Origin of the sequence: Pseudobacillus sp. FSL P4-0506, from assembly GCF_038003025.1 — a bacterium.
GTDB lineage: Bacteria > Bacillota > Bacilli > Bacillales > Domibacillaceae > Pseudobacillus.
Genome location: NZ_JBBOOI010000001.1, coordinates 2,622,039 through 2,679,709, shown reverse-complemented (window position 1 = coordinate 2,679,709; position 57,671 = coordinate 2,622,039). Strand labels below are relative to the sequence as shown.

General features: G+C 40.2%; 61 protein-coding genes and 2 riboswitches (2 of these 63 cut by a window edge). Of the genes, 17 read left to right on the top strand and 44 right to left on the bottom strand.

Annotation, left to right across the window (positions count from 1 at the left end; genetic code table 11):
- A protein-coding gene (locus MKZ02_RS13540; protein WP_120031475.1) for an SDR family NAD(P)-dependent oxidoreductase crosses the window boundary here: on the bottom strand, nt 1-554 show its 5' portion. The gene continues 205 nt to the left of window position 1, outside the view; only the first 554 of its 759 coding nucleotides appear in the window; it begins with the start codon at nt 552-554; its stop codon lies beyond the left edge, outside the window.
- Nucleotides 555-700: 146 nt separating this feature from the next.
- Here MKZ02_RS13540 and MKZ02_RS13535 point away from each other — a divergent pair, with 146 nt between their 5' ends.
- Nucleotides 701-1,951 (top strand): helix-turn-helix domain-containing protein, encoded by a 1,251-nt coding sequence (locus tag MKZ02_RS13535; RefSeq protein WP_340854003.1) that lies wholly within the window; start codon nt 701-703, stop codon nt 1,949-1,951.
- Between the two features lie 168 nt (nt 1,952-2,119).
- Nucleotides 2,120-2,488, top strand: a complete 369-nt coding sequence (locus MKZ02_RS13530; RefSeq protein ID WP_340854002.1) for an SMI1/KNR4 family protein — start codon at nt 2,120-2,122, stop codon at nt 2,486-2,488.
- A gap of 159 nt (nt 2,489-2,647) precedes the next feature.
- Here the strand turns inward: MKZ02_RS13530 and MKZ02_RS13525 are convergent, their stop codons facing one another.
- Together MKZ02_RS13525 and MKZ02_RS13520 are read right to left on the bottom strand one after the other, a co-directional pair.
- Entirely contained in the window at nt 2,648-3,010 is a 363-nt protein-coding gene (locus MKZ02_RS13525) for a hypothetical protein (RefSeq protein WP_340854001.1), read from the bottom strand.
- A gap of 806 nt (nt 3,011-3,816) precedes the next feature.
- On the bottom strand, nt 3,817-4,554 hold the full coding sequence (locus MKZ02_RS13520) for a cyclase family protein (protein ID WP_340853999.1): 738 nt from the start codon (nt 4,552-4,554) through the stop codon (nt 3,817-3,819).
- Between the two features lie 339 nt (nt 4,555-4,893).
- Here MKZ02_RS13520 and MKZ02_RS13515 point away from each other — a divergent pair, with 339 nt between their 5' ends.
- From MKZ02_RS13515 to MKZ02_RS13505, 3 genes are all read left to right on the top strand, one after another.
- Nucleotides 4,894-5,931: a dipeptidase gene (locus MKZ02_RS13515; RefSeq protein WP_340853998.1), complete on the top strand. Its 1,038-nt coding sequence runs from the start codon at nt 4,894-4,896 to the stop codon at nt 5,929-5,931.
- A complete protein-coding gene (locus MKZ02_RS13510; RefSeq protein WP_120031483.1) occupies nt 5,903-7,129 on the top strand; it encodes a DUF819 family protein in 1,227 nt (408 codons plus the stop codon). Before MKZ02_RS13515 ends, MKZ02_RS13510 begins: the two co-directional genes overlap by 29 nt.
- A gap of 81 nt (nt 7,130-7,210) precedes the next feature.
- The gene (locus MKZ02_RS13505; protein ID WP_120031485.1) at nt 7,211-7,747 is read left to right on the top strand and encodes a helix-turn-helix domain-containing protein; all 537 of its coding nucleotides are present in this window, start codon (nt 7,211-7,213) and stop codon (nt 7,745-7,747) included.
- Between the two features lie 146 nt (nt 7,748-7,893).
- On the opposite strand, the gene fosM is transcribed toward MKZ02_RS13505, so the two are convergent.
- Together fosM and MKZ02_RS13495 are read right to left on the bottom strand one after the other, a co-directional pair.
- The gene (gene fosM / locus MKZ02_RS13500) at nt 7,894-8,316 is read right to left on the bottom strand and encodes a FosM family fosfomycin resistance protein (RefSeq protein WP_340853997.1); all 423 of its coding nucleotides are present in this window, start codon (nt 8,314-8,316) and stop codon (nt 7,894-7,896) included.
- Between the two features lie 443 nt (nt 8,317-8,759).
- Nucleotides 8,760-9,035, bottom strand: coding sequence for a YqhV family protein (locus tag MKZ02_RS13495; protein WP_120031489.1), 276 nt, complete (start codon nt 9,033-9,035; stop codon nt 8,760-8,762).
- A 309-nt stretch (nt 9,036-9,344) separates the two neighbouring features.
- Between MKZ02_RS13495 and MKZ02_RS13490 the strand changes: the two genes are divergently transcribed.
- Entirely contained in the window at nt 9,345-9,680 is a 336-nt protein-coding gene (locus tag MKZ02_RS13490) for a hypothetical protein (RefSeq protein ID WP_120031491.1), read from the top strand.
- Nucleotides 9,681-9,724: 44 nt separating this feature from the next.
- Here the strand turns inward: MKZ02_RS13490 and MKZ02_RS13485 are convergent, their stop codons facing one another.
- Both MKZ02_RS13485 and MKZ02_RS13480 read right to left on the bottom strand, forming a co-directional pair.
- Complete coding sequence (locus tag MKZ02_RS13485; protein WP_120031493.1) at nt 9,725-10,207, bottom strand: C40 family peptidase; 483 nt, start codon at nt 10,205-10,207, stop codon at nt 9,725-9,727.
- Nucleotides 10,208-10,322: 115 nt separating this feature from the next.
- Entirely contained in the window at nt 10,323-11,141 is an 819-nt protein-coding gene (locus tag MKZ02_RS13480) for a GDSL-type esterase/lipase family protein (RefSeq protein WP_120031495.1), read from the bottom strand.
- A gap of 210 nt (nt 11,142-11,351) precedes the next feature.
- Here MKZ02_RS13480 and MKZ02_RS13475 point away from each other — a divergent pair, with 210 nt between their 5' ends.
- The gene (locus MKZ02_RS13475) at nt 11,352-11,654 is read left to right on the top strand and encodes a DUF6509 family protein (protein ID WP_340853996.1); all 303 of its coding nucleotides are present in this window, start codon (nt 11,352-11,354) and stop codon (nt 11,652-11,654) included.
- A gap of 86 nt (nt 11,655-11,740) precedes the next feature.
- Here MKZ02_RS13475 and MKZ02_RS13470 read toward each other — a convergent pair whose 3' ends face one another.
- The 6 genes from MKZ02_RS13470 to MKZ02_RS13445 all read right to left on the bottom strand — a co-directional run bounded on the left by MKZ02_RS13470 (nt 11,741) and on the right by MKZ02_RS13445 (nt 17,550).
- Nucleotides 11,741-11,881 (bottom strand): hypothetical protein, encoded by a 141-nt coding sequence (locus MKZ02_RS13470; RefSeq protein ID WP_182916937.1) that lies wholly within the window; start codon nt 11,879-11,881, stop codon nt 11,741-11,743.
- Nucleotides 11,882-12,080: 199 nt separating this feature from the next.
- A complete protein-coding gene (locus MKZ02_RS13465; RefSeq protein ID WP_340853994.1) occupies nt 12,081-12,203 on the bottom strand; it encodes a hypothetical protein in 123 nt (40 codons plus the stop codon).
- A gap of 94 nt (nt 12,204-12,297) precedes the next feature.
- Nucleotides 12,298-13,338 (bottom strand): ribonucleotide-diphosphate reductase subunit beta, encoded by a 1,041-nt coding sequence (locus MKZ02_RS13460; RefSeq protein ID WP_340853993.1) that lies wholly within the window; start codon nt 13,336-13,338, stop codon nt 12,298-12,300.
- 8 nt (nt 13,339-13,346) lie between these two features.
- Nucleotides 13,347-15,572 carry a ribonucleoside-diphosphate reductase subunit alpha gene (locus tag MKZ02_RS13455; protein ID WP_340853992.1) on the bottom strand — a complete coding sequence of 742 codons (2,226 nt, stop codon included), beginning with the start codon at nt 15,570-15,572 and terminating at the stop codon, nt 13,347-13,349.
- Nucleotides 15,573-15,782: 210 nt separating this feature from the next.
- A riboswitch (cobalamin riboswitch) is annotated at nt 15,783-15,960 on the bottom strand.
- Nucleotides 15,961-16,053: 93 nt separating this feature from the next.
- Entirely contained in the window at nt 16,054-16,461 is a 408-nt protein-coding gene (locus MKZ02_RS13450; RefSeq protein WP_340853991.1) for a sporulation protein, read from the bottom strand.
- Between the two features lie 204 nt (nt 16,462-16,665).
- A complete protein-coding gene (locus MKZ02_RS13445) occupies nt 16,666-17,550 on the bottom strand; it encodes a YitT family protein (RefSeq protein WP_120031503.1) in 885 nt (294 codons plus the stop codon).
- A gap of 584 nt (nt 17,551-18,134) precedes the next feature.
- Between MKZ02_RS13445 and MKZ02_RS13440 the strand changes: the two genes are divergently transcribed.
- On the top strand, nt 18,135-18,992 hold the full coding sequence (locus tag MKZ02_RS13440) for an MBL fold metallo-hydrolase (RefSeq protein ID WP_340853989.1): 858 nt from the start codon (nt 18,135-18,137) through the stop codon (nt 18,990-18,992).
- Between the two features lie 647 nt (nt 18,993-19,639).
- Here MKZ02_RS13440 and MKZ02_RS13435 read toward each other — a convergent pair.
- Both MKZ02_RS13435 and MKZ02_RS13430 read right to left on the bottom strand, forming a co-directional pair.
- On the bottom strand, nt 19,640-20,146 hold the full coding sequence (locus MKZ02_RS13435; protein ID WP_340853987.1) for an NUDIX hydrolase: 507 nt from the start codon (nt 20,144-20,146) through the stop codon (nt 19,640-19,642).
- A 125-nt stretch (nt 20,147-20,271) separates the two neighbouring features.
- A complete protein-coding gene (locus MKZ02_RS13430) occupies nt 20,272-20,481 on the bottom strand; it encodes a hypothetical protein (protein WP_340853986.1) in 210 nt (69 codons plus the stop codon).
- 333 nt (nt 20,482-20,814) lie between these two features.
- On the opposite strand from MKZ02_RS13430, the gene MKZ02_RS13425 reads away from it, so the two are divergent.
- Entirely contained in the window at nt 20,815-21,228 is a 414-nt protein-coding gene (locus MKZ02_RS13425) for a hypothetical protein (RefSeq protein WP_340853984.1), read from the top strand.
- A 92-nt stretch (nt 21,229-21,320) separates the two neighbouring features.
- Here MKZ02_RS13425 and MKZ02_RS13420 read toward each other — a convergent pair whose 3' ends face one another.
- On the bottom strand, nt 21,321-21,890 hold the full coding sequence (locus MKZ02_RS13420; RefSeq protein WP_340853982.1) for a membrane-spanning protein: 570 nt from the start codon (nt 21,888-21,890) through the stop codon (nt 21,321-21,323).
- Between the two features lie 645 nt (nt 21,891-22,535).
- Here MKZ02_RS13420 and MKZ02_RS13415 point away from each other — a divergent pair.
- Nucleotides 22,536-23,114, top strand: coding sequence for an undecaprenyl-diphosphatase (locus tag MKZ02_RS13415; protein ID WP_340853981.1), 579 nt, complete (start codon nt 22,536-22,538; stop codon nt 23,112-23,114).
- A gap of 341 nt (nt 23,115-23,455) precedes the next feature.
- On the opposite strand, the gene MKZ02_RS13410 is transcribed toward MKZ02_RS13415, so the two are convergent.
- From MKZ02_RS13410 to MKZ02_RS13390, 5 genes are all read right to left on the bottom strand, one after another.
- Nucleotides 23,456-23,677 carry a hypothetical protein gene (locus tag MKZ02_RS13410; RefSeq protein ID WP_340853979.1) on the bottom strand — a complete coding sequence of 74 codons (222 nt, stop codon included), beginning with the start codon at nt 23,675-23,677 and terminating at the stop codon, nt 23,456-23,458.
- Between the two features lie 407 nt (nt 23,678-24,084).
- Entirely contained in the window at nt 24,085-24,681 is a 597-nt protein-coding gene (locus tag MKZ02_RS13405; protein WP_340856401.1) for a cupin domain-containing protein, read from the bottom strand.
- 1,831 nt (nt 24,682-26,512) lie between these two features.
- Entirely contained in the window at nt 26,513-27,142 is a 630-nt protein-coding gene (locus MKZ02_RS13400) for a metal-dependent hydrolase (protein ID WP_340853977.1), read from the bottom strand.
- 251 nt (nt 27,143-27,393) lie between these two features.
- The gene (locus tag MKZ02_RS13395; protein ID WP_120031521.1) at nt 27,394-27,708 is read right to left on the bottom strand and encodes a hypothetical protein; all 315 of its coding nucleotides are present in this window, start codon (nt 27,706-27,708) and stop codon (nt 27,394-27,396) included.
- A 222-nt stretch (nt 27,709-27,930) separates the two neighbouring features.
- Nucleotides 27,931-28,278 (bottom strand): hypothetical protein, encoded by a 348-nt coding sequence (locus tag MKZ02_RS13390; RefSeq protein WP_120031524.1) that lies wholly within the window; start codon nt 28,276-28,278, stop codon nt 27,931-27,933.
- Nucleotides 28,279-28,491: 213 nt separating this feature from the next.
- Here MKZ02_RS13390 and MKZ02_RS13385 point away from each other — a divergent pair, with 213 nt between their 5' ends.
- A complete protein-coding gene (locus MKZ02_RS13385; RefSeq protein ID WP_259455538.1) occupies nt 28,492-28,623 on the top strand; it encodes a hypothetical protein in 132 nt (43 codons plus the stop codon).
- 89 nt (nt 28,624-28,712) lie between these two features.
- On the opposite strand, the gene MKZ02_RS13380 is transcribed toward MKZ02_RS13385, so the two are convergent.
- Complete coding sequence (locus MKZ02_RS13380; RefSeq protein ID WP_120031526.1) at nt 28,713-29,813, bottom strand: AbrB family transcriptional regulator; 1,101 nt, start codon at nt 29,811-29,813, stop codon at nt 28,713-28,715.
- Nucleotides 29,814-29,938: 125 nt separating this feature from the next.
- Here MKZ02_RS13380 and MKZ02_RS13375 point away from each other — a divergent pair, with 125 nt between their 5' ends.
- A complete protein-coding gene (locus tag MKZ02_RS13375; protein ID WP_340853975.1) occupies nt 29,939-30,811 on the top strand; it encodes a LysR family transcriptional regulator in 873 nt (290 codons plus the stop codon).
- Nucleotides 30,812-30,982: 171 nt separating this feature from the next.
- Here the strand turns inward: MKZ02_RS13375 and MKZ02_RS13370 are convergent, their stop codons facing one another.
- From MKZ02_RS13370 to MKZ02_RS13330, 9 genes are all read right to left on the bottom strand, one after another.
- The gene (locus tag MKZ02_RS13370; protein WP_340853973.1) at nt 30,983-32,581 is read right to left on the bottom strand and encodes an amidohydrolase; all 1,599 of its coding nucleotides are present in this window, start codon (nt 32,579-32,581) and stop codon (nt 30,983-30,985) included.
- 462 nt (nt 32,582-33,043) lie between these two features.
- A complete protein-coding gene (locus tag MKZ02_RS13365) occupies nt 33,044-34,660 on the bottom strand; it encodes an amidohydrolase (RefSeq protein ID WP_340853972.1) in 1,617 nt (538 codons plus the stop codon).
- Between the two features lie 406 nt (nt 34,661-35,066).
- Nucleotides 35,067-36,437, bottom strand: a complete 1,371-nt coding sequence (locus MKZ02_RS13360; protein ID WP_340856400.1) for a sigma-54 interaction domain-containing protein — start codon at nt 36,435-36,437, stop codon at nt 35,067-35,069.
- A 293-nt stretch (nt 36,438-36,730) separates the two neighbouring features.
- Complete coding sequence (locus MKZ02_RS13355) at nt 36,731-38,854, bottom strand: sensor domain-containing protein (RefSeq protein ID WP_340856398.1); 2,124 nt, start codon at nt 38,852-38,854, stop codon at nt 36,731-36,733.
- A gap of 87 nt (nt 38,855-38,941) precedes the next feature.
- Nucleotides 38,942-39,025, bottom strand: a riboswitch (cyclic di-GMP riboswitch).
- A gap of 249 nt (nt 39,026-39,274) precedes the next feature.
- Entirely contained in the window at nt 39,275-39,796 is a 522-nt protein-coding gene (locus tag MKZ02_RS13350) for a MogA/MoaB family molybdenum cofactor biosynthesis protein (RefSeq protein ID WP_340853970.1), read from the bottom strand.
- Nucleotides 39,797-39,820: 24 nt separating this feature from the next.
- Nucleotides 39,821-40,831 (bottom strand): GTP 3',8-cyclase MoaA, encoded by a 1,011-nt coding sequence (moaA, locus tag MKZ02_RS13345; RefSeq protein WP_120031540.1) that lies wholly within the window; start codon nt 40,829-40,831, stop codon nt 39,821-39,823.
- Nucleotides 40,832-40,889: 58 nt separating this feature from the next.
- Entirely contained in the window at nt 40,890-41,498 is a 609-nt protein-coding gene (locus tag MKZ02_RS13340) for a molybdenum cofactor guanylyltransferase (RefSeq protein ID WP_120031542.1), read from the bottom strand.
- Between the two features lie 5 nt (nt 41,499-41,503).
- A complete protein-coding gene (gene moaD / locus MKZ02_RS13335) occupies nt 41,504-41,734 on the bottom strand; it encodes a molybdopterin converting factor subunit 1 (protein WP_120031544.1) in 231 nt (76 codons plus the stop codon).
- Entirely contained in the window at nt 41,727-42,197 is a 471-nt protein-coding gene (locus MKZ02_RS13330) for a molybdenum cofactor biosynthesis protein MoaE (protein WP_120031546.1), read from the bottom strand. Before MKZ02_RS13330 ends, moaD begins: the two co-directional genes overlap by 8 nt.
- Before the next feature lie 120 nt (nt 42,198-42,317).
- On the opposite strand from MKZ02_RS13330, the gene moaC reads away from it, so the two are divergent.
- The gene (moaC, locus tag MKZ02_RS13325) at nt 42,318-42,812 is read left to right on the top strand and encodes a cyclic pyranopterin monophosphate synthase MoaC (protein WP_120031548.1); all 495 of its coding nucleotides are present in this window, start codon (nt 42,318-42,320) and stop codon (nt 42,810-42,812) included.
- 14 nt (nt 42,813-42,826) lie between these two features.
- Here the strand turns inward: moaC and MKZ02_RS13320 are convergent, their stop codons facing one another.
- From MKZ02_RS13320 to MKZ02_RS13280, 9 genes are all read right to left on the bottom strand, one after another.
- Complete coding sequence (locus MKZ02_RS13320; RefSeq protein ID WP_120031551.1) at nt 42,827-43,849, bottom strand: ThiF family adenylyltransferase; 1,023 nt, start codon at nt 43,847-43,849, stop codon at nt 42,827-42,829.
- Nucleotides 43,850-44,278: 429 nt separating this feature from the next.
- Complete coding sequence (gene mobB / locus MKZ02_RS13315) at nt 44,279-44,806, bottom strand: molybdopterin-guanine dinucleotide biosynthesis protein B (protein ID WP_340853966.1); 528 nt, start codon at nt 44,804-44,806, stop codon at nt 44,279-44,281.
- Nucleotides 44,791-46,056, bottom strand: a complete 1,266-nt coding sequence (locus tag MKZ02_RS13310) for a molybdopterin molybdotransferase MoeA (protein ID WP_120031555.1) — start codon at nt 46,054-46,056, stop codon at nt 44,791-44,793. The genes mobB and MKZ02_RS13310 overlap by 16 nt, the downstream gene beginning before the upstream one ends.
- 303 nt (nt 46,057-46,359) lie before the next feature.
- Nucleotides 46,360-47,367: a zinc-binding dehydrogenase gene (locus MKZ02_RS13305; RefSeq protein WP_120037749.1), complete on the bottom strand. Its 1,008-nt coding sequence runs from the start codon at nt 47,365-47,367 to the stop codon at nt 46,360-46,362.
- 884 nt (nt 47,368-48,251) lie between these two features.
- Nucleotides 48,252-48,632, bottom strand: coding sequence for a hypothetical protein (locus MKZ02_RS13300; RefSeq protein WP_340853965.1), 381 nt, complete (start codon nt 48,630-48,632; stop codon nt 48,252-48,254).
- A 259-nt stretch (nt 48,633-48,891) separates the two neighbouring features.
- Entirely contained in the window at nt 48,892-49,212 is a 321-nt protein-coding gene (locus MKZ02_RS13295; RefSeq protein WP_120031559.1) for a 2Fe-2S iron-sulfur cluster-binding protein, read from the bottom strand.
- Nucleotides 49,213-49,366: 154 nt separating this feature from the next.
- Nucleotides 49,367-50,503: a zinc-dependent alcohol dehydrogenase gene (locus tag MKZ02_RS13290; RefSeq protein ID WP_340853963.1), complete on the bottom strand. Its 1,137-nt coding sequence runs from the start codon at nt 50,501-50,503 to the stop codon at nt 49,367-49,369.
- 17 nt (nt 50,504-50,520) lie between these two features.
- A complete protein-coding gene (locus MKZ02_RS13285; protein ID WP_340853962.1) occupies nt 50,521-50,883 on the bottom strand; it encodes a spore coat protein in 363 nt (120 codons plus the stop codon).
- A 10-nt stretch (nt 50,884-50,893) separates the two neighbouring features.
- Complete coding sequence (locus MKZ02_RS13280) at nt 50,894-51,109, bottom strand: spore coat protein (protein ID WP_340853960.1); 216 nt, start codon at nt 51,107-51,109, stop codon at nt 50,894-50,896.
- Nucleotides 51,110-51,301: 192 nt separating this feature from the next.
- On the opposite strand from MKZ02_RS13280, the gene MKZ02_RS13275 reads away from it, so the two are divergent.
- Nucleotides 51,302-51,508 carry a hypothetical protein gene (locus tag MKZ02_RS13275; protein WP_120031567.1) on the top strand — a complete coding sequence of 69 codons (207 nt, stop codon included), beginning with the start codon at nt 51,302-51,304 and terminating at the stop codon, nt 51,506-51,508.
- Nucleotides 51,505-51,804, top strand: coding sequence for a spore coat protein (locus tag MKZ02_RS13270; protein WP_340853958.1), 300 nt, complete (start codon nt 51,505-51,507; stop codon nt 51,802-51,804). The genes MKZ02_RS13275 and MKZ02_RS13270 overlap by 4 nt, the downstream gene beginning before the upstream one ends.
- A 116-nt stretch (nt 51,805-51,920) precedes the next feature.
- Here MKZ02_RS13270 and MKZ02_RS13265 read toward each other — a convergent pair whose 3' ends face one another.
- Nucleotides 51,921-53,318: a M28 family peptidase gene (locus MKZ02_RS13265; protein WP_340853956.1), complete on the bottom strand. Its 1,398-nt coding sequence runs from the start codon at nt 53,316-53,318 to the stop codon at nt 51,921-51,923.
- A 413-nt stretch (nt 53,319-53,731) separates the two neighbouring features.
- On the opposite strand from MKZ02_RS13265, the gene MKZ02_RS13260 reads away from it, so the two are divergent.
- Both MKZ02_RS13260 and MKZ02_RS13255 read left to right on the top strand, forming a co-directional pair.
- Nucleotides 53,732-54,529, top strand: coding sequence for an SDR family NAD(P)-dependent oxidoreductase (locus MKZ02_RS13260; RefSeq protein ID WP_120031573.1), 798 nt, complete (start codon nt 53,732-53,734; stop codon nt 54,527-54,529).
- A 139-nt stretch (nt 54,530-54,668) separates the two neighbouring features.
- Nucleotides 54,669-56,081, top strand: coding sequence for an FMN-binding glutamate synthase family protein (locus MKZ02_RS13255; RefSeq protein ID WP_340853954.1), 1,413 nt, complete (start codon nt 54,669-54,671; stop codon nt 56,079-56,081).
- On the opposite strand, the gene MKZ02_RS13250 is transcribed toward MKZ02_RS13255, so the two are convergent.
- The 3 genes in view from MKZ02_RS13250 to MKZ02_RS13240 are tightly spaced (at most 45 nt apart) and all read right to left on the bottom strand, a layout consistent with a single transcriptional unit that may run on beyond the window.
- Nucleotides 56,082-57,200 (bottom strand): GerAB/ArcD/ProY family transporter, encoded by a 1,119-nt coding sequence (locus MKZ02_RS13250; RefSeq protein ID WP_340853953.1) that lies wholly within the window; start codon nt 57,198-57,200, stop codon nt 56,082-56,084.
- Nucleotides 57,201-57,245: 45 nt separating this feature from the next.
- Complete coding sequence (locus MKZ02_RS13245) at nt 57,246-57,467, bottom strand: hypothetical protein (protein ID WP_340853952.1); 222 nt, start codon at nt 57,465-57,467, stop codon at nt 57,246-57,248.
- Nucleotides 57,464-57,671 carry the end of a Ger(x)C family spore germination protein gene (locus MKZ02_RS13240; protein WP_340853951.1) on the bottom strand. The gene runs 1,004 nt beyond the window's last position, so only the last 208 of its 1,212 coding nucleotides appear in the window; the start codon falls outside the window, past its right edge; its stop codon occupies nt 57,464-57,466. The genes MKZ02_RS13245 and MKZ02_RS13240 overlap by 4 nt, the downstream gene beginning before the upstream one ends.

The window sequence follows — 57,671 nt, the reverse complement described above, 5'->3', positions numbered from 1 at the left end:
GGACAAAGCGCATTAATGCGAATGCCTTTTTTCGCATACTCTAATGCAGCTCCCTTGGTTAAGCCTACAACCGCATGTTTGCTTGCAGAATATACGGCTACACTGTGCTCAGGACGAACCCCCGCGGTAGAAGCGGTATTAATAATAGAGCCACTTCCCTGTTCCTCCATTACTTTCAACACATATTTCATTCCAAGGAAGACTCCTTTTACATTGATAGACATAATGCGATCAAATTCATCTTCTTCTACTGAAGTAAAAGGAGCGAACTTTTGGATAACACCTGCATTGTTGAAAAATATATCAATACGTCCATATGTTTCAACCGCTTTATTTACATAGTTTTGTACATCTTCCATTTTCGAGACATCTGCCTGAACGAAGATCCCTTGTCCACCTTGTTCTTTTACAAGTTTTAACGTTTCTTCACCTGTTTCCTGATTGAAATCGACTAATACAACTGTTGCCCCGTTACTAGCGAGTTTCAAACTGCTTGCTCTTCCGATTCCACTTCCTGCACCAGTTATTACAGCAATTTTATTTGATAATTCCATGTTTACTTCCTCCCTGCTTATCCTTCTTACTCCATAATTTTATTGCTTGTTTAACAATAAATATTGTATTATTTTACGAATAATAGTATTTATTTAATTATTTTTGAGCTGTATCAAATAAAAAACTTGAACGGAGCTTACAACAGATGGAGATAGCCATACAGGATTTGCCATACATATGTGACATTATTTATAGAGTTCATAACATACCGGTTTATTATGTTAATCAATTTGGGGAGATTGAATATGAATTTTCAAGTGGAGACCTACGGGATAATCCATATTACTATTCATTCAAAGAGCAGATAAGCGTATATACGTATGAAGATAACCCGACGGATTTTCCTATCTTTTTTTCGAATTCAAATTTGAACTTTTTCTTTGTCAATCTAAAAGAAACAAGCCTATTTTTAGGCACCATTATTTTAGGTCCTACTCTTGAATCGGAAATATCCGAGGAAGATATTAGCAAGATCATGGATGCTTTTAAAGGAAGCCTGAATAAAAGGAAGCTCATTGAATATTACCATTCCATCCCTATTATTGATCATCAGCAATTCCTAACGATTAGTCTATTGGTTTATTATTTGGTGTACCATAAAAAGCTAGATCAAACGATGGTGATCCAAAACAATCAAGCGTTACCCCTTGATAGGATGGAATCAGAGAATCCCGATCTTGAACTTTCAAAAGGGAGAAGGGATCTCATTTTTCATTCCAATCTTTCATATGAACGAGTTTTGCTCGAGTATGTCAAAAACGGGCGGGTAGATAAATTAAAGGACATCTTCGATTACTCTATTGTGGGGGAGGCGGAATTAGGACTATTGTCGAAACGAAATCGCCTAAGAAGTGAGAAAAATTTAATGATAACTGGAATTGCTCTTGTTTGCAGGGCGGCCATTGAGGGTGGTTTAAACGATGAAACTGCCTTCACCTTAAGCGATTTCTATATTCAACATCTTGAAGAATTAGGAAGCTTAAAAGCTATACTGAAGTTAACGGAAGAAGCTATAGTGGATTTCACCAATCGTGTGCACCGATTAAATAATGAAAAATATTCTCCAACCATAACAGCTTGTCAACATTATATTTATGACCATCTTTATGACGATATCGCACTTGATGCCCTTGCACAAGTCTGCCGTTTAAGCCCGAATTACTTATCGTCACTTTTCAAGAAAGAGGTTGGTCAGCCAATAAGTGAATACATTCAACGGCAACGGATTGAAGAAGCAAAAAAGCTATTACTTTTAACCAATTATTCAATTTCGGACATTGGCACATGGCTGAATTTCAACGACCAAAGTTATTTTATCAAGATTTTTAAAAAGTACACGGGTTTAACCCCCAGACAGTTTAGAAATGATCATTGCTCCGATCGTGAATCGACCTAATGATCTATCAAGGAAATTTAAGCACTAACTTATTTTATGCTGAGGATATCAGACCGACTATGAGGAGGAGCATTACTGAGCTTACTTAATCTTACAATGAACGGATGAATAAGACGGATTGAAAAAGGAGCCAGTTGTATTCAACAAGAATTTGGTCCTATCAGCGAAGTGACATTTACATTCAATAATGGAGCGAAGAAAAAGAAAATGGTAGAGATGGAAGAACGATTAAAGATTACTTTTCCAGAAGACTATAAAGAGTTTCATTTCATGCATGACGGGGCGCATTTATTTATCGATGAGCAAGCAGGCACTCGTTTCGAATTACTGTCTCTAGAAGAAATAAATGAATATAGGAAGTATATGGACTCCCCTGATGGCTGGTATCCTATTGCCTATGGCTTTGAAGGCAGTATACTTTTGATCGATTCAATTAGGATAAATAAGACTAAAAGAGCCAATGATTATTTATTTTGGATAGACTCTACAGAACCCTTTGAGGACTCTGTTCCTCTCAATATGACCTTTGAGATGTAGCTCGACTATTTTGTCATGTCGCAAGGTACGAAGTTTTGGGAGTGGAGAATTTATGTTAGTGAACATTTTTATCAAGCGAATGATCTTAATGAAGATTGAAAAACACCCTCGTTAGGGAGCTTTTGGATTTATCTCTGACCTGGTCTAAGGAGAAAAGACTTAACGAAAGATCTCCCTCAATATCACCTTGAATTTAGGTTTGAAAGTAACATCCACTATGGTTAAAAAGCGCTCTCTATCGTCTTCCAGAAACAAACGAATTTGTGCGCTCTTCCTTGTATCTCTGACAATTTCTATATTTGTAACGGACTGAAAATCATAGTATAAGACCTCTTCTTCTCCATCATTTACAGAAAGAATGAACCGATTATAGAAAGGAGAAATGATCACTTTAAATGTCCTATTTCCTTGACGAAAGGTAAAGGTGGATTCATTTTGCGAAAAAGGATCCTTGTCATTCTTTTTTATTGGGCTGCATTGAAACAATGAAATAAAATCTAATTCCTCAGGATAATGTTCCATTCTTTTTCCCCCTCTTCTCTTTATAGACGTAAAATTTAACCTAAGAAGTTCATACTTCTTTCTCTTTTTATATCAATAAAAGCCTGCTATTGTCTTCTTCTGCTTTTACATTCTTCCTCTTTCGGATTCCCAATATATAGGCTGGTTTAATTCGTAATGTAACCAAAGATCCCTACCGAAGTGCATAAAGGATGAAAGTTGGCCTTTTCAATGAAGTGTGCATGAAATTTATTCATTTGTAAAAACTACCCCTAAACGACTTTAGGAGTGTTATTGTTGAAAAATCAATTAAATCTTATACTAAGTGTCCTTATAGGCAGCACGGTCATATCATCAGTTTTTAGTATAGTCATGCTTGTCCTTACCATTAAACACGATAAAAAAATGACTGGAGGCAGATTTTAGTAGGGCGAAAATAGGGCACTGCTTTTTATTTTTAAAATGACTCACCCATTCAAGTAGTGGCATCTGTTCAACAGGCTAGGATGCCTCATCCTGAAGGTAGCTTTTTCTCTTTTCCCAGGTTCCTTTTCTTCTATATAAGCCTGCTACTCCTTCGCTAGTCAAAGATTCTTGTGTTTTATATGCTAAAGAAATTTATTGATTGAACCAATAAGGAATATATTTGAATTTTACACAATAATCTCTTTGATTAGATGTCATAATCTATAGTTTCTCCCGCCGGAAGTAAGAAGAGAAATTTCTCCTAAACTACCAGCCTTCAAGGCTATCCTCCGACCCATTGTAAAGCTGCTTGAAAAAAATAAAAAACAGCCCTTAAGCTGCAGGAGCTGTTTTCTCTTCTTTTATGGCAATATGGCAAAAGACCTTACTGGAAATCCTGACGCTTTTTCCGGCTTAGGAACGATATTGAAAATAACGGCACCTTTGGCAGGAACCTTGTCCAAATTCGTTAATAATTCTACTTGATATGTATCTTGTTCTAAAACATAATACTCACCCAAGAGTGAGCCATTTTTTTTGAAGTCAACAGCTGAATCCGTATCAAATGTTTCATGGCCAACCGCTTTAATTTTTCTCTCTTCAAACAAAAATTTTAAAGATTCTAGCGACCAACCGGGTGCACGGTTATCGCCATGAACATCTTTATTTTCAAATGCTTCTCTATTTGGCCAGCGTTTGCTCCAGTCTGTACGCAGAGCAACAAATGTTCCTTCTTCAATCATTCCATATTCTTCTTCAAACTTTAAAATATCAGCTATCCCTAAAGTAAAGTCATGATTTTCTTCTACCTCCTTCGATTTATCAATGACAATTAGGGGCAAAACAAGCTCCTTTAACTCTAGCCCATCTAAATATCGTGTATTCCGTACAAAATGAATAGGGGCATCCAAATGTGTCCCATACTGGCCTGCAAATTTAAAGCTTTGAGCGAAAAACCCATCATCGTGAGTAAATAATGTATTAAATTCTGCGGAATCAAACGCTGCAAAATGTGGTGAATCGGGACCAAATGTATGAGTAAGGTCTATCCATTCTTTTTCCTTAATTAGATTAAATGCTTTCAATAATTCATTTGACACCTTAATCCCCCCGTTAAAAAATTCACTGCAAAACTTCCTTCTAAAGCAAGAAACTTTGCATTTCTATGGTTGCTCTCCTCTTTTTATTCTCTATGGGCAAGAACACCAGTAATTCCAATTACTATTAAACACCTACTTTTCTCTAAAAGTCAAAATAATTGTAAAATTACAATTTTATTGTTGGCAATCCAGACAAATAGAATCACTTTCATCTTCCTCTGCTTTGATAAAAATAGGCTATGATCGAACAAATATGCTAAATAGTCTTGTCTTTATGAAAATTCAGTTATAATATATTAGATAAATTACAATATAACATAATTCCTAGGAGGAGATGCCTTGAAAGTTTTTGATTTGCACTCAGATTTATTTACAGACATTGCCTGGAGAAAAAGCCGAGGCGAGAAAAGTGTTTTTGACAGAGTTCATTATCCAAAACTAAAAGCAGGTGGAATCACATCAATTATCTGTGTTTTTTGGGTGGAACCCAAGTTTGCCAATCAATCCTATGAACGGTTTAAGCAACTGCTGACATATGTTATGGAGGATTTAAATTCTTCAAAACACGCCGCCCTCTCCCCTCCCTCTTCTCGCGAAAAAAAGCTTGTGGAGACAGAAAAAATCAACATTTATTTAGGCCTTGAAGGCCTCACATTTATGGAGGACTGGGAAGGAGAAACCACCCTATCAAAAATAGAAAACGCCTTCACTTACCTTAGTGAACATAAGATCATGCACTCCATATTTGCGTGGAATGAACACAACTTTTTAGCAACTGGTACAGGAGCTGATTGTGTATCATCATTCAAAGGCCTTACAGATTACGGAAAGATTGCTGTTGCCTATGCAAACAGACAAAACTGGGTACTTGATGTCTCTCACCTAACTGAAACTAGCTTTTGGGATATGTATAATACTACTAATCATCCTGTTATCGCTTCTCACAGCAATGCAAAATCGATCTGTATGCACGAGCGAAATTTAACCGATGAACAAATAAAAGCCATTGCCCACAGAGGAGGGATGATCGGCCTGAATGCTTATGGGGCATTTGTCGATGAAGAAGAGCCAACGATTGATCGGTTCATTGATCATGCCGTCTATATTGCCAATCTTGTCGGCCCGCAGCACCTCGCCTTCGGCTTTGACTTTGTAGATTATCTTCATTCTTACGATTTAGGAACCGCTTCTCCTGTATATACGAAAGGCTTAGAGGATGCATCCACCGTGCCGGATCTTCTCGAAAAAATGAGCAAAAGAGGTTTTACAAATGCAGAATTAGAAGCCATTAGCTTCGAAAATGCTCATTCTTATATTACAAATCATTTAATCAAGAGGGGGAGCATAAATGGGACAAACACTTATTCAAGCAGATGATACGTTAACATTATGGGGAATTATCGTTGTGTGGGCGTCTGTCAGTATTTACTTAGAACAACGGTATAGCTGGGCATCCAAAATATCAGGTGCCATCATTGCTCTTATCGGTGCCATTGTTTTGTCTAACACTGGCATCATTCCAACAGAATCACCGGTATATGACTCGATATGGGGAGTGATCATTCCTTTAGCCATTCCGTTGCTTCTCTTTCATGTAAATATTAAACAGATATGGCGAGAGAGCGGCAAACTGCTTATCATTTTTCTATTAAGCTCCATCGGAACGGTGGCAGGAACGATCGTCAGTTTCTTTTTATTAAAAGACCACATTCCCTACCTTGATAAGATTGGAGCAATGATGAGTGCCTCTTATATCGGTGGAGGCGTTAACTTCGCTGCCATGGCCGCAAAGTTTGAAGCACCTGGCGAATTAGTTTCCGCTACAGTAGTTGCCGATAATTTAATGATGGCCATCTACTTTATTATCTTGATGATTATTCCGACACTTTCATTTTTCAGAAAACGGTACAGCATGCCCCATGTCTTGGAAGTAGAAAGCGGCAACTCTAATGAAGATGGCAAAACTTTAGCAGAAAGCTTTTGGAAAAGGAAGGACATTTCCTTAAAAGATATTGCCCTTTCTGTCGGTACAGCCTTTTTACTCGTTATTATTTCATTTAAAATAGCGGAGTTTTTCGATCAATTGATTCCATCCGGTGAAAACTCTTCTCTTGTGATGAACTTGCTTAATGGCCTTGTAGGAGACAAGTACCTGATGCTTACAACCATTACTTTTATTATTTTGGGGCTATTCCCGAAATACTTTGACAAGATTAATGGAAGCCAGGAAATAGGCACATACCTAATTTATTTATTCTTTGTGGTGATTGGGATTCCAGCATCTATCCCTCTCATTATTAAAAATGCTCCTTTGCTGCTGGTGTTTGTGTTTATCATTGTCATGATTAATATGATTATCTCACTAGCTGCCGGAAAGTTGTTAAAAACGAACCTCGAAGATATCATTCTAGCAAGTAACGCTAACATCGGCGGTCCAACTACTGCAGCCGCATTAGCGATTGCTAAAGGATGGAAAAATTTAATTGGGCCTATACTTGTCGTCGGAACACTCGGCTATATTATTGGCAACTATGTTGGCACATTGTTAGGTTTCTGGTTTTCTAGTTTAATATAAGTAAATTTTACCCGGCATTAATAAAATGCCGGGTCTGTTGTATAATACAAGCATACAAATAACCGAACTGAGGGAGATGCCATGTTTGACGGTACAAAGATTCGTGACTTGCGAACAGCGCAAAATTTGTCTTTAAAAGCACTAGCAGAAAAGTCAGGTGTAAGTGTAAGCATGATTAGTCAAATTGAACGCCGAACGACGGATCCGACTCTGACTACTCTTTACAAACTTTGCAAAGGTTTGGATGTTTCTATTTCATCGCTCTTGGAAAATGATGAACAATCTACGCATATTATTCGAAAGGAAGAGCGAAAAACCCTTACTTTTCCTCTGTCTCATTCTAAATATCAATTATTGACTCCTATTACAGAGGGAACAATTGAAATGATTATGATTCACTTGGAACCCGGTAAAGAAAATCAACAACTTATAGAGCATTCCGGTGAAGAATGCGGCCTGATACTCAAAGGACAGATGACGGTTGTTCTGGGAAGCAACGAATACATTTTAAATGAAGGGGATTCTATTCGCTTCAAGAGCACTATTCCCCATAGATTTTTCAACCACTCCAATGAAACCGCTGTCTCTGTATGGGCTATGACCGGACGGGTATTATAAATGGATCTCGGTCGCTGTTCAAGGGGGAACGTCCACCCATTCCAATCATCTATTATCCCTTGCCGCTATACTCGCTATAGCGGTTTTGTGTTCGTTCATCAGACTGTTATATGGCATGAAGAAGTCTTCCTGAATGAAAAAATTTTTCAATCGTAAAACTCCATATGCTTTTTTTCCTCTTTATAATAACGAAGTCTATCTTGTAAAGTGCCTGTATGAAGTTCAAATTTATGCCCATCGGGATCAGTAAAGTAGATAGACTTTTTATCTTTTTCGTCCCTGGAGCGCCCTGACAAAATATTTACGTGTAACTTCTCTAATTTCTCGTACATATTATCGTAATCCTCTTCTTTGATTGAAAAGGCAGTATGGGTATAGGACTGGCTGATTTCATTGCGAGGGATATTTTCTTCTACATTGAGCGCCAGCCACATGCCATCTAAATCAAAATAAGCTGTACTTCTCCCCTTTACTAGCAGCTTTGCACCAAATACGTTTTGATAAAACTGAATGGACCTGTCCAAATTGGAAACAGAAAACAACAAGTGATTAAGGCCTTTTACTGACAATTGTCTTACCTCTGTTGTGCATTCTGATAAAAGCTAAAAACTTATTCGCTTTATTTGTTTGACTTGCACAATCTCATCGTTATGTATTTAATTATTGAATCCGTTATCCTTCTTAACGTCTATTTCACTTTAAGCAACCTATCGCTTCTTTGAAGGACTCTTCCCTGCATTTTCACTCCTATGCTAATTTTAGCTTACCTAACGATCCAGAGGAAATAAAAAATAAAAAGCAATCTTATAATGAAGACTGCTTTTTATTTTCAACAACTTCTACAAAATAAAAGAATGGAAAATGAAAACTGCCGTTTAGCGGAGCTAGTCCAGAAGCCTTAAGCTCTTTTTACATTCAGCCTACAATGTATTATTTATTTTCTGCTTATACAAGTTGAGAGAACCATTACCGTAATCGGTTTTCATTAAAGAACAGATCTGATAGTTGACGGCTATCCGCTTCTTACCCCGTACAGAATACATCCTACACCAAGAAAGACCCAGAAGATTGTTTGAAATGATATCCGATCGGTCAATCCCAACAGACCAATGGATGTAGTGGCAATTAAAATAATCGGTCCTACCAAGGCGAGTGAACTGTTCAGAATCAAAGCTTTTTCAATATCGTTAAATCTAAGCATTAAAAAAGCAGCGAAAATTTCAATTCCACCCGATAATATTCTCAATAAAGCCATACCCATTACCGCTTTTTCTATAAATGTAAACATACGCTCCTCCAGTAAAAACCATTCTTTTTACAATTTATATGCAGCAATATAAGAAAGCAGGACAAGGCTCATCATTTTTTTAAACATTTTGCTTTCATCATACGATGGATTCGGTCACTTACTTTATTCGCTCATGAATTTCCCGATGAAATTTCCTTATTTTTGTTAATAGCCTGCTCTTATATTTGCTGCATAACTAAAAACTCCAACTGCCGTTAAGAGCCTCCCTAGGCTTTCACCCTGTCATTTGATCACTCTCCACATATGATGTAGGGAAATTGACCCTACGATAAAAGGAGAATGAAGAACATGAATCCATATTATTACCCTCCTGGCTTTGTGCCTCAGTCAGCTGATTATTATTCGGATTATTCCTATATGCCTCTTGAAGAAGAGTATGATGATGTGAGCAGACAGCCTTCTGCATTGGAGAGAAGAGTGACCGCTTTGGAACGCCAAAACGAGCGGCAGGTAGCAGAGATAACTCGGCTGAGCCGGGAAATTACACGGATCAACCGCGAAATTACACGTCTTAACCAGAATGATGAACGTCACACGAGGCGCTTAAACAGATTAAACCAACGATTACGCGCAGTAGAGAACCGTCTTAACATTCCTTTTGCTGCAATGGAAGACGGCTTCTAACAAAAAAGCAAGCTGGGAGCAAAAAGAGTCCCAGCTTGCTTTTTTTATTTAATGATTCTTTTCGCGCCTATATAACGGTTCTTCCAATAGGAGGTGTTCATCTTTACTTCTTTTACGCCTTTAGATGTAGCTCCTACAAACTTGCCATTCCCTGTATAAATCGCAACAAAAGAAACTTTTCCTTTCGCTCCTGTTGCATAGAACACCAAGTCGCCAAATTGTAAATCTTTCTGTTTGACTGCTTTTCCTGTTTTAAATTGAGCAGCACTTGTTCTTGGAATGTTCATTTGAGTAGCAGCTTCCTTATACACATACTGTGTAAAGCTTCCGGCATCAAACCCTTTGGGAGAGGTGCCTCCATACTTGTAAGGAGCCCCTATTAGTGTTTGTGCCGTTGCTGCTGCTTCTTCTCCATAATTAATGGTGGCCGATGCTTGATTGACTGGCTCGCAGGCAAAGAAAAAAGCAAAGGATAGCAGCATAAATACTGGGACAAACCACCTCGAAATTGATAAATGCCTGTTCAATTAACCTACCCCCTGATTGCAAAGATTGTACACGAAATTAAATATATGCTGGTTTGTGTTTAATATTCCCAGATCGAAGCATAATAAAAAAGCAGATAGGAAATCTGCTTTTTTATCAGACGGATTCAACGAATGGCTTCTTCTTTAACTGCTTCAGCATTTGTTTTGAGAGCGCTTCGTATCCGAGAGAATTTGGATGTACACCATCAGATGAAAGATATTGCAAATGATGGCCATTAAGCACTTTTGTTGTCTCTAGAACAATCGAATGATTGTAATGGCGGGCTACCTCATAAATTTTCACATTCCATTTTGGAAGAAGTTGATCAGCTACTTTATAAAGTTCGTGATCCGGATTTAGAGGATTGTACATCTCCAAAAAAACAATGGTTGCTGAAGGATTTTCTTTCTTGATCCTTTCACTTATCGCCTTTAAGTTGTCCGTGAATGTCTTTCTCATAGAGTCAAAATTAGCTACAACGTTTTTATAATCACCTTGATAAAGAGTCTCCAAAATATCGTTGCCGCCGACATTAATTGTAATCAAATCTGCCTTTTTAATTTGGTCATCAAAGGTGCCTCTTTGTACAAGTGTGTTTAAATTTGTACTGTTAATTCCAAGGATCCCTTCGTTTTCCAGAATGACCGTTTTTCCTGTTTGCTCTTCGAAACGGCGGGAAAAATAATCGACGAAGCTTTCTTCATTCTCTGAGCCAAAACCCGCAATGATCGAGTCACCAATGGCAAGGTGAGTTAAACTCTCTTTATCAACATTGCTATAATAGTCAACGTAAGAAAGAGCAGCTTGAGCAGACGTAGGGGCAGATTCTTCCTTCATTTGCTGGATCTTGTAAGTAGGATAGTAAAGCCAAAGGGATACAGCAATGACAGCAACAATGAGAACAGAGACGGTATATTTAAATAAACGCTTCATTTTTCGCTCCTTTGCTCCTTCTAGATATTCTTTTATGTACGCTTATTTTTCATTTATTCATCAACAGAGAGGAAATTCAGTAGTAAGTGTAGACGAATCTTATAATAATCATACCTGTATTTTCAAGCAAAAAAACCTGGTATGCGGCTATAAGCAAGTTTTATGTTAAAATAAAACGTACTCATATTACTTTCAAAGGACGGATTGTTAATGGACATTACACATCATACGGTTGAACTGCTTGAAGATCCATTCGGGCTGCTCGATGGGGAAAGATTTGAATTTCATTTATATGCAAAGGTAGACGAAGAGGATGAGTTATACTCAGAATCTGGTTTCTATATTCGTGTGCTTTATTTGGTAAATGGAGATGAGGAAAAGATCATTCATTATCACTTACACGATCGGGCAACAGGAGAAGTTTTGGATTTTGAACTTGAAGAGGACGAAGAAGCGCTTGTGGCAGCTTATTGCCGGGATCATCTTCCTGACGAAACCGAAGAGGCCGAATAACAGACAAAGCCCCGCTGCATGAATACTCACTGCCTGCGGGGTTTAACTTATTTCTTCAGTTAATGTCTCCGTAATAATCACACCCTCTATTTTATTTCGCTCTTCATGTACTCCTGCAGCTGCTCTTCTGTTAAATGCTTAACAAAATGGTAAAAGCTAATGGATTCCATTTCATAATTTTCACAGCTTTCCATGTAATATTCATAAGCCTCTCGATACATTTCCATATTTTCCACCTCCCTCCTGTTATATAACAAATATATTTTTTATACAAATAATATATAACAGATAGAAAAACATGTCAATATCTTGCTTTTGTTTTACCCTGAATATTCAGAAAATAACCTAAAAAAGTCAATCAGCGATTGAACCTTCTATTCTGTGCAATTGTTCCTTTTTTCCAGTGCTGCCAGTAAAATTAGCGGCTCACTCAATTAAAGGAACGATAACATCATCGTCTGCTTCAATTGAGTGAGCCGCCTCTTCTGCCTCCATTAACTTTTCTTGTAGGTTTCCTATACTGCGAATGGTTAGATGGATTTTTTTCATTTATTTAGCCGTTCAAAGGCTTGTCTTACTATATACTAGCTATTCATCGCCAAGCCATTCTCTTAAAGAATTTAAGAAGAATGGAGACTACTCATTATAATTCGTCAAACCCGTTCGCTTCACTTGTCTTCGTATAGGCACGGGATTTTTGTTCAAAAAAGTCTGTCTTCCCGAAATCTACTTCCTGATAAGCAATAATCCAGCGCATTGGGTTTGTCCGGTAGCCTTCAAACGGCGCTGTGAAACCTAACTGTTCAGCACGTTTATTGGCCATGAACTTAATATAGCTTTCCAGCTCGCTCATTTGAATTCCATCTATCTTATGGCCAATGATTGAGTTTCCCCACTCAATTTCAAGTTCAGCGGCCTGTCGGAATGCCTCCTTTCCGTAGAGATGTAATTCTTCTGTATCATACTCGGGATGTTCACTTAGCACTTCTTTAAAAATCTTTTCAAATAATCCGACATGAAGTTGCTCATCCCGATTGATATAATTAATCATTGTGCTCGTTGCAATCATTTTTTGATTGCGGGCCAAATTGTAGAAAAAAGCAAATCCAGAGTAAAAGAAAAGGCCTTCTAATATCACATCATAAATAATCGATTTCAGAAAGTTTTCGACGGTTGGTTCATGAGAAAAGGCTTCATACCCTTTTGTCACAAACTCATTGCGTTCCTGAAGAATCGGTTCGGTCCGCCAAAAATCAAATACTTGATCTTGCGTCTCTTTATCCGCCACACTCGATAACACGTAGCTGTAAGAATGATTATGAATCACTTCCTGCTGAGCAAGAATAATCATTAACGCATGCAAGCTGGAATCTGTTAAATAGTCTGCCGCTCTGCCAGCATAATCGGTTTGAATACTATCAAGCAAAGCAAGCAAACCGATAATCTTTAAAAATGCATTTCTTTCATCAGGAGACAGCTCGCTAAATTGCTGGCGGTCTTTCGTCATATTGATTTCAAATGGTGTCCAAAAGTTCGCAAGCATTCTCTTATATTTTGGATAAGCCCAGCTAAAGCGCACATCGTCCCAGTTTAAAATATTTGAGCTTTTCCCGTTCACAATCCCTGTAGAACGGTTTGGTGCACTATGATCAATGATTTCTCTTTTTTTAAGTTTCATACTCATTCTCCCCCTTATGAATGACAGCTTTCACAGTCTTCAATATCAGAAGCGGTCGACCGCACATAATAAGTTGTTTTTAACCCTGAATCCCACGCATCCAAATGCAGATCAAGCAGCGCTTTTGCCTTAATGTCGTTCCGCACATATAAGTTAAAGGAGACGGCCTGGTCAATATGGCGCTGGCGCTTGGCGTTCTGGCGAATGCTCCAATGCTGATCAATTAAGTAAACTGTTTTATAGTACCAGGTCGTCTTAGCCGACAAGTCCGGAGCAGTCACTGGGATTTTATAATTTTTCTTCTCTTCCATATATTCTTTACGGAAAACCGGGTCAATTCCGGCTGTTGAACCGGCAATCAAAGCAGTGGATGAATTCGGCGCCACTGCCAGCAAATATCCATTCCTCATGCCTGATCTTTTCACTTTTTCCTTTAACTCTTGCCATTTCGTCCCACTGTAACCTCTTTGCTCAAAGTAGACGCCGCTCTCCCACTCTGATCCTGCAAATACCGGGTAAGCCCCTTTTTCGGCTGCAAGCTCCGCACTTGCCTCAATAGTTAAGAACGCGAGCTGCTCGTACAGCTCATCGCAATAACTGACTGCTTCGTCCGATTCCCAGCTTAATCCCTTCAAAGCGAGCAGGTGCTGCCAGCCAAACGTGCCGAGCCCAATTCCCCTATATTTCTTGTTCGTCAGCTGTGCCTGTAGCACTGGGATACTGTTCATTTCAATCACGTTATCAAGCATTCTTACCTGAATCGGAATTAAGCGCTCAAGCACTTCATCCATAACAGCGCGGGCCAAAGAAACAGATGACAAATTACATACAACATAATCGCCTGGGTCCTTCGTAATCATGATTTTTCCGTCTTCCGTCTTTTCTTCGATCACAACAGTCGGACTCATATTTTGGCAGATTTCCGTACAGAGATTGCTCGCATAAATCATGCCGGCATGCTTATTCGGATTCGCCCGGTTGACGGTATCCCTGTAAAACATATAAGGGGTGCCTGTTTCAAGCTGGGAAATCATAATAGCTTTCATAATCTCAATAGCCGGCACGGTTTTTTTGCTGAGCGCTGGATGAGCCGCACACTCTTTATACCGGTTTCTAAATGTACCTGCTCCTCTTTTTTCATCAAATGAGTCTTCAAGCGAGTAGCCCATTACCTTCCTTACCTCATGCGGGTCAAATAAATGCCATTCTTCCCTGTTATCAACAGCTTCCATAAACAAATCCGGTATCGTTATACCGGTAAACAAATCATGTGTTCGGCGGCGTTCATCTCCGTTATTCAAACGGGTTTCTAAAAAGGAAAAAATGTCTTTATGCCAGACATCGAGATAAACAGCGATCGCCCCCTGACGCTGTCCGAGCTGATCGACAGAAACGGCCGTATTATTGAGCTGTTTCATCCATGGAATCACGCCGGAGCTGACATTTTTGAATCCTTTAATGTCACTGCCCTGGCTGCGAATTTTCCCTAAGTAAATGCCCAGGCCCCCTCCATTTTTGCTCAAATTGGCAGCGTCCGTATTGGCATCAAAGATCCCTTGCAGGCTGTCGTCCACCGTATCGATAAAGCAGCTTGACAGCTGGCCGTATGATTTCCCGGCATTGGCAAGTGTTGGCGTAGCTGTTGTCATATATAAATTAGAAAGAGCCCAATATGCTTCTTTTACGTATTGGAGACGTACCGATTGAGGTTCGTTCATCATTAACGTCATCGCAATAATGAGCCATCTTTCCTGCGGAAGCTCTGCTGGCTGCTTGTCGAGCGTATGAGCTAAATATCTTTCGCTCAATGTAACAATTCCGATGTATGTAAATAAGTGATCTTTATCAGGATCAATGATGGTGCTTAACTCATTAATCTCCGCTTCCGTATAAGCTGTCGTTAACTGCGGATTGTATATTCCTTCTTTCAGCAGAAGGTGAATAAGGTTCAAGAAGCTGCCATACCTATTGGTGTTTTCCCCACGTGTTATAGCTGCTTGCTTATATAATTGTTGTAAATACAGACGGGCAGCTACAAATGTCCAATCCGGTTCTTCACTTGTGATCCGCTCCACGGCTGAATGTAAAAGCAGCTGCTGAACCTGCTCATTTGTCCATCCCTCTCTCGTATCCAAAGTTACCCTTACTTTTTTCTTGTAGCTTGCCAGTTCAATAGAGGGGAATTCTTTTTGAATTTCACTGAACGCCTCTTCTGCCACACTTTGTACTGTTTGAATCATATTTGTTCCTCCTAAACGATAAGTAGTTTAGAAAGAGATTTTTTTGTCCATAAAAAAACCATCTTTCTAGATGAAAGATGGGATAAGAGCGAAGAAATAAAAGTTTAATGAAAAATGGGACAGACCTGCTCCTAAGCATCATCAAAAGAGCTTGTCTGAACGAAAGACATTTTTATTTTCTCCGCGCTTTCTTCCCAACTCCCGAAGAAGAGTACACGCAGTAAAAAGGCAGGTCTCCTGGCTTGTGCTTCTTCCTTCCACATTCCTTCCCATCTATTAGACAGTGGATTGATCTGCGGTCGTTCACACTTACAGTTGCGGGGACAGCTTCGGTATTTCACCGAATTCCCTATTAAGCTGTGACAGCACCTTTTTACTAAATATTGATTTAATTAAAGCATTACCACTAAATGTTGTGTCCGGATTAGTATAACAATGAAAATTCTCCTGTGCAAGCCTTGATTTATTTTTCTGTCCTTATTTAATTTAAAATGATTAATTCATCCTGACCAGAAGGATCAACGGCTTGCGGAATCACAGCGGTTGTTTTTAAAAAGGTTTTATTTGTATCACTGGTAGGTGGATGTTCAAGGTCAATTTCCAGCGAGAAAGGAATCGTTAGCTTTTCTTTAGGCTGGATTTCACGTTGAATCGGGATAAGAATTTCTTTTACATCTTTGTCATGGTATGCAAAATCACTGTCTTCGCGAACTTCATCCATTTGCAGATGCAAAGAAACAATGAGTGCATCAATTGGTTCCGCAGCCCGGCCGCCATTAATCAATACTGTTCCTTCAATTTTATCCCCTCTGTGGTAAGCCTCTTTTTGAAGAGCTGTATCAATCGCTACTCCGCCAATTCCAATACTGGATAAAATATGTTTCCACATGAAACTTCTCCTTTCTTTTAGTTAGTATTAGTTTAATATTCCCCGAGGCTCGCTCCTTAATCTTAACCAAATAGGATGGTTTTGAATTTGAATTTTACACATAAATAAATAAAAACATACTTTTTAAAAAGTATGTTTTACCTTGTGGACTTTGTCTGCCAACTGAAAAATATGTACAGTTGTGATCGCAAATAGATTAATAATTTAATGGATGTTTCTCTTTTTAAACCGTCCACCGCGCACTTCCGAAATATCTGCAATGGCCAGGAAAGCCGAAGCATCGATCTCCTCCACGATTGTGGTTAATTTAGATTCTTCCAAACGGGTAATGATGCAAAATATAACCTTTTTGTCATCACCTGTATAAGCGCCCTCTCCATGTAAATAAGTGACGCCTCTTCCTAATCGGCTATTAATGGCATCGCCTATCTCTCTTGCTTCATCGCTAATAATCCATGCCGATTTTGATTCTTCCATCCCGGCAACGACAATATCGATCGCTTTAGCAGCTACCACATAAGCTAGGATAGAATACATCGCACGATCCCACGTGTAGACAAACCCTGCAGAGCTAAGTATAAATAAGTTAATGAACATGACAATTTCACCAACAGAAAAAGGGACTTTTTTGCTTATCACAATTGAAAGTACTTCAGTCCCATCTAGCGCCCCGCCATTTCGGATGACCATCCCAACCCCAACACCTAGAAAAATCCCTCCAAAAATTGTGGCCAGAAGGATATCCTCAGTAAACGGCATAATCGGGTGAAAAAATGTGGCGAAGACAGATAGCATAATAATCCCATATACAGTCGATATGGCAAAAGTTTTCCCAAATTGCTTATATCCCAAGTATACAAACGGTAAATTTAAGATAAAAAGAAAGATACCAAGTTTTACTCCTGTAATGTGGGAAAGCATAATGGAAATACCTGTCACCCCACCATCAATTACCTGGTTGGGAACTAAAAAGATCTCTAATCCAACAGCCATGAGCAAGGCGCCAACTGTAATAAAAACAGCCCTCTGAATCACTTTCAAACGCGATAATTTCTTATGTTGCTTTTTTACCAATAACTCGTCCGTCAAAAAACCACACCTTTACTCATACTTATTTATTTTTAGTATATCTTAATTCCTGCTTAAGAAAAATAACTTTCAATTAGGAAAAGCCTTAAAATAAAAAAATTATCCCTTCCATAGCTGTGCACTATAAAGCTTTTTCCACTTTTTATTATAATGTTTCATTTTCTGAATGGACAGGAAAAAACCTCACTGCATAGTGAGGTCTACAATTACGTAAGAAGGCTATTCAAGTATGTAGCAGCCTTCTGAACAGGCACTTTTCAGGGAGATTCTTTAGTGAACAGATGTATATGCCCGGCTATTAAGCGGGACCTTTTTGCTGCTGTAAAAAAGTAGCGACAGTACTCCTAAGACTACTCAAACCGCCAGACAATCCTTTACTTCATCGGAAAGCTTTTTCGTTTGAATGCAACTTGTTCCTTGCATGCCTTTCACTTTCACCCCTTAAGATTTTTGAGTAATAGGATTTAACATAATTTGATCGATCTTATTCATTTTTCTTGCTTCAAATACTTTGCTTAAATGAACAAATAAAGGGGAACAATAGATTTTGCGCAGGTATTTAGGTGAATGAAGGAGGATGAAAAGTGGATAAGGATATAAATTACGGAAGTGATTACAAATATATTCCAACAACTTCTATAGGCAGTGGAGTGGGTATTGAGGTACTGCCAGACTTATTTTGTCATACTGTCCAAATCGTCAATATTCATTTAGTTGGAAATCCTAGGATGAGGGACTTCGTATTAGTTGATACAGGAATGCCTGAGTCGGCAAATGAAATTATTTCTGTTATCGAAGAACGCTTTGGGGCAAGCAGCCGGCCACAGGCAATCATTTTGACACATGGCCATTTTGATCATGTCGGGGCTGTTATTGACCTGGTTAAGCATTGGGAAGTTCCTGTCTATGCACACGAGTTGGAAATTCCTTTTCTCACAGGCCAAAAAAGTTATCCAGAACCGGACCCGACGGTTGAAGGCGGTATGGTGGCAAAAATGTCTCCTATGTTTCCGAATGAGCCGATTGATTTAGGAGATAATGTAAAACCACTGCCTCCTGATGGAGCCGTTCCTCATATGCCGGATTTTAAATGGATTCACACACCCGGACATGCACCTGGACATGTTTCCTTATTTAGAGAAAAAGACCGAGCATTAATCGCAGGGGACGCGTTCGTTACTGTTAAGCAAGAATATCTTTATAAAGTTTTAACACAAGAACAGGAAATCAGCGGGCCTCCGAGGTACCTCACAACAGATTGGAAAACAGCCAAGGAATCAGTCATTAAGTTAGAAGCATTAGAGCCAACTGTTGCTGTTACCGGTCATGGATTACCTATGTCTGGCGAGTTGTTGACAAACAGTTTGCAAAAGCTTGTTAAAGAATTTGACCAAATTGCTATACCTGATTACGGGAAATATGTAGACAAAAACACCCATTGATTATCTGCAAGAGAATGGTGTTAATAAAAATCTTAACTCGAGAACAGGCTGTCGATAGACGGTCTCAGTTTGTCGGCAAAAGTGGTTCGAAATAAGATCGTTCCAAACCACTTTTGATTCTTCGTTAGTTTTCAAGCCATTCAGGAGAAAGATAGACTTCTCTGAGTTTATCTTAAAGCAGGCATCGTTGTACGGCTATTCTAACTTTGCAAACCCTGTTGATTGGAATGGAAGGCGGCGCAAAGACTCCTGCGGGATTAGCGAGACAAGTGAGACCCCGCAGGCGCTTACGCGGCGAGGAGGCTCACCGCGTAAGCGCCTGGAATAGAAATCAACAGCCTCCATTCACAAGCAAAATAAAAAGGACTGTCAATAGACAGTCTATTTTTATCGCTTTGAGTACCATAACTCAGGCGTATAAAAAACTTTTCTAAACTTCTATTTCTGCATCTAAGCCGCAGCCTTGTTCCAACAGCAAATTCTCTAGTACTTACGCCTTTTAGTGAGCCCCCTCTACTCTTCCCTTTTTATTGTACATAGGCATATTTCTATACAAGACTCTTCCAATATAATGAAAATAAAAAGCCTGCTTAATAAGGGCAAACTTTTTCACCATTTTCTTGGTTAATCTATGAAGTACACCCTCATCATTTTCCCGGGATATTTTCTAGCCAATTGTCATCCCATTGAAAAGATAAATCCGCTGTCATTCCCTGTACAAATAATGATTTAGGGTAAGGTAAGGCAAGTCCTGGCATGTCACTTGCATCAAAATAACGCAATTCCACAGTTTCATCGTCTACTGGACCAAGCCTCCCTTGATAAATCATACATTCAAATACGAATATAATATATTCCACTTGATCACCATTAGGGTACTTATAGCGAAATTCTTCTCCACCAAATACGCCTAATAGTTTTTTGGGTACAACGGTTAGACCGGTTTCTTCCCATACTTCTCGAATCACAGCTTGCGCTGGTACCTCTCCAGGCTCAATGGCTCCAGCAGGAAGACTCCACTTTTCCCCATTTCTTTTGTTTTGAAATAAAATTTCACCTGAATCATTTCGAACAATCGCTGCTACACTTGGCATGAATATCAATTCATTACCTACCTTTTCACGCAGCCTTTTATAATAATTAGACATCCCCATCTACCTTGCCACCTTCATTTGTTTCCTAAGTACACTTCTATTTTATTGATTGGCGATGTTAAATTTCGTTGATTGATTAAAAAATGAAAGACCTTTGATTAGGAAGGTCCTTTTAAAAGAGATAGTTAGTAGATATAATGAAGTATTTTTTGATAAGCAAAGGGTAATACGGAAGCTATTATAACACCGATTAAAATGGAAGAAGCTGAAAAAGCAATGAATTTTCGAGTTGATATTTCCTTCCTCTTATAAGCGATAATAAATACCTTCACCATGTAAAAGACAGTAATAAATATAATGATAGCTGAAAATATACTCGTTAAAATGACTTCCACTGTAGACCTCCTTTCACAACGTTTTCTCAACTAAATTTTACCAGATAATTGATATAGTAGATACAAAATTAATTCTTTGTTATCAGAATTTTATACGACTAATGCTTTTATTTTTATAGAAAAGTTTAATCGAGAAACTTTCCATCCTCCTCTTTTTAACTGTTTCATTATCATCGTTTCGGTGATGAAAAACGACTAGTCATCCTCACCCCAGATCATGATTTACTGTACAAATAAAAACAAAGCTGCCCAGCATTAAGCTATGCATAAAAATTAATAAACTGAAGAAAATGATAAAGCAACAAAAATAACAATGAAAGAGAGGAAACAAAAGTGCCTAAAAAGTGGTTACATATATTACCTGCCTTTTTATTATCAGCCGTAGTACTAATGGGGTGTAACAATGATAATGATCCAGTAGAAGATGACAATGATACACAACAAACACCTCAAAATGACAATAACAATGGGAATGAGATTAATGATATAGGCCCTGACAACGAAAATGACATGAATAGGGACGATGATATCCTGCCTGATGGTGAAGGCGACAGGAACAACGAAAATGATATACTCCCTAACGGCGAAGATGACACGAACAACGGAAATGACATACTCCCCGATGGTGATAATAACCAAAACAATGAAAATAATCTGATGCCTGGGGATAACAATATGAATGAAAATGATGAAGATATCCTTGAAAACAATAGAGATACGGAAGATCTTAATAATAAGAAAAGATAAATAAATGCCTTCACAACAGAAAGGGAGCTACCTTAATGAGTATTCTTCTAAGGTAGCTCCCTAATCTATTCACTTATTTATGTCTTTGTCCCTCAGTTTTGGTCGCTTACCTTTTTGCGAAAGGCTGCATAGATAGCTATGGTAAATCCTCCTGCCATGCCTGATAGCGTATCTGTCATCGTATCTTTATTATCATCACTTTCCAAAGCCCCCATAACGGATCCAATAAACTCTATCACTTCCCAAAAAGCACTGAAGGTCACAGCGAATGTTAAGACAAATAGAAAAATCAGCCAGCGGGAAATTCTTTTTTCTGCTGATTCAGGAATGAGAAGCCTGTATAAAGCTATTGCAACAAAGGCCGTGAAAACACTTCCTCCAAAATGAAGGACGGTATCCCACCAAGAAAAACGATCGTAAAAACGTAAAATGGCACCTAGGAAAAATGAGAAAAAAAGCAAAGCATAATACCCTATAATCAACGGCAAGCTAAAAGGAATCCTTTTTAAAAATAAAAGAAGGACAGGCAGAAAACCAATCACAATTCTCCCCAGCATGTCTGTCCATTTAGGGGAAGATCCATTTAAATGTTGTAAGAAGAAAGCGAATGCTATCAAGACAGCAAAACCTATGCTTAATATCAATATGGCTTTCTTTTTCATATTTATCGCCTCATTTGTCAAAGTTCTTATCATTTACTTGTTCCTCATATTTATAAACATTGTTCTATATGTATTGTTAAATTGCCCGCTTATCCTAAAAAAATACAGACGATTACATTCAATGTATTGCCGTAGAGGTAGCTATAACACTTTTCATATATGTTGGATATTTTTCAAATACACAATCTCACATTTTTCTTCTTATTTTAAAACTATTGCTCAAATGTCGGGAAGAATCATGTTATATATTTGGACATAAAAAGAGCACCTTCTATTCGGACGCTGGATCACTTTTTGAAATCCAATTGAACCATTCCATCAAAGAATTGATTTATAGTTAACCTCACAAATAAGTCGTTCAGCTTTCCAATATCCATCTCATATCTAATCATCCTCAATTTCTTTTTGTTTAAAAAAAAGAAACGATTTTCTCTTCCTAACCCATACGTTAAACTAACCCTTGGATTTCAAAGGAAAGTAATCCAATCGGACAGAAATAATAAAATTATTTAAGTACTCTATTTTTTAATCATGTAGAATTATGCAACAAAACCTTGAAAAGTGGATATTGATTGTTAAAATGTTAGTAATAGACAGATGGAAAGGAAACGTTAATTAATTTAGTACGTTAAAGGTAATTATCAAATGAATTTTACAGATGCAGATTACGAATGGTTTAAATTTATCAATGATCAAGTTCAGCGCTATCAATTGCTAGACAACATCATGATTTTCTTTGCTGAGTATGTTCAATATGCTTTTGGTTTACTAATTATAATGTTATGGCTACTAAACAAAAGTAATTTTCGCATAATAGCCTTTCAAGCTATGTTTGCATTTGCCTTAGGATTTTCAATAAACAGACTTATTGAAGTATTCATCTATAGAGATCGGCCTTTTATATCGCATAACATTATTCAACTCGTAGACCATTCTGCTAACTCCTCTTTCCCGAGTGACCATGCTACTTCCGCAATAGTAATTGCTGTTACTCTATGGCTGTCATCCTATCGCTTTAAACATATTTGGTTTGCTCTCGCTGTAGGTGTAGCTTTCTCTAGGGTATGGGTGGGAGTACATTATCCACTTGATGTAATGGCTGGATTTATAAATGGCTTATTAATCGCTTTGTTTACACACTATATTTTATTTAAAGCACCACCAATAACTAAGCTAATCCAAAGACCCCTCTTTCAAGGCCAGGGTAAAATGAGAGATTGTTGAATTATCAGCTCAAGATAGCGATTGCTGTAAGTGTGGAATGAAGAGGAAAATAAAAACCCTATTGCAAATAGGGTTTTTATTTTGTATACAGAAGAAGCACCGCAAAGAAAATACTCGGTCTATATAAGACTTATTTTGCCTTTTTATCATCCATCTTTTTAATCAAGTCTGTAAACTCTTTTAAATACTCATCAGTAGTAATGATCCCTTTATGAGATAAAACATTAATCAATGCCACTACACTTGCTGAATGAACCTCATCACTATTTAAATATTTGATGTTTCAAAGGCACTATTCCAATCTTTTTTTGCAAGTTATCAACCACCTTTTAATAATTCACTTATTCCTGTTCATACTCTTCTATGCACGTAATCCCTTCCGATGTTAACTCCGGACCCTTCTCCCCATCACTCGTGCCATCAATTTGGACTAGATAGTTCTTTTTAATGGTGTCTATTTCAGCTTCAAATTGCTCCTGATTCATCGAAAAGTCACTCCAGTGAAGTTGCTTTCCATTCTGAATTTCTTTAAGAATCTCGTAGGTGAATTCGTCTCTTTCCATATTGCCTCCTCTGTGTTATCGCCCTGGAAAACTAGTTCGTTGTCTGCTAATTTGCTTACCAATTCCCTGCAAACACTTGGACCAAACGCTTCGATAACAACTAGAGGAAATTAATCCCTCCTCTCTTTTCTTAAATACTCCTTCTCTTGTATGTTCCTCTATTAGCACCCATAAGGCTCTTTCGGATCACTTCTCATTTTCAACAGAAGCAGCAGCTGGCGACAGTCGGTCGTTTTGTAAAAGAATCTCACAATCTAGCCAACTAACTGACTGATAATGGAAAAATAAAAAGGTACCCAAAACGTCACCCTGTTTGTTCGATTATTGGACGGAATTTGTCCGTTTTTGTTCCGTTCTTCCTCTAAAACAATTATTAAGGAAAAGTAACCATAAAACTATTCAACCTGCTATTTATTAGTGTGTTTTTTCTCAGCCGCCAGTGCATCTGCTTTCGTTTTATGAACAGTACCAAATGGATGCTCAGGTGGCGCATAGATCGAGTAAAGCTTCATTGGCTTATTTCCAGTATTGATGACATTGTGCCATGTCCCTGCTGGTATCATAATTGCGTAATCCTCATGCACTCTTTCTTCAAAATACAAATTATCTTTAGTATTTCCTGCCTGAACCATTCCTTGCCCTTCTTCAATGCGCAAAAACTGGTCAACTGTCGGATGAACTTCTAATCCGATGTCTTTTCCCACTCCAATACTCATCAGAGTTACTTGTAGATTTTTCCCTGTCCATAGGGCCGTACGAAATGTGTTGTTTTGGTTAGTGGCCTTATCAATGTTTACAACAAATGGTTGGGTTCCATAATCTTTTAATACAAAGCTTCCTTTACCTTTTAAAGGCTGTGGAGAAGCAAATCGGTTTCCATGCTTCATCTCATTAGGCATGGGCCAATAAGCCGACTGTCTTCTCTGGTTATCTATCAGCGGGTTAACATAGTAAGGATGTGGATGTGGATGTGGATATTGATACATATAAGGAACGTAATACATCACTTTCATCCCTTTCATCAATTTATAGAATTATCCTATGCACCATATTTAGGGAGTGTACTTTGATTTATGGTGACTTATTTAAAGGAATCCTCTATTAGCCCCAAAAACCCCCTCCCATTCAATGGCTCGATTGCGTAATAATGAAATACGCTTTTTCAAATAACTGTTATTCTCTGTTTGAACGATAAGCGCCCAACGGTATCTCCTTGGCCCTCATAATCAAGTTTTGTCTTTCTTTTTCATTTATATCTATAAAAAGATTTAATTGTTTTGCATTCCTCCCCTTCCTATAAAATAAAAAAAGACACCAAACCATAAAACAGCTGCATACTGCCTTAATGGTTTGGTACCCTCGCTTTTTCCGTTAATCTCTATAGTAAGCTGTTATATTTTCAATGAACTATAATCTTAATAAAATTTGATTCTCACCTCCCCACACTTCTTACATTCGTAAACTTTCCCTCTCACTTTCGTATCATCAATACGTAAAGCCCATGAATGCCTGCAAAATATCTTTCTTAGCACCTTAACTACCCCTTCTGCACGCTACACATTTAAGTAGGAGCACGCAAATGCCAGTTGCTAACTCCAAATTTTTAACACATTCCTTATTTTCCCATTACAACCAATTACATTCAAGGGATTTTTAACCTATCTCTCATTCGTCTATCACTTGTTATTCGTCCAACAAATGCATCAAATAGCAGCCTGGCCAGACATCCGAACCCGTTGTCTTTTATCACATGAAGCACCGTCCTAGCTGCCTTTGATTTCTGTCTGACTATAAGGTTAGAATCTTTCATTAGGACACTCCCGACCTCTTATAATTGAAGTGTTAATGCTTTCCAGAGGCTGAGAGCTTTCCTGTTGTATATTTTTATTTGAATTGGAAATACTGGTTAAAGAGTCACCTGTTCGTTCCCCCAGAACATATACAGGTTAATAAGTCTGCCAGGAGATTTTCCTGGCTTTTTTATATTCTTCTTTTCAATATCCTTTTCGCCTGAAGCATCCAGACGACAAATCATCATGTATAACGAGTATCTGCTCGCAAGATGACTTGGGTACATTGGATGAGTTTCATGGCTAATAAAACTCACGAGAACGACTAAAAAATCCTTCACGATTGCCACAAGAGATCGTCATTAGATTACAAATCAATCCCCTTCTCAGTAAACACCGACTATAAAACCTCGATCAAGCAATCTGCAAGCGTGTTTTTATTAATGTGTTATAAAAAAATGCCGTGCTACTAAGAAAAAATTACAAACTACATACTCCTTCTTATATGGAGAGCGTAGAGGAAAAGCGCTTGGTTTAACGTACAATGACATTGATTTTGAGAGAAAAACACGTACAGTTAACAAACTACGAGATGAAAAAAATACCAGATCGCCGAAAACTAAAAAATAGTTATCGAACAATACTGGTAGACGACATTTTATTAAAACAGCTGAAAACGCATCGAGCTTGGTGTATTCAAACAACATTCCGTTATGGTTCTAGCTTAAAGGGTGAAGATTTTATTTTTATTTTCTATAGAACTGCTCAACTAATACGAAGCCGTACCATAAAGTTCTGTTTTGACCATATAATGAACGAGCGGGTTAGCACCAGTTACAGCTTATGGGCTACACTATTTTAATAAGATCCGCTTATTCCAGTCAAAATCACCGCTGAACGTTTAGAAAACACTCCAGAGGTGGATTAAGTTAAAAGAAAAGCCCGTCCAAGCATTCAACAGCATGATCAATATGTAATATTGGGGAACTCTGGGGGAGTTTTTAACCTCTCCCTCAATCCCTTTTATAGCCCGGGTTCTCCCGCCTTAAAACTCTTTATTAAACAATGGCTGAAACCATTTAATGCCTCTTTTATTAGCCGGCCATACTTTCATATCTGCTACTAAATGGCTCATGTAAGCGATCGAAGCAGCCAAAAAGCTGCCTTCAATTCCTACACTTTGTTGGAATTGCCACGCTATCCCTGCAAAACAGGCAGCTCCTATTAAAGAGTGAGTTAATGAACGGTGAGATAAAAATGAAGAAACAATAATAAACCCGCTTAACAACAACAGCCAAAAAATATCGGCATACCAAGCGGCCACACCTAATCCTGCTCCTGTTATAAAGAGCATCGTACGCTGCTTAATAAACAATCTAGGCAATATCGTCAAGCAAAGACCAACGATGAAGCCAGCCGACTGAACAAAACCGCTCAGCATTACGTAGCTATAGCCAATTAGAAGCAGGCCAGCTGCTGCAAAAAACAAGATCAGCCACTTTTTTGATATAGTAATTCGATTGGACAGCTTTCCATTTACGTCAAGGTCAGGTGCAAGACCAGCTACTGCCCCAATGCCAACTAATGCAGCTGTAGTAAGAGGATCCGTATGTAAATAAACAGCTGTTGCTAATCCGGAGCCTCCTCCGATAGCCAAATGAGCCGATCCTTTCATCTGTTTCCATCCTTTTCTTTTTCTCCATTATAACAAACAAACGTTCTTAATCCTATAAAAAAATGAACGGTAATGATCTTATCTACTCTAAATAACTCCCCCTCTTTCTCTTTAACTGTTTGTCTATTTCACCTCACGCTCTCGCCCTTCAGATCGAACGATAGCAGCTAGCAAACCCTACATCCATACATAACTAGATAAGGATCTCCTTTAGTTTTGCAAACAAAAAAACCCTGCGAGTAAACACAGGGTTAAGCATTCGTGTGCCGCTCAATCACTTGAAGAAGCCAGTCCTGCACACTTTCAATATATTCACCGGAAATATCAAGCTCTGCAAGTACAGTTCCTTTGCCGATAATTTTTAATCCTGGTACGAGAGCCGGTTTTTTCGGATTCATCGAATATACAACCGTATCTATGTGATGAATCGGAATCCGAACATTTGTGACTATACCTTTACTGATTAAAAATCCCTTATCCACTTTAATCACATTTTTCTTCCAACGATATTCCGTATCGGTAGTCGTGCATTCAATAGCAGCATCTTCATTTATGAAGGGTGTCATATATATACCTCTTTTTCACTATATATGGTCAATCACATCACCTATAACCTATCAGCTTTGAATTGCTTTGTAAACAAAAAATACCTTTCGTCAATGAATTGTAAATAATATGCTGGGATCGGCAAATATAAAACAAAAAAAAAGAGATTTTTTCAAAAAAATAAAATATAGCCCCACTATAATAAATAGCCGGGGCCTGCCTGTTCGCTCATCACATTGTTATTATATAACTTCTGCTTTTGTATACACACCTGGATTTTGCTCTTTTAATTCTCTGATTAGCATTTTAGCATTTCTCACTCTGAGAAGATAAGAAACATTTGAACGCGTATATACCGCTACACTATCGAGCCTTCCCAGAAAGGTCTCAACATTAAACCGGAAACGCGGCTTCGCTGTTTTTCCTATTTTTACAACTTCCACAATTTCTGATAATGGGATATTTACTTGATTGAATGTATCCTCTGTAATCAGCATGCCATGATCTATTTTATAGTTTGACGACTGTTTTTTCCGCTGTAAGTACAGCCCCAAAAACAGTGCACCGGTAAGAAGCAACAACAATTCCACCTTGTGACACCTCCTCTTCTTCTTCGTATGGCGCCCTTCAAACCTCATTTCTCCCGTTTCTATTACTGTACCCATTTTTCTGTTTTTTACCCGTGCGTTTCACATTCTTTGGAAAGAAAAACTTTTTTCAAAAAGTTTAAAGCAGGCAAAAAAAGATAATATCAATAGTAAGGTGTGCACGTTTTGAAAGACGCCAGGTTTAGGAGGAAAATTATGAAAAAATTAGACGAAGAAAAGTTATTAATAAGGATTACTCAATTAGAAGAGATTGTTCTCGAATTATCTGACCGAATTAGACAGATGAGCGAAGAACTTATTGAAATGAAAGAGGAAAAAATTCATTAAGAAGGGCAGTCTAAAAATTGGTGGATAACCAATTTTTAGACTGCCCTTTTCTGAATAACAGCGATGAATTTGTTTTTCTTTCGCTTAAATTACGCAGAGAGGTGCGAATGAACCTCCTTCCGCATCTCCCAACCGTGCAGCAATCGAAAGAAAGGCGGTAACACAAGACAAACAGCCAAAATTCTAAGCACTTGCACAGCAACTACAAAGGTCGAATCTGCATCAAGTACAACCGCTGTCGTGGCCATTTCAGCAATTCCCCCTGGTGCAAAAGCGAGTGCAGCTGTTTTAAAATCTATGCCTGTCACAAGAGAAACAAGGTACGCACAGGCAAACATCACACCAATCAGCCCAATGGTACTGATCAAGCCGACAATCAGCGTCTGCTTCAGTCCGATAAACATTTTCTTATGAAAACGGACTCCAATCGATACGGCAATCAAAATTTGTGACAAAACGATCAAGTTGTGCGGCCAGTAGGCTACCATATTATGACCGGCATAGGAAGAACTGAATGATTGAACAATTGCCACAGCTGTCATGCTTCCCAGAAGCCAAGGTGCCGGGAATTTTAAATATTTCCCGATATGATAACCGCCCCATCCTGTCAGAGCTAATACGGCTGTCCACAGCAATTGACTTGGTTCAAATCCCAGTGAAGTCTGTTGCACAGCCGCTGCGCTAGCTGGATGTATCGTCCAAAGTGAAACGAACACCGGAATAATTAAAATCACTAAAAACACACGCATGGTCTGAATAATGCTCACCACTGCAGTGTTGGCACCTACTTCTTCCGCCAGTGCCGGCATAGCTGACAATCCGCCAGGCGCTGTGCCAAAAAAGCTTGTGAGCATATCTGAGCGGCTAAATTTCCATAAACTAAGACCGGAAAGTAATGAGAAAACAACTGATAATCCGATCATAAGAGTAATAACGATCCAATGAGACTGAAAAGCAGTTAACACCGACAGGTTAATCTTTTGACCCAATTGAATGCCCAATATTAACTGTCCTATATATAACCAGCTTTTAGGGATGTCTTTTGCTCCTGAAATTTGCGGAAAAGCAAAAGAAATAAAAGCGGCCGCAAGCAAAGTTCCTAACATCCAACCAATTGACAAACCAGTCAATGATAACAATAGCCCGCCAAGGCTGCTTACTAGTAGGACGACCCATTTGTTTACTTTCATCCGATCCTCTTCTTTCTTTTCTTGTTGTCTATAAATAAATTATACTAAGGTTAAAGAAATAAATAAAATATCGCTTTTTTATCTTTAACCATAAAATATAGTTATAGCAGAAAGGAAAAAGAGCAATGGATGAAAGAGATTGGCGCGTCTTACAAACATTATTTAATGAAAAAAACATGACAAAAGCGGCAAACAAGCTGTACATTTCTCAGCCGGCACTAACGAACCGTTTAAAGCAAATGGAAAAGGAATTCGGTGTGCAAATTGTCAATCGTGGACGGCGCGGTGTACAATTTACTCCCCAAGGAGAGTATCTTGCTAAATGTGCTGATGACATGCTGTTAAAGCTGCAGCATATAAAAGAGAATGTGCTGAACATGGAAAAGAAAATTACTGGCACACTCCGGCTCGGTGTCTCCACCTTTTTTACAGACTATAAACTTCCCGGGCTGCTAAAGCTCTTTAAAGATGAATACCCCGATATAGAATTTAAAGTGATGACAGGCTGGAGCAACGAAATTATTCATTTAGCTTATAACCAGGATGTACACGTTGCTTTTGTGAAAGGAGATTATAGTTGGAAAGGCGGCAAAAAACTCTTATTCGAAGAGCCAATTTATATTGCTTCCAGAGAAAAAATTACTTTGGAAGATTTGCCCGATCTGCCGCGGATCGATTATCATACAGATCAGAACTTGCGGACAGTCGTCGATAATTGGTGGGCAGAAAACTATACGAAACCGCCTCTTGTCAGTATCGATGTAGACAAAGCCGGCACAAGCAAAAATATGATGGCCAACGGCTTGGGCTATGCTATTTTGCCAGGGATGCTCTTAAGCGATTTAAAAGATGTGTATAAAATAGCCATCCACTCAAAAGATGGCCAGCCGATCATCCGAAAAACGTGGATGATTTTCCATGAAGAATCGCTCCAGCTTAACATTGTCCGGGCTTTTGTTGAATTTATGGAGCAGGTGGATTTGGAGAAAATTAACTAGCTGTCCGATGAACCGTCAAACCTATTGGCGTAAACAACTAAAAGCAGACCGCTCTGTAATAGTTCAATTACGGGGCGGTCAATGATCTTTTTGTTCAGTCCAAGTAACAGCTAATGACTTTATCCAGTCTCGTTAGTCGGTTCCATTATTAATGGCATTCTCTTTAGTTGTTTACCCCTGGTAAACAACCTTTCCGTCCACGATGGTCATCTCGATTTTGGTCGTTAACAGTTCGTCTGGATCCTCCATTGACAAAATGTCGTTTGAATAAACCGTCATATCGGCTAGCTTCCCAGGCGAGATCGTTCCTTTTTTATGTTCCTCATTTGTCGCGTATGCCCCACCGATGGTAAATAGCTTGAACGATTCAAGCATTGACAGCTTCTCTTTTTCATTCCAGCCGTCATGCAATTGTGCAGGGTCTCTCCGGGTGACTGCTGCATGAATACCTAATAACGGATCAACAGGCTCGACCGGTGCATCGGACCCCCCTGCACATACTACTCCAGCCGTTAACAGCGATTTCCAGGCATATAAATACTGGATTCTTTGCTCTCCAAGTCTTTCTTTTACCCACGGGAAATCCCCAACTAAAAATCTCGGTTGAATGTCTGCTACTATGTGTGACTTTGCCAAGCGCTGGATCAAGTCCTCTCGCAGCAACGACACATGGATAATGCGGTCGCGGTGATTGACTTTCGGAAATTGATCAAGTATTTCCAGCACATTTTCTACTGCCTGATCACCAATGGTATGAACAGCTATTGGCATGGAGTGCTCTCTTGCCTCTTTCACCATGTGATAAAGCTCTTCCTGGCTGTGCTGCGCTTCCCCAAACTGGTTCGGCGCATCATAATAAGGGTCTGAGAGTAAAGCGGTTCTTTTCCCAAAGGCCCCGTCTGCAAAAATCTTTACTGCACCAATTTGCAATTTATCATTCCCATAACCTGCATATATGCCTCTCTCCTTCAAGCGATCAAGAAAAGGGTAATCAATTAAAAGGTTGCACCGCAGACCTTTTTCCTCTTCATTGATTAATTCATCATACATTTTATATGTTTGATCAAAGCCGCCCAGGTAGAGCGGATCATTCGTATGGACGCTTGTTATCCCCCGCTGTGCGACATGGTCCATTGCTTGCCCCAGGCCGGACTTCAATTCCTCATATGTATGGTCCGGTATGTAATCGGTAACCAGCTTAGAAGCCGATTCAAGCAGCAAACCCGTTGGTTTTTTGGTAGTTTCATCAAGAACAATTCTTCCGCCAGTTGGGACTGTTATGGACGGGTCGTAATGGGACATTTCAAGTGCTTTACTGTTTACAAGAAATGCATGGTGACAGATTCTCTTTAAGAAAACCGGGCAATGCGGGGCAACTTGATCTAGTTCCTGTATCGTCGGCATCGTTCCATCGGTAAAAAGGTTCTCATCCCATCCCATACCAAGCAGCCACTTACCCGGCGGAGTGGCACTCGCTCTCTCGCGTATTTTTTCAAGCATCTCTCGTTTAGATGTGATCCCAATCAAATTTAAATCCAAATATTGAAAAGCCACCCCTGAAAGATGAAGATGACTGTCAATCAGTCCGGGAGTCACCATCTTCCCTTGTAAATCGATAATTTTTGTGTCGCTATCTCCCCATTTTGTCATCATTTCTTTATGGGATCCTATCTCTGTAATCCGTCCACCGTCTACGACGACTGTTTCAACTAACGGTTGGTTTTCATCAAATGTGTGAATTACCCCATTAGTAAATATTGACTTTGACATAATGACCCTCCCAAAACATCAAGTAAAATAAAAGCACATAACGGGCGTCTATTAACTGCATAATCATGCATAATTACAATTATTTTATCAAAAAATAAAGATCTTACTAATAAAATATTAAAAATATTTATTGAAAAAAGGCGGCTACTATTAAATTGCTGCTAGCTTTATGCCTACATGAAGGCTGCCTTTCTTTAGTGTCGAGTCAAAGGTCTGCGGCCGCATATAAAACCCTAACGCCGTTCGAATAATTGTTGTAATAAACGATAAAGTTCCCTCCCTTGATCAGGAAGCATTAAAAAATTAAGCTTCACTGTTCTGAAGCCTAACATAAATAAACCGGGATGTTTGTCTCTCCCAAAATAGAAAGTGTTAACCTATCGAATATGTGAAGTATTCACTATATTCTTTATGGAATGACAGATCTATTTCTCCTCTCATCCTACAAAGTTCATATCTCATTTAACTTTTTACTGCCGCTTCTCTTTGATACACACACTTTCCGCCCATATAGGTTTCCATGACTTGAAGTTCATCAATTTTTTGTGGATCGATCTCTAAAATATCTTGATCAAGTATAATGAAGTCTGCGTAATAACCCGGTTTTAACTGGCCGACATTCGGAATACGTGTCAACTGCTGAGCCGCTCTTGTATAAAGCTCAATCGCTGTAGCCACATCTACCCTCTCATCTTGTCCAGTGTCCGTTCCATCATATGCCTTGCGTGTAATAGCTGATTTAATTCCAAGGAATGGATTTACCGGGTCAGCCCATGCTGTTCCTGGGGCATCAGATGAAAAGGCGACTTCTATGCCCTCTTTTAGCATCGATTTTATAGGATAAGTGCTTTTTGTCCTTTCCGCTCCTAAGTTTTTCAAATAGCTCTCTATTTCGGCATATAGGAAAACCGGTTGTGTAACAATGCCAATTCTGGCTTTAGCCATGCGTTTCATCGCTTGTTTAGTAGGCAAAGTAACATGCTCGATTCTGACGGATGGAGCGTCCTCCAGCCAGCCTTCTTTATCATAGAACGTATCAACAATTAAGTCGATCGCTTGCTCCCCCATCGCATGAATCACTAACTGAATGCCGTATTGTTTAGCCGCTTCACCCGCAGCCAATAATTCTGCTTTTGACGTAGTAGCAATTCCGCCATTTTCTCCTTCACCCAAAAATGGCGGATTCACCCATGCTGTCTGTCCAGAAATGCTTCCATCTGAAAACAGTTTGATTCCGCCAATATGAATAGGATTCTCTCGATTTGTTCGCTCCTTATCTTGAATCGGTCGTTTTTGTAAATCTTCCCATAGGTAGTAAAGCACCGTGCGTTGCTTCAACCCTTTTTCACGGCCTTGATTGTACATCTCCAAGTAATCAACCGGTTCTACTCTAGCCATTAAATCGGTCACCGCTGTAATGCCATGAGCAAGTAATTTAGGACTTAGCTCGGCTAATGCTAAAGCATCCTCTTCAATTGTCTGAACAGGCATAATTTTAAATACTAATTCCCTTGCACTTTCACGCAAAACGCCTGTCGGTTCGCCATTTTCATCCTTATCAATTTGTCCACCCGGAGGATTTGGCGTATCTTTTGTGATGCCGGCCATCTCTAATACTTTGCTATTCACCGTAGCAATATGAACACATGAGCGACTGGCAATCACAGGCACATCTGGAGCAGCTTTATCGAGATCCCAACGTGTCGGCATCCGACCTTCCGCTAATTTCCCCTCATCATATCCCCAGCATTGAATCCAGGAGCCCTCCTTCAAATTCTTTCTCGCTTCCTGAATCTTTTCAATCAACTCAGCGATAGAATAGACATTCGGAGGAAGAGCAGCAATTTGCTTTGAATACATAGCTAAATGCCATGGGTGAAGATGAGCATCAATGAGTCCCGGAAGTACCCGTTGACCTTGAAGATCGATGACATCACCTGCTGTTAAGGCAACCTCCTCCTGTTTGCCAACCCATATAATTTTGCCATCTTGCACCTTCATAGCAGTTGCATATGGTTGGTCGGAATTAGATGTGAAGATTTTGCCGTTTATAAAAGTTATTATGCCTTGGTTGTTCATTTCTATCGTTTTCCTTCCCAAATTAAATTATTAGATGCTTACTTTTCGATTTGCCCACTTATTTCTTGGCAGACCCTCAACGCTCACCTACTCAATCCCTACTAAAGATTGAATGATCCGCTTTCATTTTCTTGTTTTTATTGGTGTGTTGTTGCTTAAGTCATCCAAAATAAAAGCGGTTGCGCCGTATATGCTTGCGCATGTTAATTAATAATTTTGCTGACGTTATATTCAAATGCAATTAATGTGCCAATTTTATCAGGAATATATCCTTCCACTCTTCCCCATTGCTTTATGACTGGAAAACGGCTGACTTATTTAAAGTTTGTCAAAGCGATTGGCGAAAGAATTTTCTTTCTCCACACAAAAAAGAGGGAGAAAATTCTCCCTCCCTCGTAAAAAAATTTTACCGCAATCTGTATTTATCCATTTTGTATTTTAATGATTGTTTAGAAAGCCCGAGTCTTCTTGCTGTCTGAGCTATGACCCCATTGGCCTGTTCCAACTCACCCATAATAATTTTTTTCTCATAATCCTCTACTGCTTCACGAAGAGAATGAATGGTAGCACTTATTCTATTAGCTTCAGGAACAGGCCGTTTATATTCCCGAATCCTCTTCGGGATATCTTCTAGTGTAATCCGATGGTCATTTGCCTGATTAAAGGCAGTCTCTACTGCGTTTTTTAATTCCCTAATATTCCCCGGCCAGTCATAGGCTTTAAAGCAATCCATCACTTCCTGATCAATCTCATCGATAAAAATATTCATATTATTATTATAGAAGTTGACATAATGCTCCAATAGTACTTCAATATCTTCCTGTCGTTCCTTTAAGTTGGGTAGATCAATTTGGACCACCCCTAGCCGATAATAAAGATCTTCTCTCATTCTCTTCTCGGCAATTAGTAGATCAGGATCCTCATTTGTCGCTGAGATCACTCTTAAATCCACCTTAATATTTTTTTTGCCCCCTATGCGCCTAACGGACTTTTCTTCAATTGCTTTTAGAAGTTTTACCTGAAGGCCAATCTCTAAAGAATTAATTTCATCCAAGAACAGCGTTCCGCCCTCCGCTTGTTCAAATAGGCCTTGTTTATCTTCTGCCCCGGTAAAACTCCCTTTCGTTGTTCCAAATAACGTGCTTTCGAGCAAGTTAGCGGGAACGGCTCCACAATTTAAAGAAACGAAAGGCTGGCTGTATCTGTCACTTAAATTATGTATAGCTTGGGCAATAACTTCTTTTCCTGTTCCTGTCCTTCCGTAAATAAGTACAGTTGAATCCGTTTTTGAAATTTTTTCGATTTTATTTTTAATAGCTATCATAGTTGGATTGACGGTGATAATATCATCAATTGTATAAATGGTATCATTTTTACGGTACACTTTATGGCGAGCATACTTATCCATATGCTGAATATTTTCTTTCGGAAAAAAGTGTTTAGAAAACTCAACCGCTCCAATAATTCTATCTCCTTCTTTGATTGGGTAAGTCGAATTAACCGATACTACTACATTTCCTTTTGTTGTTGTAATTTCCTGTCTAATGTTACAAAGGGGACGGCCACTTCTTAATACATTCATTAACGTGCTATTTTCGTTGGTTAAATCTTTATAAAAAGAGGTGACATGTTTCCCTAGAAAGTTTTCGGGTCTGAGATGAAGCTCTTTCAATATATTTAAGTCAGCCATATCATAAAAAATAACATTTCCGTTCGCATCGACGACTAATACATTGTCGAAATCGGATAAGTTTTTAAAACTTTCTACATCAATCATCACCTTTTCTCCTCCTATCCGGTGTGAAAGTTCGTCATCTATGCAGCAGACCGCTCGTCAGTTAAAATGTCCGCTTAGAAAATTAGTGTATTCCAATTGTACCATGTCCTTTTTTGAAAATTAAAGGCTGCAAAATTTATTGCCGTGCAGATGTATGACAGATTGCTTGAATGATTAGCTGGCATAAGCATAAAAACCCTGATGGTGAGCCTATGCAAAAGCGACCCCCAGGGTTAAATAAATTATTATTCATAAACTAAATTTTTTCAACGTTCGTATTATTTTCATTCATGCTAGCCGTCTGCTTTTTCGCTTTGCCCTCTTTCGGCCGCTTCGATTAAATAGGTTTCAAAGTCTTCTCCTGACAACGGTTTGCTAAATAAAAACCCTTGTCCTTGGCTGCAGCCATCCTCATTCAGTACATCTAATTGCTCCTGGCTCTCCACCCCTTCAGCAATAACATTGATCCCAAGCGTCCGTGCAAGTGTTAAAACAGCTTGTACAATTGCCTGACTTTCTTCATTTTGATGAATATCCCGAATGAAAGAGGCATCGATTTTCAACGTATCCACAGGTAAATATTTAATGTAGCTAAATGAACTATATCCAGTACCAAAGTCATCAATAGAAATATGAATACCGATGTCCCGCAGTCTTTGCAAAGTATCGGCCGCGTGATCGATATCTGCAAATACACTTTCCGTTACTTCAAGCTCCAGCCATTGTGCCTCCAATCCGGTCTCTGTTAAAATTTCTTCAATTCTCTCTATAATATTGGGATGCGCTAATTGGCGAACAGACATATTAACCGAGATTTTTAATGGTGGGTACCCTTTGTTTTGCCATTCTTTATTTTGCCTACATCCACGCCGGAGAACCCACTCTCCAAGAGGAAGAATAAGGCCCGTTTCCTCGGCAACCGGAATAAATTTATTGGGAGAGATCCTCCCCAGCTCCGGATGGTCCCAGCGGACAAGCGCCTCCATTCCGATGAGTTGATTTTTAGAAATATCCATTTTGGGCTGATAATCAATATGAAAATGCTCAAGCTCAATCGCTTTTCTTAATTCATTCTCCAGCAGGATGCGCTCCAAGGATTTCTCTTCCATCTCTGGTTTAAATAATGCATAGCCGTTTCTGCCCCGTTTCTTAACGGAATAAAGAGCGGTATCCGCTTTATTTAATAATTCATCTGCATCTTCACCGTTCACCGGAAAAAGCGCAATGCCAATACTGCAGGAAAGCGTATAGTGCTCGCCTGCAACTTTCAATGGTTCTTGAAAGTTAGAATGAATCCTTTTGGCAATCTGATCCAGCTCTTCCATGCCCGATACATTGTTTAGCAACACAGTAAATTCATCTCCACCCAGCCGTGCGACTAAATCACTTGGTCGCAGCGAGTTTTTAATACGGCGAGCAGCCTCAGTTAGGATAAAGTCTCCATTCTCATGTCCCCAAGAATCATTCACAAACTTAAAGCGATCCAAGTCGATAAACATAACAGCAAGCTGAGAAGAATAACTCTTAGCATGATCCACTTCTTTTCTCAATCGGTTCATGAATAATCGGCGGTTAGGCAAGTCCGTCAATGTATCATGATAAGCTAAATGATAAATCATTCTCTCTGATTTTTTCCGTTCGGTTATATCTCGCATCGCCAGCACGAAGCTTTTGATCTCACCATCTTTATCAATGACGGGATTAATCTTCGTTTCCGTGTCCTTATACGCTCCCCGGTTCGTCTTTATACGGAATTCGAGCAGCGAGGATACTTTCTTTTTAGCAGCCAGAAGCTTTAACTCTTCAGAAAGAGTCAGTTGATCTTCTTCATGCACCCATTGAAAGATCCTTCCTGACTCTAATTTCGCAAGCTCATCGCCCAACAACAATGCATGAGATGGAGACATGTAGAGGAAGCTTCCTGACTGATCAATCACTGATACCAAGTCAGATGAATTCTCTGCAATTAGTCGATATTTCCCCTCGCTCTCTCTCAATTCCTCTTCCATCTTCTTTCGAAGACTAATATCGTTTCTTATCGATGCATATTGATAAGGTTTCCCGAGATCATTCAAAAAAGGAACAATCGTTGTGTCTACCCAATAAAACGACCCATCTTTCGCCTTGTTTCTTATCTCTCCCTTCCAGATTTGACCGGAACCAATCGTTGCCCACATTTGTTTAAAAAACTCCCGTGAATGATAACCCGAATTCAATATACAGTGATCTTCACCAAGGAGTTCCTCCTCATTGTATTTAGAAATTTTGCAAAATTTTTCATTCACGTAAAGTATCTTTCCTTGATGATCGGTAATAGCGACAATAGAAGACTGATCAATTGCATATTTGACATCTGTCAACTCTTTTAAAATATTCTCCAATTGATTGTCTTCTACATTCTTAGAAGGTACAGGCATGATAAATCTCTCTCTTCTCTTTGTTTTTTCTTTTGCTGTACAATATTTACTATACATATCTGGGTATATCCAAACAAAAAAACCGACTCAAAAAAGAGTCGGTTGCACTACTCGCTCCAAGCCATTCAAGTGCCCACATACAAATGACTGTTCATCGCTTCCACCATAAGATTGTTATAAAAAAATTCCACAAATGTCTTATTAGACTAACGTTTTTTATACAATTATCATAGTTCGATATACCCGTCAAGTCAATGTCTACCGTTATTTATTTCTAGCATTATTCGTCTCTTAATGAGGCCTATTTCACAAAGAAACCTAACAATATTTATGAGGCCTAGATCAAAAACCTTGCTTTTTCCTCTGACAAGAGAAAAGGATAAATACACCTCGTCTTACTCGTTTTTTATCCTTATTCACTTATCTATCTTTATTTAATTCTGCCACAATATGGCCAACTTCACGCAAAACCAGTTTTTCCATCGCTAATGTTACTGCGCCAGTAGAACCCGGCAGCGCAAAAATGATCGTTTCTCCAGCTACACCTGCAACAGCTCGGGATAAGATAGCCGCAGAACCGATATCTTCTGTATAACTAAGATAACGAAACAACTCACCAAATCCGGTTAGCTCTTTCTCAAACAACGGTGCCACTGCTTCAATCGTCACATCCCGCTTAGCCACACCGGTGCCTCCATTAATGATAACCGCATTGATTTGGGGGTCTTCAATCCCTTGCCGAACAGCTCCTGTAATCTGTTCCTTTTCGTCAGGAACGATCTGGTAGCGTGCAATGGAATGGTGACTGTTGATTAAAAACTCTTTAATTTTTTTTCCGCTTTTATCCGTTTCTTCTGTTCGTGTATCGCTGACAGTAATCACCTGACAGACAACATGCTTTGCCGCTTGCCCTTTATGAGCATGTACTCGTCTTTCATTCATGTGAAATGGGTGCACCTCTCTTCTTTAACCGCCAATATAAGACATCTCAATTTTTGGCCGGTTCTTTGCTGTTTCTTCCGTTCGCTCATCCGAATAGCGGTCCGTTCGCGCAAGCCAAAGAGCTGACATATGATCTCTTACTTTTTCTATTGAACTCGTCGATCGGAGCACAGCCTTTAAATCGCTGCCTTTTGTAGCAAATAGACAAGTGTACAATTTTCCATCTGCAGATATTCTTGCCCGGGTACATGTCGAGCAGAATGATTCTGTCACTGAAGAAATCACACCAAACTCTCCGCTTCCATCCTTATAACGAAAACGGCTCGCTACTTCGCCGTAATACGCTTCATCTGCTGGTTCTACAGGAAATTTGCTGCTGATGAACTTGACGATTTCTTGCTTGGATACGACCGAAGAAAGCTGCCAGCCATTCGTGCTTCCTACATCCATAAATTCAATAAAACGAAGGGGAATACCTTCTTTTTTAAAATAAGTCGCCATTGGCAAAATTTGTTGCTCATTTACACCTTTTTTCACAACCATATTTATTTTAATGCCAAGGCCGGCCTTCTGCGCTGATTCAATTCCTCTCAGTACGGTTTTCACGCTGACAGATCGGCCGTTCATTTGTTTAAAAATGGTATCATCAATCGCATCCATACTAATATTCACCCGTTGCAAGCCAGACGATTTCAATGCTGTAGCATACTTGGGCAACAAGACACCATTCGTTGTTAAAGCAATATCCTTAATATTTGTCTTGGCATATAAGCCATGAATTAACTCGGGGAGGTCTTTTCTAAGCAGGGGCTCTCCTCCCGTCAACCTGACTTTCTCTACGCCAAGCTCTGTTGCTGCTTGAACGACACGGATAATTTCCTCAAACGTCAAATATTCCTCTTTCGGTAAAAACGGATAGTCTGCGCCAAAGATTTCAGCCGGCATACAATAAGAACAGCGGAAGTTACACTGATCCGTCAAGGAAATCCGAATGTCTCTTAGCGGTCTGTTAAACTGGTCTTTTACTTGTCCCATTCATTTCTCCTTTCTGGATGCCACGGCTGTGCAGATGTTTGCATGGAGGCAGAGCGCCTTACTCATCTACAAATAATTGGCGATAGGCATCCTTCGTATTGATGTTTTGGAATAACCTTTCAGTTGATTGGAGATCAGCTTCCGTTATTTTCTTAACGTTTACTTCACTAAGTAAATCGATCATCCGATAGTTTCCCTTTGTAAGCTGGGCTGTAATAACAGGCAACACTCGGCGATGATAAACGGCTGCAAGCGGCTGTTGACGGCCGGCTATGCTGGGAATCACAGCATCAAATGACCGATCTGCTTCAGCAATGAGTGCATTCATCACTTTTTCGTTTATTAATGGCATATCACATGGAAGAACCACATACCATTCGGCGGTAACCTGCTTCATTGCGCTATATAAGCCAGCCATCGGCCCTTTCCCGCAAAAAGGGGGGATGTCTTCTGTTACCTTGACAGCGGGATCTTGACTAAATCGGCTGGTAAGTGATGGATGACTGATGATCACCACTTGATTGGTAAAAGGGACGAGAGCTTGCAAAGAATACTCATAAAAGTATTTTCCATTGTATCGGACGAAGGCTTTAGGCTCACCAAACCTGCTTGATTCCCCACCAGCAAGTATGACACCGGCCCACAGCTTCTCTTTTTCTGTGGTCAATGCTTTTACCCTCCGCTTACAGGCGGAATAAGCGCCACTGTATCGCCGGAACGGACCACATCATCTGAGTCGGCATATTCCTCATTGACAGCTACAATGAGCGTGTCTGTCTCAATAGAGTACTTTTCACGCAGTTCGCTTAACAACTCTTCTACGGTCAATTCGTTGCTCGCTACTTCCAACTGCTCTTTGCCAATCTGCTCTTTCAAATGAGCAAAACAAAGAATGTTAATCATACATATTTTCTCCTTTCGGTCTTCCTTCTGGATAGGCTTCTGTCTCCAATTGATTGCCGATCCATTTTTCTCCGTCTTCCCAATGTTCTTTTTTCCAGATAGGCACAATTTGTTTAATTCGTTCAATGGCATATTCACTCGCCCTGAACGCATCCTTGCGATGTGGAGTAGACACGGCAATCACCACGGCAATATCAGAAATCTTTAAATGCCCTGTCCGATGTGTAATAGCCGTTTTTGCCTCTGGCCATTTCTGGCTAATTTCTTCTCCAATCTTCTCTAACTGTTTTTCAGCCATCGATTGGTAAGCTTCGTATGTTAAGGATAAAGTCCGGCGACCATGTGTATACTCCCGAACAGTTCCAATAAAATTAGAGATGGCCCCCGCTTCCGGTCGGACTACTTTCTTCGTTACCTCTTCAATAGAAATCGGGCGATCTGTCACAACAAATAACCGTTCCACCTTCCGTTCCCCCTTCTAAAAATCTATGTTAATAAACTTCTCTTATTTCGGTTCATTCTCCTTCCATGTTACAATCAAATAGCCATATTTAAGGAAAATCATACTGAAAAGAGGGATTGTATGTCTGAATTTACTCATTTTAACAACCAAGGCCGAGCGAAAATGGTGGATATCACTGAAAAACAGGCGTCTCATCGCTCGGCGGTTGCCCAAACAAGCGTGCTCGTCAATGAACAAATTTATCAGCAAATCAACGATCAGTCGATAAAAAAAGGGGATGTGCTTGCTGTTGCCCAGGTAGCTGGCATTATGGCTGCCAAACAGACGTCCTCTCTCATCCCCATGTGCCATCCCATTCCTATCAGCGGTGTAAATATCTCCTTTGATTGGGTAAGCGAAGATGCCAACTACAGGCTGGTTATTGCTGCTTCTGTGAAAACCAAAGGCAGCACAGGTGTAGAAATGGAGGCTCTTACAGCTGCGTCCGCTTGTGCCTTGACCGTTTATGACATGTGCAAAGCAGTCGACAAAGGTATGGTGATCGGCCCTACTTATTTAGTAGAGAAATCCGGCGGAAAAAACGGCGATTTTCACCGCAGCGAGCCTGTCCGTTAGAGACAGGCCGTTCGTTACCCAAATAATTTAGCATAATACTTTTTTGCCTCTGTTTGGTCGTTCGTTCCATGGACCAGGACCCGGCCGTCATAAAACACAGCTAGTCGGTGAGGAGAGAAATGAACGGTCACCATATATGGATTGCGCTTGACGGCATAACCTTGTCGGATAAACGAACGCTCTAATTCCAGAAGATTTACTTTTCTTGCATGCACCGGGCGAATCTGCACGGTATTTCTCCCGCATAACACTGATACTTTTGCTAGATTTTCATGGGAAAGATGCGGATAAACTGGCGATTCGCCGCATGTAGGGCACGTTTTTCGCTTTACTTTGCTCACCTTGATCTCCTGATGCATATTTTTCCAAAGATCAAACATAATAAGCTTACCGTTTAGCGCCTCCCAATCTTCCACTAATATCTTCAATGCTTCTGTTACCTGATAGGAAATGACGTGAGTGGCTGCCGGGCCAATAATACCTGCCGTGTCACACGTATGTCCAGTGCCGACTGCTCCTTTTTCCCATAAACAGCGGAGACACGGTGTTTCTCCAGGCAATATAGCAAACACCATACCATGGCTGCCTGTACAGGCGCCATATATCCACGGAACTCCCAGCTGATGGGCGGCATCGTTAATCATGAGCCTTGTTTCATAATTATCGGTTGCATCAATAATCAAATCTGCCTCTTCAGCCCATTTTAGCAACTCAGCATAAGAAGCATCCATTACTTCTGCTTGGATCCTGACCGCCGAGTTAATAGCAGTAAGCCTACGTTTTGCAGCGATTGCTTTGGGAAGAGCCAGTCTTGCATCCTCTTCACTGTACAGCTGCTGGCGCTGCAAGTTACTTTCTTCCACATAATCACGGTCAACGATCGTCAGACGGCCGATTCCCGCACGCACTAACGCTTCTGCATTTCCTGTCCCGAGGGCCCCTGCGCCAATAAGAAGCACATGCTTCTCCTGCAACTTTTTCTGTCCTTCTTTGCCGACAGGAGAAAACAGCTCTTGTCTTGAATAACGTCCCTGCATCTTGATCTTCCTTTCTAGGGGCAAGACTGACTATCTATTATGCAAGCAAATTTCCTGCTTGAAAATCTTTTATTTTATGTTTTGTAAAAGTCTAATATACCTAGCTATAGCGGCTCATTTAGTTCTCTCAATCTTTATTATTTTACCATAAATTGAATGTATTCATCTGTCCAAGGCGGACTTTCACTCACAGATCAATTGAGAAATACAACACGACCGATCGTTTTCTTACTCAACATGGTCTTCTTCCTTGCCTCTGCCATCCTGTGTAAATTTTGCAACTGAAAAATCAAACCGGCCGTGCGGTAAAATAGGATTCCTTGCTGAAGACAGCCCCCTCTAATGAGTTAGATTTTCTTCTTTTTTACGAAAAGGCATACTATCCAATGAGGGCAGTATGCTCCAGATAAGCGAAAGGGCCTCTGATTATCAAACTAGACTGTTGCGCATGTAGCTCACAAACCAATTTATATACCTCTCTTCTTCTGAAAGCAGGAATACGGGACAGGTCGGCTGCTGCAGCGCAATGGGCTTCCAGCTAATCACCGCTTGAACGTTTACCAGTTGTTCAAGTAATTCCAGTTCGTGCGGCTCTTTAATTAAAACAACTTTTGGATACCCGGCTCGTTTGTATCCCTCAATTAATAGCAAATCGACAGGAAAGCTGTTATACAGCGGTAGAATCTCTTCAAGCCGCCAGTTTGTTTTCGCAGCTGTTATTTGCAAAACACCGCCGCCTTCTACCCCTGCGGCAAGCGCTCCCGCCTGCCGATGCCTTTCGCTGTCCTTGTAATCTTCAGGTCTATCTGGTGTTCCCCCGTGGCCGTGATGCTTTAAAGAAGCTACCGTCCATCCCTGCCGTCCTGCCTCTGCAATCAATTTGGCCATTAATGTTGTTTTTCCGCTGTTCTGATAGCCGGTCACTTGAAGAATAGGCTTGTTCACCCCCAAGGCCATTCGCTGCCCTCATGAGAATCAAGCAGCAGTACATCAACCAGGTCGCCTTGCTGGAAGCCCCTTGTACCACCGGGCAATACCATCAACACGTCTGTATAGGCAAGTACAGCTACTGCGTTGGATTTATTGAAACCGCTTGGATCTACACGCAGAAAACCAGTCTCCATATCAATGGAACTCCTGACGAAGCGAGTGAATGGATTAGGCTTTAAAAAGTCGGCCGCCAGCTCCGCTTTCACCTTTTTTAAATGCGGCTTCTCAGAAAATGAGCGGTGAACAACAATCGGTCGAACAAATAATTCAAATCCAACATAACAGGCGGAAGGATTCCCTGACAGACCAAATAAAATCTTACCTTCCGTCTTGGCAACCGTCGTTACACTTCCCGGCCGCATCGCTACTTTATTAAAGAGCACTTCAGCACCAATCTTTGCATAAATATCCGGCAACAGATCAAAATCTCCAACCGATACCCCTCCAGTAGTGATAAGTATATCTACTGTCTGCAGAGCTTCTTGGATAGCAGTAAGACAAAGATCAAATTGATCAGGCAGCTTTCCGAAATAAAGCGGCTCTGCTCCTGCTCTTTTAATCTGAGCAAGAATCATATGAGCATTGCTGTTGCGGATTTTCCCTGGCTCTAGTTTCTCCTCTACATCCAACAGCTCCGACCCCGTTGCAAACACACCGATAACTGGTTGTTTGGCTACTTCTACCGTGCTATAGCCAAATGTCGCTAAGAGAGCCATTACACCGGGATTTATGTATTCTCCTTTTTGAACAAGCACTTTGCCTTCCTGTGTATCTTCACCGGCAAAAGAAACATTGTCACCGGATGAAAACGGCCGTTTAATCGTCATATACTTGTCTGCCCCATCGGAATGTTCAGCTGTCAATTCAAACATAACAACGGCATCACACGAATCAGGAATTTGCGCCCCTGTCATAATTCTGACTGCTTCCCGCTCTTTCACTTCTCCATTGAATAGATCTCCTGCTCCAATCTCTCCAACTATGCGAAAGGTGAGAGGATTGTCTCTTGTAGCTGTTTTGGAATCCTGCGCTCTAATGGCAAAGCCGTCATACGGAGAACGGTCAAAAGGTGGCACAGGATGTTTCGCAATGACATCTTCTGCAAGCCTCCGCCCATAAGCTTGATCAATATGTATGGTTTCTTTTGTTCCGTTGCCAGCCAGATCCATTACCTTTCTTACAGCTTCGGCAACGGGAATAGGTGTTCTTTTTTCCAACTTCTCCTGTCTCCTCTTTTGGTTAAATTTGATCTCTCTCTGAATATCCCTTGAGTATTTTATAAAACAAGATAGCTGCAGTGTCACAGTTTATTTTATTTAGTGTATCGTAAAACACGTATAGGTTCAAAACACCGGCATAGCCTAAGTACAGACAAAGCTTACTTTCCCTCTTGGATCAATTAAAAACATTTGTTTTTTTACTGTAAACTCTCACGAGAAACTAAAGAGGGCAAAGACTTGTGAACGTCCTGCCGCATTGGGTGCAACATTTGTACGTTATCTTTAGTGGTTTTATCATTCTTACTCCGGTATTTCCAATATAATTTTACCGAATTGATGCCCTTTTTCCATATACGATTGAGCTTTAGCTGCTTCCTCCAGCGAAAAGACTTGGTCAATTGCTGGCCTTATCTGATGCTCTTCAAAGAACTGGATCATATCTTCAAAGTCACGCGAACTCCCCATGGTTGATCCCATGACATTCAAATGCTTAAAAAATAAACGAGGAAGAACAAGGTCAGGAACAGGGCCGGTTGTAGCTCCAAAACTTACAATCCTCCCGCCTGGCTTAGCTAATTGAATTAAATCATTAAACGTTTGTCCTCCTACGCCATCAATTGCAAGGTCTGCGCCCCCCATCTGTGCTTTTAAATCTTTCACATATGTATCCTTGCGGTAATTCACTCCACCCTTTGCTCCTAAATCTCTCGCTTTCTCTATTTTTTCCTTACTGCTTGAGGTTACAAACACATTTGCCCCTGCAGCTACAGCAATTTGCAAAGCAAAGAGTGCTACTCCACTGCCAATTCCCGGAATCAACACCGTTTCGCCTTGTTTCACTTTCCCTCTAACCACAACTGCCCGGTAAGCAGTTAACGCCGATAATGGGATGGATGCCGCTTCTTCCATGGATAAATATTCTGGCTTATTGTACACATTTTCAGCAGGGACAGCTACATACTGAGCATAGGTGCCATCTGTCGGCATTCCCAATATAGAATAATCCGGTCCATTGAAATGATCACTATCTCCCCAGTTCAAGGAAGGATTAATAATAACTTCGCTTCCTAGTTCTCTCCCTTTTACATTTTCCCCTAAACCAGCTATTTCTCCGGCTCCATCCGCCCCGAGAATTGATGGCAGCTTCATTCCCGGGTATTGTCCATAAGTAATCCATACGTCCCTTCGATTAAGTGAAGCATATTTTAGTCGCACTAGTATCTCATTTGGCTGCGGCACAGGAGTGTCCACCTCTTCATACACTAGTTGATCAGGTCCTCCTATTTCTTTTAAAACGATAGCTTTCATCCCATCTTCCCCCTTTTCAAAATTCTTCTCTACCCCAAAAATAACTGAATAATCAGTAAATAACAACTTTTCTGCTCTCCTTTTCGATACTATCTGTTTCCAGCCAGTTACTAAATTTCTTGTGAATGGCTTAAGAGCAAATGCTTTTCTATTAGGCATGTAAAGAGCGAGAGAAAATCGATTATATCCTTTTTACAGCGTCATTTCGTGACTGTTAAAGCCCTATCTCTATTGATAGAAGAAATGATTCGTTGATAGCATTTTTTAACGATGAGCGGCTTTAATGGGACATTAAACAGCCTTTTATCCGGGGGAATTCGAAAAAGAGGATCAGTGGAAAACTTCTCGTTGAATCTTACGATTGATGTGATAAGGGTGATCCTTACTTCATTATTGATTAGGATAAATTTCGGACGGTAACCTTTGGTATTGTCTCTATACATTTTAATATTCATGTCAGTGAGACTGCTTCTAGATTTCCAAGCTACTAATCTATCTTCTCTGGCTTGGAAACGAACCGTCCTTTTTTCAAACACAGCAAAACAAGACATTTCTCATTTAATAATTATAGCTTTCTCTTCCATTATGAGACCTCTCCTTTAGTTTATATCTATAAATAGGTTAGATAGGAACTAGCTGTTTTATAGAAATCAATTGCTTGTCCGATCAGTACTCTGTTTCGAAAGAGATGGACAGTCAAAAAATTAGGCAGTCTAAGCCTGCCTATCTGTCAGCTTTCATCTGCCTAAAATAACCCTATGCTGTTTATCTGCTTAAACAATAGACTTGATCAGCAGTAAAACTTTGCTAATCATTGCTAATGGTTTCTAGTTCCTTTTTTCACAACGAACAGCTGCATGTCGTTCTGCTGCCACCTCGATTGCTTACCAGTAGTAGCCCGGATAACCGTATCCATATGGATAGCCATAGGCATAAGGATAACCATAGGCATAAGGGTAGCCATAAGCATAAGGAGCAAGCAAGGCGCCTCCTAATAACCCTGCAGTAAAACCTCCGAGGAACGGATAACCAAAGCCGTAATAAGGGTAGCCAAAACCAAAGCCGAATGGACGGCCAAAGCCAAACGGTCTGCCAAAGCCAAATGGTCTGCCAAAGCCAAATGGTCTGCCGAAGCCAAATGGTCTGCCGAAGCCAAAGGGGCGACCGATTCTTCCGATTCTCATATCATCATCAATGGTCTGCTCTTCTGCTGTATTTCCGTCATAAAAAGGCTCTTCTGCCAAGTGTTCAGTCTCTATATTCATAAAAAGCGCCTCCGTCTCTTTAAAAGTGGATGTCAATAAATCATATGCCTTAATGATTTATTTTCTTGGGCGCTTTTTTAATTTGTAATTATTCACAAAAGAAGGCTTAATGGCAAAAGCATTCGATCTTCTTCTGTTCATATTATACTGAAACAGCGTTTAATATTTAGTTTATTTCACAATAAGCTTGTGCACATATCCTTTGAGCGAGCGGCTATTTGGACAGATGTCACCCCTCTTCTTATGTCTTTCATTATACTTATTCAGCGGGTCTTGGACCTGCCTTCAAGCCGGAATTTTTCATAGTCAATATAGGTCGCACCGTTACATCCCCATTTACATAAACTTGACAGGATAGTCGCAGAAGGTCTTCAATTCCTTTTTCGGAGAAGGCCTGTTTTTCGGCGTTAGTTACTTCATAATATTCACCCGCCAGCACCTCTACTCGACAAGTCGTACATCTTGCTTTTCCGCCGCATTGGTGAAGGATGTCTACACCGTTATCCTCCAATGCTAAGACTAGCTTTCTGCCTTTCTCCACCTCAAACTCTCCATGACCTATCACAGTGATAATCGGCATTACGTAGCCACCTCTCAGAAAACATTTTGGTTGCTCTTTCTTTTCATACAATTACATCAAGTGTCGGTTAAAAGGCTGATTTGTATACGGGGGCTCAAGAAAGATAAAGATAAAAAAGCCGGCAAATATGCTGGCTTTTTGCTGAACAAGTATCTCAGGGCTTTAAAATAACTTTAATACAACCGTCTGTTCTTGTATCGAATATTTCATATCCGTGCTTTGCTTGATCAAGCGGCAACACGTGTGTGATTACGTCACCTAAATCCACTTTCTCTTCAGTCATCATTTCGTATAAACGTGGCATCACCGGAATGACTGGCGCCTGGCCAGTTTTAATATCTACATTTCGCTGAAAAATGTCGCCAAGCGGAAAACCATTGTACCGACCGCCATAGGCGCCCGTTACCTGAATAGTTCCTGCCTTCCTCACAGCTTGGGAAGCGATGGTTATCCCACTCATAGCCCCGCCGTGAAGCTTTAAGCCTGACGCAAGAAATTCCATCGGAGTCATCTTCCCGCTCATCCCCGAACAATCAATCACGACATCAGCTCCGCCATGAGTAATTTCCTTTAAGTAGTTTCCTGTATTCTCATGTTGTTCAAGATTAACCGTTTCTACTTTATTCGTGTTTTGAGCATGGTTCAAGCGGTATTGAAGATGATCGACAGCAATCACTCTTTCTGCTCCTTTTAACCAGGCAAATTTTTGGGCAAGCAATCCGACCGGCCCGCAACCTAAAATGATAACCGTATCGCCGTTCTTTACTCCTGCATGATCAACGCTCCAATAAGCTGTTGATGCAGCATCCGCCAGTAAAACTAGTTTTTCATCCTCTATTTCACAGTTCTCTGGAATTTTGAAAGGAGTAAAATTCCCGTAAGGGACACGCAAATATTCAGCTTGACCGCCGGCGTATCCACCCGTAGTTTCAGAATAGCCCAAAAATCCACCCATGTCTCCGTGCGGGTTTGAGTTGTCACACTGGCTCGTTACATCATTTTTACAATACCAGCATTCACCACAGCTAACGTTAAAAGGGATGATAACACGATCTCCTTTTTTTACTTTCGTTACTTCAGGGCCTACTTCCTCAACGATGCCCACTGGCTCGTGACCGATAATGTAATCCGTTGGCATATTGGGAATGAGTCCGTGGATTAAATGAAGATCTGAGCCGCATATAGCTGAAGCGGTTACTTTTACAAGAATGTCATCCGCTTTCTCAATTGCCGGATCTGTTACGTCCTTCACACGGACATCTTTTAAACCTTGATACGTCACGGCCTTCATAAATGTTTCTCCTCCTTTTACTTGTCAGGCGTTGCCATCATACCCTGTCGGTCTGTGTCAACAGGAAAAAGAGTCATCTCAGCGATATCAAGCGCCATTGCTGCTGACTTCAAATCTAATTCCACTTGCTTTCCGACATCATACGGATAGAGCCACCCTTTATTCATCATCAGCTCGGAAGCCTCCTCGTGTAAATCCAGCGCTTGTTCCAGCTGCCGATATAGAGTATCTCTTACCTCTGGGCTCGCCGTTTCTGTCACAGCAAATGCATAATTGCGAATGCTATTTTTAATAGCTAACAAAAAATCCAAAGCAATAGCGGCATCTGTTTTCTCAAGCATTCCTTCAGCATTTACAGGATCTAAAAAATCCATTTTCATCTTTTTCACCTCATTGCGTATAGTCGGTTCGAGCTTTATTGTATAGTTCCTGTAATTCCCGAATAGCTTGAATGGACTGTTGGACATCTTTTTCCATTAATTTTTTTAAATCATTATCAAGACAAAGCCCCTGCATCATTTTAGATTTGAGCAAACCAACAGTTTTCATATTAAAAATTTCATGAGCCTCCATCGTTTCATGATAACCCATTGCTTCTTGCGTCATTTTGTTCACCTCCGCCGTCTTAACAGCGTTATTTTCCCTCCAGCAGTAACTATCTATACAAAGGGCTATGAATGTGGGCAACAAAACTGTTGAAAGCGTTAGTGCAGCTCATTGGTTGTTCCGAGACACAGGGATAATCGTTACACGATTACATAACCTAAACAGGTACACAATAAGTAGGGAGGGAAAAAGGTGAAACATTCTTTAGGACTTCATGAGACAGTGGATGCACATGAATTACTTACATTTAAAAATCTTTGTGTGACAAAGTCAGCATTAATGAGCGGGCTAGTAAAGGATGAGGAATTAAAAACATTACTTGAAAATGATGCCACTATCGGGCAAGGACACATACAGCAGCTACAAGCCTTTCTCAAGAAAGGAGGAAGTTATTCATGAATCAAATTGTAAAGAGCCTTGTAGGAATGGGCGGAATGACAGATCAAGTCATCGCCACTGATTTTCTAATTTCAGCAAAAGAAGGAGTTAGAAACCTTGCGGTAGCCCTTACAGAAACAGCTACACCTGAGTTACGGTCCACATTAAGAGAACAGCTGAGAACAGCGATTGAGACACATAAGAATATCAGCAACTATATGATAAATAAGGGGTATTACCATCCAGGCAAGTTAAACGAACAGCTGCAGGTGGACTTCCAAGCGGCCCAGGCTGCGATCAATATGGTTAAAGATTAACTCTTTCACCTATATAAAATGATAAAAGTATGTAAATCGTAAAAAGGGTACCTAGAAGCAAGCTTCCAGGCACCCTCTTGTTTTTTCTTCACAATCTGCCAAACAAGAACAGACTGTTATAGCGGACGATTTTCAAATGGCGGCTCTACTGGTTTTGGCGCTACTTTGGAGCGCTCTAGAGCCGGTGTATCTTTGCGGGCAATTTGATAAATGCCGGCACTTACTACTTTTGCCATGTTCTCCATTTTTTCTTTGCTGATTTTATCAATTGTATCCGTTGGCTGATGGTATTCCGGCTCTAACGGTGCATAGGTGAAAACAGCTGCCGGAATACCGCCGTCGTGGAATGGCTGATGATCACTCCGGCCCACTTTTCCATAAGTAAGCGGACTGAACACACGCGTGCTTGCAGAAGCGCCAGTATTCGTAACAATGTTTCTCTCGCCATCTACTGTAAACATGATCATCTCTCCTGCATTTTTACTGCCGACCATGTCAAAGTTAAACATGCCAACAGAACGGTCTTTTTCTTCGCTCGTTAAAGTGGAAACATAATGATAAGACCCAAGCAAGCCAAGCTCCTCAGCTCCAAATGTAAGGAACCGTATTTCCGTGTCTGTTTGCTGGTTACTCAGGACACGGGCAATCTCCAGATTCACGGCTACACCGGAAGCATTATCGCTTGCACCTGGTGAGCCAGGCACGGAATCATGGTGAGATCCAACATAGAGAATCTGTCCAGTGTCATGATTTTTATGAGCCTTTTTCGTAGCAATGACGTTATAGGATGTTTTGGTGACCATGGCAGCTCCAAGAACTTTTACAGTTGCTGTCACTGTCTGCTCTTTCTCAATCGAAGCTTTCAATTTATCTCCCTCTGCCTTTGTTAAGCCGAGTGTGGGCACAAACTCACCAGTGGAAGGAAGGTTACTTTTTAAGGCACCAGCTACATTATTGTAAATAAGGACTGCGTTCGCCCCCGCTGCTGTTGCATTAGCGACTTTGTCAGCAAAAGCGATCGTTCCTCGTTCAACGAGCGCAATTTTTCCTTTTAAATCCTTCCCGGCAAAATCAGACGCTTCTCCAAGGCCTACATAGACTATTTCCCCTGTTATTCCTGCACTCGGCGTATTAGGAGAATACTTGAAAGCAGTTGGTTTAAAGTTTTGTTCAGCTTGCCCTTCAATTTTTAAAGAAACTTCTTGCGCTTCTTGGTAAGTTTGGAAGTCAAACGGCTGGATGTTTACATCTAATCCATAGGAACGATACTGGGATACAATATAGTCAACTGCTCTTTTCTCTGCTTCCGTGCCTGCCACACGCTCACCAATTCCGACCGATAATTCTGATACATGCTTATAAATTTTTTCAGCATCAATTTTTTTGATGATTTTGTTGTCAAATGCCTGCGTTGATGCCTCGACAGCAGCCGGTGTGTTGTATACTGAGAGTGGCATCACCATCATACCTGCTGCAATAGTCCCTGATAATACCGCCTTTTTCCATTGATTCATTCCATCCCCCTCTTTCTCCATTTCTATTAACTTTTTTAATGTTTGGTAAATATGTAAGTTCTTGATAATCATATAACAAAGTAAGCGTTTTCCAAATAGGCTATTATCCGTATATTCATCGATAACAAACAAAATTTTCAGACAATTAATAGGCATATATACCTGTATAGCAAGCAGCCTAAAGATACCTTTTTCCTAAGATACCTTCTCTTACGGTTGTTAGCTATTTAACTATTACAATCGTTATCTAGAAGGTCCAGGTATCTATCCCTCTTTACTCTATCCATGAGCAATAATCCGACAATGCTGTCTCAACAAAATGAATTTATTTACATGTATTGGTACATCTGGCAACCAATCTGCTATACTATTTAAATAGTTCAGAATACTTTTCGAAAAAGGAGCAAGAAGGAATGAACGTACATACGCAATTTAACGGGAAGGTCTGCCTTATCACAGGGGCAGGCAGTGATGAGGGCATTGGTTTTGCCGCAGCTAAAATTATCGGGGGGCTCGGCGGCAAACTTGCCATTACCTCAACGACTGAGAGAATTTATGAACGTGAAAAGGAATTAAGAGCAAAAGGAATTGAAGCAAAAGGCTATACAGCTGATTTAATGGATTTTGAACAGGCACAACAGCTGATCAAACACATTGTAAAAGATTTTGGAAAAATTGATATCCTTATTAACAATGCAGGAATGGGGCAAGTCGGCTCACCTGAAAAGTTTATTCCTTTCGTAGAATTAGACACGGAAGAATGGAATGTTTCCATTTCGCGTAATTTATCTACCTGTTTTCATGTCACCCGCGCTGTCCTACCACAAATGATTGAACATGAATATGGAAGAATCGTCAACGTCTCCTCCGTTACAGGTCCACTTGTTAGCAATCCCGGAGAAACCGGATACAGTGCAGCTAAGGCAGCCATGGTTGGCATGAGCAGAGGTATTTCTATTGAAGTTGCCAAGCATAATATTACGGTCAATAATGTAGCCCCGGGGTGGATTGCAACCGGTTCACAGACAGATCACGAAAGAATTGCAGGAGAAAATACACCGATGGGCAGAAATGGACATCCCGATGAAGTTGGGCATTTAATTACGTTTCTGGCGTCGGAACAGGCTTCTTATATTACGGGACAGCTTTTCGTTGTCGATGGTGGCAACACCATTCAGGATTATAAAGGCCCTCGTGAACATTATTATTAAGTGCTGGTTCCCCTTCGATTCTAGAAAGAGACGTTTTTTATCTGATCAGCCAATCATTTTCTGCTTTATGAATAAATAAAGAACAAATAGGAGATAATGCGGGCAGCTACTGAATTTGCCATACATTCAAGGAGAGAACATGCCAAACATTTTAACCTATTTCATATTCGGAATGACTATATTATTATTTGTTCTTATGCTTTGTTTACTCGCTGGCTGGCGTCTGATTGTCAAACGAATGGTACAGCAGGCCGGCAAAATTATTTTAACGGACACCTATCAGGAGAACATTATGGAGCTCATTCCTGGATTTCGACATATGGGCATTCAAAACACACTCGAAAATAGCCTTCGTGCGGAAACAGGCAAGGTTCTTCACCGGCCGCTCGGCTCTTCAAAAAAGTGGCCTCATTTAGAGTCCATTACTTTTATCCCTGCACAGACGTCTCCTTTTCCAGTCAGCAGCGAAGAAGAGATAGATATCGAAGTAACCATTGGGCCAAAAGCAAAAAAACCATTGAGAATTCCCATTCCATTAATGATCAGCGGAATGGGATATGGCGTTTCTCTTAGTGAACAGGCACGGCTCTCTTTAGCTAGAGCAGCCAAAAACACAGGAACAGCTCTTAACTCTGGTGAAGGCGGAGTATTGCCTGAAGAGCTAAGCGCTGCTGGAAAGTATATTCTACAATTCTCCAAAACGGAATGGGGAAAAGAAGAAAAGCTGATCAAACACGCGGATATGATTGAAATTAAATTGGGGCAAGGAGCCTTGTTTGGAATGGGCACCCATATTCCGCCCGATGACTTAACAGGCGATGCTCGTAAAGTTATGGGACTGGAAAAAGGGGAAATGGCCATTATTCACGAACATTTTTTTGAGAATCAAACATTGAATGATGTAAAAGAACTTGTGCAACAACTTCGGAAGCTGTCAGGAGGTGTGCCGATCGGTGTAAAAATAGGGGCAGGTGGCAAAATTGAAGAAGATATTGATCACCTACTTGCTATGGATGTCGATTACATTGCTATCGACGGCGGACAAGCTGCTACATACGGTTCTCCTCCTATTTTATCTGATGATTTCGGCATTCCAACTTTGCATGCGATCGTCCGGGCTGTCAATCATTTAGAACAGAGAAATATGAAAAAACAAATGAGTTTAATTGTTTCTGGCGGGATGCTTACCCCTGGGCACTTTTTGAAGGCGCTTGCTCTTGGAGCCGATGCGGTCTATTTAGGTTCTCCGATACTATTTGCCATGTCACATGGTCAATCAATCACCCCTCTTCCGTTTGAGCCTCCTACGCAGGTGGTCTGGTATAACGGCAAGCTTAAAAACCAGTTTGACGTTGAAGAAGGAGCAAAAGCGGCAGAAAAGTTCTTGATAGCAAGCACTGAAGAAATGAAAACTGCCTTACGAGCAATGGGCAAGCGCTCGCTGAAAGAGTTATCAAAAAGAGATTTAGTTTCATATGATCAGTCTACCGCTCAAATGGCCGGTATTCCTTTTTCATTTGAACCATGGGCAGACATTCATAAAAAGGAATAGTCACTGTTCCGCTCGTTTCATCTGTCTGGATTGCTCCTTCCTGCCCCTCTTTCGTATGAGAGCGATGACCAATAAACATAGCGGAAGAAGTGTCTGGATCAGCAGCGAATAAAAAGGGAAGGACTGATTTTCATCTCGGGCGAATGCCATTGTGTCCGGGATCGACCAAAAACTAAATTCAGCAATTAAAATGCCAATCGGCCAGATAATGAAACGGTAACTAGAAAGATTCAACCACTGGGCCGTTCCTAAGACAATAACATAATAAAAAACTGAAAGCTTTACAAACGCTCCCATAATCCAAATAGCCATGACGATCGCATCAAGGTTTTCAAAAAAATCGGCCCAGCTAATATAGCGGCTAGCATTCATTAAAGGATAGATTTTAGATGAAGTGGTTACTCCCAGAACAAAAAGAGTAGTTAAGCTGACAGCAATGAGTGTAACCATGACAGCCAATACAATGATCAACCCTTGTTTAAGCGCTTTTTTTCCATCTGACAAAGAAGGCAGAAAGAAGGCAATCAAAAAAAATTCAGCAAACCACCCACTTAGTATAACAGCCCCTTTTATCGGAGGAATCACCCCCTCTTCCAGCACTGGTAATATATTTTTAATTTCAAAATTAGGGCTCAGCAAAAAAATCAGAATAATAAGCGGAACAAAAAAAACTGGGAAAAACAGCTGGGTTATTCTTCCTATAATTTCCAATCCTCCCTGCACAGCAAAGGCACAAAGAAGAAGCATCGAGGCAATCACAACACTGATCGGAGTTTTAAATAAAAAGGAGCTGGCAATGAATTCACTATAGGAACGAACAATTTGTCCTGTTATTTCGATATAAAACAATAAAATAAAAAAAACGACTACTTTTCCCATGAAGCGGCCAATGATTTGTTCAGTGGATTGAACGATAGTTTGGCCTGGATACAGTTTATGTAATTGAACAGCTATATACACGGTGACAAATCCGATAAACGAGGCGATAATGGGCGACAGCCATAAATCTTGTTTAGCATACCCCGCCGTCACACTGGGAACTGAAAGAATAGCGGTAGCAAGAATGGTTGGGTACATCATCATAGACATTTGCAGGGTTGAAATTTTACCTTCCTTCATCCATGTTCCTCTTTTCTTGAGTAAGTCAAAATAAATTCTAACCGCCTATTTTTGCAGAAACTGTCCAAGTGGTTTAAAAATCATTTCTTTCCACGTCACCGGTCCATTGATGTGCGGAAGGTCAAACATTGACAACGTCCAGCCAATGATCAATATCATGCTGAATGCCCACTTGTCTTTTTTAGGGGCCTTTTTGACCTTTGGCCATTGAAATAAGAGGATGATCACGCTAACTAAGATGACAGCAAGAAAAGACCCCCATCTCACTCATTCCTCACCCCTTCTCTTGTTTTTTCTGGCTCATTAATATTTCCTTGCCTGCGAATGTTGGCGTCCACCTGAACATGTACCTTTACAGTCGGAAAGACTTCTTCCCAGCGATTCTCCACTTGCTTCCACTGTCTCGGGTATTTTCGATGAAACTCTTCTGCAAAATTATTGATGTCTGCTTTTAGATCGTGCTGTATTTTC

Excerpts from the sequence above, each read along its gene's own strand:
- MKZ02_RS13450 (WP_340853991.1), bottom strand. The coding sequence starts at position 16,461 with ATGTGGAAACATATTTTATCCAGTATTGGAATTGGCGGAGTAGCGATT.
- MKZ02_RS13455 (WP_340853992.1), bottom strand. The coding sequence starts at position 15,572 with ATGATTCAAACAGTACAAAGTGTGGCAGAAGAGGCGTTCAGTGAAATT.
- MKZ02_RS13365 (WP_340853972.1), bottom strand. The coding sequence starts at position 34,660 with ATGAACAACCAAGGCATAATAACTTTTATAAACGGCAAAATCTTCACA.
- MKZ02_RS13385 (WP_259455538.1), top strand. The coding sequence starts at position 28,492 with ATGAAAAAATTAGACGAAGAAAAGTTATTAATAAGGATTACTCAATTA.
- MKZ02_RS13490 (WP_120031491.1), top strand. The coding sequence starts at position 9,345 with ATGAATCCATATTATTACCCTCCTGGCTTTGTGCCTCAGTCAGCTGAT.
- MKZ02_RS13370 (WP_340853973.1), bottom strand. The coding sequence starts at position 32,581 with ATGTCAAAGTCAATATTTACTAATGGGGTAATTCACACATTTGATGAA.
- mobB (WP_340853966.1), bottom strand. The coding sequence starts at position 44,806 with ATGGCCTTGGGGGTGAACAAGCCTATTCTTCAAGTGACCGGCTATCAG.
- MKZ02_RS13350 (WP_340853970.1), bottom strand. The coding sequence starts at position 39,796 with ATGAATGAAAGACGAGTACATGCTCATAAAGGGCAAGCGGCAAAGCAT.
- moaC (WP_120031548.1), top strand. The coding sequence starts at position 42,318 with ATGTCTGAATTTACTCATTTTAACAACCAAGGCCGAGCGAAAATGGTG.
- MKZ02_RS13295 (WP_120031559.1), bottom strand. The coding sequence starts at position 49,212 with ATGCCGATTATCACTGTGATAGGTCATGGAGAGTTTGAGGTGGAGAAA.
- MKZ02_RS13300 (WP_340853965.1), bottom strand. The coding sequence starts at position 48,632 with ATGAATATAGAGACTGAACACTTGGCAGAAGAGCCTTTTTATGACGGA.
- MKZ02_RS13380 (WP_120031526.1), bottom strand. The coding sequence starts at position 29,813 with ATGAAAGTAAACAAATGGGTCGTCCTACTAGTAAGCAGCCTTGGCGGG.
- MKZ02_RS13270 (WP_340853958.1), top strand. The coding sequence starts at position 51,505 with ATGAATCAAATTGTAAAGAGCCTTGTAGGAATGGGCGGAATGACAGAT.
- MKZ02_RS13255 (WP_340853954.1), top strand. The coding sequence starts at position 54,669 with ATGCCAAACATTTTAACCTATTTCATATTCGGAATGACTATATTATTA.
- MKZ02_RS13320 (WP_120031551.1), bottom strand. The coding sequence starts at position 43,849 with ATGCAGGGACGTTATTCAAGACAAGAGCTGTTTTCTCCTGTCGGCAAA.
- MKZ02_RS13460 (WP_340853993.1), bottom strand. The coding sequence starts at position 13,338 with ATGAGTATGAAACTTAAAAAAAGAGAAATCATTGATCATAGTGCACCA.
- MKZ02_RS13250 (WP_340853953.1), bottom strand. The coding sequence starts at position 57,200 with ATGAAGGAAGGTAAAATTTCAACCCTGCAAATGTCTATGATGATGTAC.
- MKZ02_RS13290 (WP_340853963.1), bottom strand. The coding sequence starts at position 50,503 with ATGAAGGCCGTGACGTATCAAGGTTTAAAAGATGTCCGTGTGAAGGAC.
- MKZ02_RS13470 (WP_182916937.1), bottom strand. The coding sequence starts at position 11,881 with ATGGAAATGTATCGAGAGGCTTATGAATATTACATGGAAAGCTGTGAA.
- MKZ02_RS13280 (WP_340853960.1), bottom strand. The coding sequence starts at position 51,109 with ATGACGCAAGAAGCAATGGGTTATCATGAAACGATGGAGGCTCATGAA.
- MKZ02_RS13510 (WP_120031483.1), top strand. The coding sequence starts at position 5,903 with ATGGGACAAACACTTATTCAAGCAGATGATACGTTAACATTATGGGGA.
- MKZ02_RS13265 (WP_340853956.1), bottom strand. The coding sequence starts at position 53,318 with ATGAATCAATGGAAAAAGGCGGTATTATCAGGGACTATTGCAGCAGGT.
- MKZ02_RS13260 (WP_120031573.1), top strand. The coding sequence starts at position 53,732 with ATGAACGTACATACGCAATTTAACGGGAAGGTCTGCCTTATCACAGGG.
- MKZ02_RS13465 (WP_340853994.1), bottom strand. The coding sequence starts at position 12,203 with ATGAAAAAAATCCATCTAACCATTCGCAGTATAGGAAACCTACAAGAA.
- MKZ02_RS13415 (WP_340853981.1), top strand. The coding sequence starts at position 22,536 with ATGAATTTTACAGATGCAGATTACGAATGGTTTAAATTTATCAATGAT.
- MKZ02_RS13420 (WP_340853982.1), bottom strand. The coding sequence starts at position 21,890 with ATGAAAAAGAAAGCCATATTGATATTAAGCATAGGTTTTGCTGTCTTG.
- MKZ02_RS13505 (WP_120031485.1), top strand. The coding sequence starts at position 7,211 with ATGTTTGACGGTACAAAGATTCGTGACTTGCGAACAGCGCAAAATTTG.
- MKZ02_RS13525 (WP_340854001.1), bottom strand. The coding sequence starts at position 3,010 with ATGGAACATTATCCTGAGGAATTAGATTTTATTTCATTGTTTCAATGC.
- MKZ02_RS13285 (WP_340853962.1), bottom strand. The coding sequence starts at position 50,883 with ATGAAAATGGATTTTTTAGATCCTGTAAATGCTGAAGGAATGCTTGAG.
- MKZ02_RS13395 (WP_120031521.1), bottom strand. The coding sequence starts at position 27,708 with ATGACACCCTTCATAAATGAAGATGCTGCTATTGAATGCACGACTACC.
- MKZ02_RS13410 (WP_340853979.1), bottom strand. The coding sequence starts at position 23,677 with ATGGAAAGAGACGAATTCACCTACGAGATTCTTAAAGAAATTCAGAAT.
- MKZ02_RS13400 (WP_340853977.1), bottom strand. The coding sequence starts at position 27,142 with ATGAAAGGATCGGCTCATTTGGCTATCGGAGGAGGCTCCGGATTAGCA.
- moaA (WP_120031540.1), bottom strand. The coding sequence starts at position 40,831 with ATGGGACAAGTAAAAGACCAGTTTAACAGACCGCTAAGAGACATTCGG.
- MKZ02_RS13305 (WP_120037749.1), bottom strand. The coding sequence starts at position 47,367 with ATGAAAGCTATCGTTTTAAAAGAAATAGGAGGACCTGATCAACTAGTG.
- moaD (WP_120031544.1), bottom strand. The coding sequence starts at position 41,734 with ATGATTAACATTCTTTGTTTTGCTCATTTGAAAGAGCAGATTGGCAAA.
- MKZ02_RS13355 (WP_340856398.1), bottom strand. The coding sequence starts at position 38,854 with ATGCCTGTACCTTCTAAGAATGTAGAAGACAATCAATTGGAGAATATT.
- MKZ02_RS13375 (WP_340853975.1), top strand. The coding sequence starts at position 29,939 with ATGGATGAAAGAGATTGGCGCGTCTTACAAACATTATTTAATGAAAAA.
- MKZ02_RS13405 (WP_340856401.1), bottom strand. The coding sequence starts at position 24,681 with ATGTATTACGTTCCTTATATGTATCAATATCCACATCCACATCCACAT.
- MKZ02_RS13535 (WP_340854003.1), top strand. The coding sequence starts at position 701 with ATGGAGATAGCCATACAGGATTTGCCATACATATGTGACATTATTTAT.
- MKZ02_RS13475 (WP_340853996.1), top strand. The coding sequence starts at position 11,352 with ATGGACATTACACATCATACGGTTGAACTGCTTGAAGATCCATTCGGG.
- MKZ02_RS13360 (WP_340856400.1), bottom strand. The coding sequence starts at position 36,437 with ATGATTGATGTAGAAAGTTTTAAAAACTTATCCGATTTCGACAATGTA.
- MKZ02_RS13480 (WP_120031495.1), bottom strand. The coding sequence starts at position 11,141 with ATGAAGCGTTTATTTAAATATACCGTCTCTGTTCTCATTGTTGCTGTC.
- MKZ02_RS13435 (WP_340853987.1), bottom strand. The coding sequence starts at position 20,146 with ATGGGGATGTCTAATTATTATAAAAGGCTGCGTGAAAAGGTAGGTAAT.
- MKZ02_RS13495 (WP_120031489.1), bottom strand. The coding sequence starts at position 9,035 with ATGTTTACATTTATAGAAAAAGCGGTAATGGGTATGGCTTTATTGAGA.